We start from the raw sequence: 57,671 nt of genomic DNA on the forward strand, positions 1-57,671 counted from the left end.
CCGATATCGCCTCCCGGTTCGACGTCGACCTCACCACGTCCGACGGCTCCGGTACCACCATCCCGCTGGTCGTCGCGAATATGACCGCTGTCGCCGGCCGCCGGATGGCCGAAACGGTGGCCCGCCGCGGCGGTATCGTGGTGCTGCCGCAGGACCTGCCCAACAGTGCCGTCGCCGAGACCATCGCCTTCGTCAAGAGCCGGTCGCTCATCGCGGACACCCCGGTCACGCTGACCTGGGATCATTCGGTATCCGATGCGATGGCGCTCATCCACAAACGGGCGCACCGCGCGGTCGTGGTGGTGGACGAGGGCCGGCCGGTCGGCGTCGTCACCGAATCGGCCTGCGCCGATGTCGACCGTTTCGCCCGGCTGCACGAGGTCGCGACCACCGATTTCGTCACTGTCCCGGCGACGGCCGAACCCTCGTACATCTTCGACCGGATCGAGGCCGCGCACGCCGGCCTGGCGGTACTGCTCGCCGCCGACGGGACTCTGGCGGGCGTATTGACCCGCACGGGCGCGGTTCGGCACGGGATCTACACCCCAGCCGTCGATCAGGAGGGCCGGCTCCGCGTCGCCGCCGCCGTCGGCATCAACGGTGACGTCCCGGCCAAGGCCAAGGCGCTGGTCGACGCGGGCGCCGATGTCCTGGTGGTCGACACCGCCCACGGGCACCAGCTGAAAATGCTGGAAACTTTGCGCGCCATCCGCGACCTGGGACTCGGCGTGCCGCTGGTGGCCGGGAACACCGTATCGGCCGAGGGCACACGGGACCTGATCGCCGCCGGCGCCGATATCGTCAAGGTCGGGGTCGGGCCCGGAGCCATGTGCACCACCCGGATGATGACCGGTGTCGGCCGGCCCCAGTTCTCCGCGGTTGCCGAATGCGCCGCCGCGGCCGCAGACCTCGGTGCGCATGTCTGGGCCGACGGCGGAGTCCGGCATCCGCGCGATGTCGCGCTGGCGCTCGCCGCGGGCGCGTCCAATGTCATGATCGGATCCTGGTTCGCCGGGACCTACGAATCGCCCGGCGATCTGCGGGTCGACCGGGACGGCAACGCCTACAAGGAGAGCTTCGGGATGGCCTCCAAACGCGCGGTTGCCGCGCGCACCAGCACCGACCACGGGTACGACCGCGCCCGGAAGGCCCTGTTCGAGGAAGGTATCTCCAGTTCCCGCATGCTGCTGGATCCGGAGCGTCCCGGCGTCGAGGATCTGATCGACCACATCTGCTCCGGCGTGCGCAGTGCCTGCACCTATGCGGGCGCCCGCACCCTCGCGGAGTTCCACGATCGCGCTGTCCTGGGGGTCCAGTCGGCAGCCGGTTTCGCGGAGGGCCGACCACTGCCCGGCGGGTGGTGAACGGGCCGGATACTCGGATACCACCGCCCACCGGCCTGTGCACCCCCGTGCACAGGCCGGTACCATGAGGATCGTCGGCGACCGCCGGCAGGAAAATCGTCAGGACGAAAGGAACCAGTTGTCACCCGCGTCCGAGGGCGCCACTCAGGAGGGCTCATCTATCGAGCCGGGTGACAGACCCGGCGTCCCCCTCCGCACGTCCTTCCACCGACCTCCGGCTCGAGTCGCTTCGCTGATATCGAAGCCCACCGGGTGGTGGTGATATGTCCGTCTTCCTCACCATCGCGAGCCTCATCGGGTTCGTGGCCCTCACCGCCGGCACCGCCCTGTTCGTGGCCGCCGAATTCTCTCTCACCGCCCTGGAACGCAGCACCGTGGAAGCGCATGCTCGCGGCGGCGACGTCCGGGCACGCGCGGTACGCCAGGCACACCGGACCTTGTCGTTCCAGTTGTCCGGCGCCCAGCTCGGAATCACCATCACCACGCTGATCACCGGTTATATCGCCGAGCCCGTGCTGGCCCGGCTCTTGGCGCCGCTGTTCCAGCTCGTGGGAATCCCCGATTCGGCGGCCACCGGTATCTCGCTCGTCCTGGCCCTGGTCCTGGCCACCTCGCTGTCGATGATCTACGGCGAACTGGTTCCGAAGAACATTGCGATCGCGGCTCCCCTGGCCACCGCGCGCGCCACCGCGGGACCGATGGTGGGGTTCTCGACGGTGTTCAAACCGATGATCCAGTTCCTCAACGGCTCGGCAAACTGGGTTGTGCGCCGGTTCGGGGTCGAACCCGCCGAGGAACTGCGCTCGGCACGGTCCCCGCAGGAACTCGGCTCGCTGGTGCGGACCTCGGCCCAGCACGGCGCCCTCGACCAGCGCACGGCGCAGATCCTCGACCGTTCACTGCAGTTCGGGGAACGCAGCGCCGAAGAGCTCATGACCCCCCGGGTCAAGATCGAAGCGCTGGAGCGTACCGCCACCATCGGCGATCTCCTGGCCGCGGCCGCCCGCACGGGTTTCTCCCGTTTCCCGGTGATCGACGGCGATCTGGACAACACCCTCGGCGTGGTGCATGTCAAACAGGCCTTCGCACATCCCGCGCGCACTCGCGCCGGGGTGGGGCTGGCACAGATCGCGCAGCCCGTCCCCGTCGTTCCCGCCAGCCTCGACGGTGACGAGGTCCTCGAACGGGTGCGAGCGGACGGGATGCAGGTGGCATTGGTCGTCGACGAATACGGCGGCACGGCGGGCCTGGTGACGATGGAGGACATCATCGAGGAGATCCTCGGCGATGTCCGCGACGAGCACGACGAGGAGGAACGCGAGGTTCGCCGCGTCTCCGACGGCTGGGATTGTTCGGGTCTGCTCCGGATCGACGAGGTGTCGCGGGCTACCGGGTACATCGCGCCCGAGGGCGAATACGAAACCCTGGGCGGTCTGGTGCTGACCAGGCTCGGCCGTATCCCGGTGGCCGGCGATACCGTCGTCCTGCCGCAGCGCCGCGGGACCGATCGACGCCATATCGACGGGCCGGGCGGCTGGCTCGCCCGGGTCGAGCGGATGGATGGACGCCGCGTGGACCGGGTCCGGCTGGTACCGGCCGATGCCGCGTCGATCGGCGCGGCATCGATCCAGCGTGGACAGCAGACAGCAGGACGGGAGTACCACCATGGGTGATCTGCTCGCCGTTGCCTTCACCGTCGTACTGCTGGCCGGCAACGCCTTCTTCGTCGCCGCCGAATTCGCGCTGATCTCCGCCCGGCGCGACCGGCTCGAGGCGCTGGCCGCGCAGGGTAAACGCAACGCCGATACCGTGATCCGGGCCGGGCAGAACCTGTCGATGATGCTGGCCGCCGCCCAGCTCGGCATCACCATCTGCTCGATTCTGCTGGGCCGGGTCGGCGAACCCGCGGTCGCGCATCTGCTGGAGTACCCCTTCGAACTGGCCGGTCTGCCGGAGGCGCTGCTGCATCCGGTCTCGTTCGTCGTGGCGCTGACCATCGTGGTGATCCTGCACATCCTGCTGGGCGAGATGATCCCGAAGAACATCGCCCTGGCCGGGCCGGAACGCAGCGCGCTGCTGTTGGTTCCGCTGCACCTGGCCTGGTTGCGGATCGCCCGGCCGCTTATCGCGATCTACAATTTCGCGGCCAACGCGACCCTGCGGATGCTGCGCATCGAACCCAAGGACGAACTCGAAGCCACCGTCTCGAGCGACGAGCTCGCCGAGATGATCGGGGAGTCCAGGTCCGAGGGGCTGCTCGACGAAGAGGAGCACCGGCGCCTCACCCAGGCACTGGGCACGGGCGAGCGGTTCGTGGCCGAGGTCATGGTCCCCCTCCATCAGACGCGCACCGTCCCCCTGCGCGGGGCCGGTGGCACCACCCTCGGCGATATCGAGAACGCTGTCGCCGAAACCGGATTCTCCCGGTATCCGGTGCGGGCCGGCGACGGTTCGCTGGTCGGTTACCTGCACGTCAAGGACGTGCTGGACAAGGTCTCCGACGAGGCGGCGGGACCGAATACCGAGATACCGCGCGGCGATATCCGGCCCCTGCCGACCGTGCTCCTGGGCACCACCCTGTACGAGGCGCTGGCCAGGCTGCGGCGGACCAGCAGCCATCTGGGCCGGGTGGTCGACGCGCGCGGTAATACGGTCGGCATCGTCGCACTCGAGGATCTGGTCGAGCAGTTCGTCGGTACCGTACGCGATGCCACGCACCGGGTGGCCGAATGACGGCAGCGGTGGTACACCGGACGCTCGCCGAATCCGAGTGGCGGGCCCGCGCCGCCACTCATCGCGCGCGTGCCGACAGCCTGGCCGGCGACTACCTGCACCGCCGGGCGGCCGGGGCGAAGCATCCGGTGCTCGATTTCCTGTGGACCTACTACGGTCACCGGCCCGCGCAACTACGGCGCTGGCACCCCGGTTACGGTGTCGCGTTGCGCGCGGCCCACGAATACACGGACCTGCGCGGCTACCACCGGGTCGACGACGCAGACCCCGCCGGGGCCGTCGTTACCGCTGATCCGCGTTTTCTCCGGGCCCGCGGTGACACAGTCGCCTATATCGCCGATCTGCTGCGGGCGACCGCGACGCGACCGCCGCAGCTGTCCTGTTTCGGCTTGCACGAATGGGCCATGGTGTACCGGGCCGGGGAGGTCCGGCACGATGCGGTACCGCTGCGTCTCGGCGCGGCGGGTACCGATGCCGTGGTGGAGTCGATGCCGGTGCGCTGCACCCATTTCGACGCGTTCCGTTTTTTCACACCGCCCGCGGTCGGCCGCAACGAGCACCACCTCACCCGGGCCGGCCAACGGCAGAGCGAGCAGCCGGGCTGCCTGCACGCGAATATGGACCTGTACAAGTGGAGTTTCAAACTCTCGCCGCTGGTGTGCTCGAATCTGCTGCTGGACTGTTTCTCGCTGGCTCGTGACGCGCGCGAACTCGATATGCGGGCCAGCCCGTACGATCTGCGCGAGTACGGCTACGAACCCGTCCCCATCGAAACCCCCGCCGGCCGGGCCGATTACGTCCGCGCCCAGGCCGCCATCGCCGAGCGCGCCGGGGTGCTGCGCTCGCAGCTGCTGGATTGCTGCGAATCGCTGCTGGCCGCACTGTCCTGACCCCCGCGTTTCCCGCGAAACCTCTCCCGTCTCGGACGGGAATCGCTACCATCACTGAACAATTCCGGGATGTGTCCCAAAACACGGACCGGGCGGGTCGGACGAGGTAGCTCGGGGAAGCGTGAGGATGCAATGGGGCGTCCCTTCGGACAGATCTATCGGGCCAGGTCACTGGCATTGTGCGCGGTCGCGGTGGTGGCCGCGATCATGCTGCCGGGCAGTGCCGCGGCGGATCTGCAATCCGACATCCAAAACGAGGTCCGGGAGTTCCTCGACGTCGGCCGGACCGCCGTGCCCCGCGCCGAATGCGGGCCCGGTTCCCTGCCCGAACCGGGCCTGCAGGGCGATGTTCCGGCGGCCGACCGAGACAGTGGACGCAGTACCCAGGGATATCGCTGCAATATGTCGATGGTCGGCCAGTTCGCCGGGCGCGGTGCGGGTATCACGTCCACCAGCTTCGAGCACTGCTCCTATATGGGGACCTTCTTCCCCGGTAACCTGCTGCACCAGAACGGCGGGGTGCAGGTCCTCGATGTCTCCGACCCCGCGCATCCCCGCCCGACCGCGACCCTGAACGAACCGGCGATGGTCGCCGGTACCTGGGAAAGCCTGAAGGTGAACCCCCGGCGCAAACTGCTGGTGGGCACCGGGGTGCCGCTGCTCGTCGGGGCCGGCTACCTCTCGGTCTACGATATTTCCGATTGCGCCCACCCACGGCTGCTGAATCCGGGCCCGGGGACCAACCTCGGTATGCCGCTGCCGATCACCACGCACGAGGGTGGGTTCTCCCCCGACGGAAACACCTACTGGGCCTCCGGGATCACGCCCGGGTTCCTCAGCGCCGTTGACCTCAGCGATCCCGCCGACCCCCGGGTCATCTGGCAGGGGCTCACAGGTCTCACCGCACACGGTTTCGGCGTGAGCCCCGACGGAAACCGCCTCTACCTGTCGGCGCTCAGCGGAGTCACCGTGCTCGATGTCAGCGCGGTGCAGCGCCGTGACCCCAACCCGCAGGTACAGCACATCGGACGCATGTTCTGGTCCGACGGCTGGGCCACCCAGCACAGTATTCCGGTCACCTACGACGGCAAGCCCTACATCTACACCGTCGACGAGGGTGGTTCGGGCGGCGTGAAATTGATCGATGTCTCCGATGACGCCGACCCGCGGGTTGTCGCGAAGGTGAAGCTCGAGATCAACCTTCCGCAGAATCTGGACAGCAATATCGCGTCCTCCATGGGTGGTTCGATCTTCGCCTACGAATCCCACTACTGCGCCGCCGATCGCCCGGCGAATCCGACCGCGCTCGCCTGCGGCTGGATCTCCTCCGGGATCAGGGTGTTCGATATCCGCGACCCCCAGGCCATCCGGGAGATCGCCTACTTCAATCCGCCGGCCCGGACCGGACGCAACCTCGAACTGACCAACTCACCGCATGCCTTGGCCTCCCTGCTCGGTATTCCGGCGATGACCGCGCCGAGTGCGGCACGCGCGGTCCTGGAGGGTCAATTCGACCCGTCCCAGGCACTCTCCGCGCGCACCGGCAAACTCGCCTTCGGCGATGTCTCCACCGACTGGTGTCTGTCGCCACCGGAATGGCGCGGTAACGATCTCCACGTCACCTGTTCCGACAACGGTTTCATGGTTCTGCATGTCGACGAGTCCGTGTATTCGCCGCCTGCCGACCAACAGTCGGTGGTGGGTTCCTGAACCGGATCCGTGCCGTACCGGCCGCTCACCCACACGGCGCCGGACCGCTCACATCCTGACGGTGAAGCGGTACCAGTGCCCGTCGTGGTGCCGATAGGTGGTCTCGGCGGCAGGCCGTTCGGGTGGGGCGCCCTCGGGCAGGTAGGCAAATCCGACCCGATCGAGAAAGCCGCCGGTGGTGTAGAAGTGACAGCCCACGCCGGCCCGGCGCACACTCTCGATGGTGTAGACGCCGATCCGACTGCTCCCGGAGCGCGGCTCGCACGCGACCGCCGCCCGTTCCAGAGCGCCCCGGGAAACCTGCCAGGCGATCCGTTGCGCCGCGCCGGACCACACCAGCGCGACAGCGATCACCACCGCCGCCGGAGCCACGACACTCGGCAGGAAGGTCCGGTACCGGATCAGCCCGATCGCGGCGAAAGCCAGCCACACCACGCCGAGCCCGAGCAGCACACACACCAGCACCAGCAGATAACCGAAATCGCTCTCCGCGCCGACCACCCAGACCAGGCCCGCGCAGCACAGGGCTACCAGTGCCCCCACCCCGGACGTGATCAGCATCCACCATCGCGACACCGGTACACGACGTGCACCGGGTTCACCCCCGTAGCTCATGCCATGACACTAGTCCGGACGCCGTGCCGCCGCTGCTTCGATACATCGAGGCCCGGACGCACACAGTGCGTCCGGGCCTCGATCGGTTCGGTCGGCTACCGACTCACAACGGCGGGAACCCCGCCGATCCGGTGACCACCCAGTTCCAGAAATCCCCCGCCCGCGTCACGATCAGCGCGGCAATATCGAGCACAGTACTACCCATCGAGCCAGTCCTCACATCAGCTTGCAGATACGGCGGCCAAGAATAGGGCCCCCGGCAGTTCGGGACAACCGGGCACCGGCGATATCACGAACTGCGGTATCCGAGGCTAATCGTGCGTGGGCAGCCGTGGCCACTGACGGCCACTATGTGCCAGGGTGGCCGGATCGGTGGAGAGAAGGGTACTGGTTTCTTTCGATTCGGGAGCCGGACCCGCCGCCACCGCGACACTGCGCACTTCGAGTTCGGCCACCCCGACCAGCACGACCAGACCCACGACCACCAGCGCGACCGTGGTGAGCAGCGGGGTGAGCAGTTCGACGGGTGCGACGCCCTCGGGCAGGCCGTGGTGTTCACCGTGGTGGGCGCTCATCGACGCCATTCCGGTGTAGTGCATACCGCAGACCGCGACACCCATGATCATCGCCGCACCGACGGTGTTGCCCCAGCCCTGCACGTGCAACATGAACCACAGGGCCGCGGTCGCCGCGACCACCGCGATCAGGATGGAGAGCAGGACCAGACCGGTGCCGTATTCCATGGTGACCCCGGTACTCATCGCCGCCATGCCCAGGTAGTGCATGGCCGCCACGCCGAGCCCGGTCACCGCGCCGCCGAGCGGCAGCGCGATCGCCTCCCGATGCCCACGCACGACGATCGCCAGCCCGATGAAGACCACGATGATCGCGATGGCCGCGCTGAGCAGGGTCAACGGCATGTCGTAGCGGATGCTCGTGCCGTCGACCGTGAATCCCAGCATCGCCGTGAAATGCATGACCCAGATACCCGCTCCGCCCAGCGCGATGGCGGCCGCGAGCAGCCATCCGAAGGCCGGCTGCGCCGTGCGCGCGCGGACGGCGCAGCGTAGGCCGAGCACCGAACCGATGAAGGACATCACATAGGCAAGGACAGGAGTCACCCAGCCATTGCTGAAGTGCTCGAGATGTAGCACGTCTCTACTCCGCTTGTATTAGTCGATTTCCGAACCACAGCCCTTCGGGCAGTAGTTCGACGCACCCGAAGCCGGCTGCAAAGTAAAAATTTCACCTCAGGCGGGCCCGCGGCCGCCACCTGATGTCACAACTGGGCTACCGGACGCATCACCGTGATCAGCCCAGCAGGTAGGCCGGAGTGGCCGGCGGCTCCACGTTGTAGACGAAGTTTCGCCGCAGCTCGTGGTACGGCTCGCCCTCCGCAAAGAAATTCCGGCGCATATGCGCCAGTTCCTCGGCCCGGTAGTCGGCCAGCGGTTTGGCCGATTCGTCCGCTTCACGCAGCTGTTTCTTCGCCGTCAGCCGGTTCTCCAGTTCCGGAGAATCGGCGAGCAGCGTCGCCTCACGACGCACCCATTCGCGGAATTGCGTCGTACCACCCGCAACGACCCGATCCACCAAACCGATATCCGCGGCCGCTCCGGCACCGACGGGCAGCGTCTCGCGGGTGAGCCGGGCAGCCTCGGTAGCCCCTACCCGCCGCGGCAGCGAATACGTCCAGTACTCCGAGCCGTACAAACCCATCAGCCGGTAGTGCGGATTGAGCACGACCGATTCCCGGCACCACACCTCGTCGGCGGCGAGCGCGAGCATCACCCCGCCCGCTGCCGCGTTTCCGGCCAGGGCCGAGATCACCAGCTTGTCGGTCGTGGTGAGGATCGCTTCGACCAGGTCGTTCATCGCGGTGATATTGCGCCACGACTCCTCGGCCGGGTCGTCGGCCGCCTCGATGACGTTGAGGTGAATCCCATTGGAGAAGAAATCGCGGGCCGGCCCAAGCACCAGCGTCCGCACCGGACGCGCACAGGCCTGCTGGTACGCCGCCAGGAGTCGCCGGCACTGCTCGGTACTCATCGCGCCGCCGGCGAACGCGAATTCCAGGTAGCCCACCGACCCCTGCTCGTAATACCGCAATTCCGACCACGTGTCACGGACCGCCGCCTCGGCAGGGGTGACCGGCACCTCCGGAATATCCCGGGCCAGATCGGCCCCGAGCGCGTCGACAGCCGGACGTTTGAAGGTCGGCGGCCCGCCCGGAGTGCGGCGGCGCCGCAGCTGCGGCAGCCAGACCGCGCCGTCCACAGTGGCCCGGCAGACGGCGCCGTCGCGGGTGGCGATCACCGTACCCGGAACACCACGCAGCCGATCTTCCCGGTGACCGCCGTGAATGAAGTATTCCCGGCCGTAGAACTCGTCGAGCACGCCCGGCTGGGAGTCCGCGGCGCGCAACTTGCGCAGGATCGACGCGGTATCCTCGGTCCGCCAATCGATCATGCGGTACCGCTGGGAATGGTAGGGCCGCAATTCCCCGCGGACATCGGGGCGGCTGTAGTCCAGCGGTTCGGGCTCGAACTCACCGCCGGCGAACCGGTCCACCGCCAGCAGCACCGCCGCCACCGCCGCATCGGAGACCTCGTTGCGGTACACCTCACTCTTCCCGCATGTCGCCACCGGGAACGGCACCGAAGCCCAGATCGGCCCGGCGTCCATCTCGGCCACGGCCTGCAGAACGGTGACGCCCCACTCCCGCGCGCCGCTGCTGATCGCCCAGTCGAGAGAGGACGGTCCGCGGTCACCCTTCGGGCCCGGATGCACGATCAGGACGGTGTACTCGGTCCAGATGTCCTCGGGGATCGCGGTCGTGAGCATCGGCGCCAGGATCAGGTCGGGCCGGAAATGCGCGACCCGGGCCCGCAACAGATCGTCGCCGAGCGCCAGCTCGACCCCCACCTCGAACCCGCGGCCGCGTAATTCGGTGTGCACACGCTGCGTCAGACTGTTGAAAGCGCTGGCGACGAGCAGGACGCGCAAGGTTTCCTCCATCGGGCGAGATCTCTCCGACCCCCAAAGTAATGTTTCGATTCCCGACAAAGCTAATCGCCCCGCGCGCCGGTCGCAGTCCGAGTGACACTGCCGACACTCCAACGCCCGCACGTAACCCTCCGTGTCCCAGCATCTTCGAGCCGCGCAATCCTCGTGGGGACGCGGCTCATCAGGCGATATGCAACTCGAAGCCGGTCGAACCGGGGCTCTCCCGGCCCGGTTCGAGGCGCAGGCCGCGGTCGTAGTCGCCCCCGGCCTGCCGCCGATACCCGATCGGCGCGGTCCGCTCCAGCGACGAAAGCCGTTCCCGTAGTTCGTCCGCGACCTCGGCGAAGCGTTCGTCGTCCACCCGGATGGCACCGTGCACGACGAACGGCGGCAGAACGTCCATCCCCGGGTAGTACAGGATCCCGTGATGGATCGGGAAGAGCAGATCGTCGATGGGCCCGTTGATTCCACGCTCGGAATAGGCGGGCTGTCTCCCACCGACGGCCACCACCAGCATCGCCCGCCGACCGGCCAGTACACCGTCCCCGTATCGCGGGATCGCGGTACCCCCTGCACCGTAGGCGAATCCGCAGGTGAAAACCCGGTCGACCCACCCCTTCAGGATGGCGGGCATGGAGAACCACCACAGCGGAAAATGCAGCAGCACGGTGTCCGCCCACAGCAGTTTCTCCTGCTCGCTCCGGATATCCGCGGTGAGCGTCCCGTTCGCGAACGCCTCCCCCGACGCGAGCATGAAGTTCGTCTCCGCGACGTCGCCGAAATCCGCCGCATCGGCATGCGCCTTCCAGCCCATGGCATACAGATCGCTCACCCGGACCTCGTGGCCTTCGGAGCGCAGCCTTTCCACGGCCACATTTTTCAACGCCCCGGTCAGCGATTCCGGCTCCGGATGCGCGTACACGATCAGCACCTTCATGCACCGGTCAACCACGTCACCGAGGCCGGGCATTCCGGCTACGTGCGGGCCGGATGACGGGTCGAGCCCGCGAGCGGGCGACGAAAAGCCGTGCCACCGGGCGGTAAAAATCTGCACGGGCCCGGCGCACACCGACCGATCCGGTCCGCCACCGCCTGAATCAGATGGGCTGATCGATCATCCACAGCCACGTGCCATCGGCCTGACGCCGAGCGACTTCGACGATGACTCCGCCGTAGCCCAATCGGACCGAGGTCAGTGCCACATCTCCATTCCGGACCGTCGGCAACTGTCTCCCGGGCGTGAACGCCGGCGCGGCGGCGACGAAATGCTCGTGGGTCGTGCGGTTCTCACTGCTGCCGGCAGCAACACCGCCGTCGGGTAGTGCCAAGACCATATCCGGCTCATACAAGGCCACCAGCCCATCGACGTCACCCGCGTTCAGACGCCCCACCACGAGCCGGCTCGAGTCCTCCGGTTGCCACGCCTGCTCACGCACCTGACAACCGTTCATCGTTCACCCTCCTCATGGTCTGGCCCCACGGCCAGACCGGCAGGGACCATGCCAGAAGGCACCGACATCGCTTCAGCGTCCGTGGCGTCGTTCATAGGCATCGCGTTCCGCGGCGTGTTTCCGGCGCTCTCGCGCATCGGCCAGTGCCGGGTCGAGTCCGTGCACGGCGAGGCGGTGGCGGCGGTAGACATACATCAGCGCGATCGTGAAATAGATCAGTGGCAGGTACAGCAGCGCCATCATCGCCGGCCCCATCCACGGCGGTCCCGGAATGAGCAGGAACATGCACAGCGGCGCAATGATCGGCAGGAGGATCCGCAGACGGTAGCGAGGGGCCGCGCCGGGGCCGGTGAGATCGTCGATCACCCACTGGTGCATCGACGGCGGCAGGGTCGCACCGGCGATGTAGCGCACACGCTGGGGCAAGGTCGCGTGGCCGCTTCGCCGCTCATCGAATCCCTCCGACCGGTTCGGGAAGGTCGCCGCGAGCGTGGGCGATCGCGTCGACCGTGTTCTCGAAGATCGCCTCCTCGCTCGCAGCGGGCAATGCCCCGATCGCGGTGAGGCGGCGGAGGTGGTCGGCGCGGAGCCCGGACATGAGCACGGTGATGTTGTGGTGTTCGAGCTTGCGGATGGCGTCTTTGAGCACGAGGGCGCCGGTGGTGTCGAGGGCGGTGATGCGGGACATGCGCAGGATGATGACTTTCACGTCGGAGACGTCGGCCAGTTCGAGCAGGAACCGGTGCGCCGCAGCGAAGAACAGCGGGCCCTCGATCCGGTACGCGACGATGTGGTCGCGCAACAGGTCGTGTTCTTCTATGAGGTGGTCGCCCTCGTCGAGGGGAACCTGGTCCAAGCGGGCTTCGCGGGCCACCGAGCGCAGCGCCAAGAGGACCGCGATCCCGACACCGATAGCGACGGCAGTAACCAGGTCGAACGCGACAGTGGCGGCGAAGGTGACCGCCATGATCGCGGTATCACCACGGGACGCACGGGCGATCGCGGCCAGGGAGGCGGTTTCGACCATCCGCACCGTAGTGGCCAGCAGCACACCAGCGAGGGCGGCCAGCGGTATCTGGGCGACCAGAGGCGCGGCCAGGTAGAGCAAGGCGGCCAGCACGACCGCGTGGGTGAGGGCCGCGAGGCGAGTGCGGGCGCCGGAGCGGACGCTGACGGCGGTGCGGGCGATCGCGCCGGTGGCGGGGACGCCACCGAACAGCGGTGCGGCGATATTGGCCAGGCCCTGGCCGAACAGTTCGCGGTCGGGGTTGTGGCGGGTGCCCACCGACATCGAATCCGCGGCGGTGGCCGATAGCAGTGATTCCAGCGCGGCGAGCGCGGCCACGGCCAGCGCGGGCGCGATCAGCGAGGCGAGCTGGCCGGGGTCGACGAATCCGAGGGAAGGGGCGGGTAGCCCCGCGGGCAGGGCTCCGATGCGGGTGAGGTCGAGCCCGGCGAGTCCGGCGATGGCGGTGGCGACGGCGACCGCTAGGAGCGCGAAGGGCAGTTTGGGCAAGTAGCGTCCGCCGATCAGCACTGCGGCGGCGACCAGCAGTGCGGTTATCGGCGGGGCGGGGTCGGGATGGTCGAGGTAGCGGGAGACGGCGTCGGAGGCCAGCTGCCACATCTTCTCGCCCTCGGCCTCGCCGACGCCGAGGGCAGACGGGAACTGCTGCAACGCGATCACCACGGCGATACCGGCGGTGAATCCTTCGATCACCGGCGCAGGCATATAGCGCACCGCGCGCCCGACCCCGGCCGCAGCGAGCACGACCAGCACCACACCGGCCATCAATCCGACCGCGAGCACGCCCGGTCCGCCGTGTTCGGCCACGATCGGCAGCAGCACCACCGTCATGGCGCCGGTAGGACCCGACACCTGGAACCGCGAGCCACCGAACACCGCAGCCACCACACCGGCGATAATCGCGGTCGCCAGGCCCGCCGCGGCACCGAGACCGGAACTGATCCCGAAACCGAGTGCCAACGGCAACGCCACCAGCGCGACGATGACACCGGCGAGCAGATCTGGCCCCGGCCGGCGCAGCGCCGGCGTCCAGTCCGCACGGGTAGGCAGCAGCGCGCGCAGAGTCACGACGCCCCAGTGGTGGTGTCGGCGGGCCGTGCCGGGGTGTGGGCCAGGCGGTTCTTCAGCGCAGCGAGCTGATCACACAATGGCCCGGGTAGCGTGTCGGCGCCGATGCCGGCGTACCAGTCCTCGATCGAGGCGACCTCGGCGGCCCATTCGTCGTGGTGAACATCGAGCGCGGCCCATGCCGAGCGTTTGTCGGTCTCGGAGAATCCGGACAGATCCAGCGAGCTCGGCACCGGGACATAGCCGACCGCGGTGGTATCCGCTGCCGCGGTGCCCTCGATCCGTTCCAGCGCCCATTTCAGGACGCGCACGTTGTCGCCGAATCCGGGCCACAGGAACCGTCCGTCGGTGTCGCGGCGGAACCAGTTGACCTGGAATATCTTCGGCAGCTTGGCTGGGTCCGCCGCGTTGCCGAGGCGCAGCCAGTGGGCGAAGTAGTCACCGACGTGATATCCCAGAAACGGCAGCATCGCCATCGGGTCCCGCCGCACCACACCGACCTGCCCCGCGGCGGCGGCGGTGGTTTCCGAGGACAGCACCGAGGCAGTGAACACCCCGTTGGTCCAGTCGAAGGATTCGGCGATCAACGGGATCGTGGTGGCGCGGCGGCCGCCGAAGAAGATCGCCGAAAGCGGCACCCCGGCCGGGGCGTCCCATTCCGGCGCCACCGACGGGCACTGCTCGATCGGGGTGCAATACCGCGAGTTCGGATGCGCCGCCGAGCCGGTCGCGGACTCTGGGGTCCAGTCGTTGCCGCGCCAATCGGTCAGATGTGCGGGGCGGGTATCGGTGAGTCCTTCCCACCACACGTCTCCGTCATCGGTGAGGGCGGTGTTGGTGAAGATCGAGTTGCCGTGGGAGATGGTGGCGATTGCGTTCGGATTGGTCTTCGCGCTGGTGCCCGGGGCGACACCGAAGAACCCGGCTTCCGGATTCACCGCATACAGCCGGCCGTCGGGACCGAACCGCAGCCAGGCGATATCGTCACCGACGGTTTCGGCCTTCCATCCCTCCAGAGCGGGTTCGAGCATGGCGAGGTTGGTTTTCCCGCAGGAGGACGGGAACGCCGCCGCCACATAGTGCGTGCGGCCCTGCGGGGAGGTGAGTCTGAGGATCAGCATGTGTTCGGCCAGCCACCCCTCGTCACGGGCCAGAACCGATGCGATCCGCAGGGCGAAGCACTTCTTACCCAGCAGGGCGTTGCCGCCGTAGCCGGAGCCGTAGCTCCAGATGGTGCGGGATTCGGGGAAGTGCGCAATGTATTTCGTGTGGTCACACGGCCATGCCACATCCTGTTGTCCCGGGCTCAGTGGTGCGCCGACCGAGTGCAGGCATTCGACGAACTCTGCGTCGTCGCCGAGCTGGTTCCACACCGGGGCTCCGGAGCGGGTCATGATCTGCATCGAGACCGCCACGTACTCCGAATCGGTAATCTGCACACCGTATTTCGGGTCTTCGGCGTCGAGCGGGCCCATGCAGAACGCGATCACATACATGGTGCGCCCGGCCATCGCGCCGCGATAGTGCTCGGTCATCACCGTGCGCATATCCACCGGATCCACCCAGTTGTTCGTGGGCCCCGCGTCCCGCTTGCCTCGTGAGCAGATGAAGGTGCGGTCCTCCACCCGCGCCACATCCTCGGGATCGGAGACGCACCAGAACGAGTTCGGCTTCCCCGACAACTCGACAAAGGTGCCCTTGTCCACCAAGCGGGCGGTCAACCGGTCCCACTCCTGGCGCGACCCGTCGCACCACACCACATCCTCGGGCGCGGTCAGATCGGCGACCTCGGCCACCCACGCCAGGATCCGCGCATGACCGGTGGGCGCGGCCATCGACTTCACCGCGGGCATGTGCTCGGTCTCCACCAACATCTCCTCCATCAACAACTAGATAACTATGTAGGAAAACATGCAAACAATGGGCATCGCGGCCGGCCACACGAGAAGGGAAGCCGCCAGCGATCCGGGCCGTCAGACGGGCTGTTCTTCCAAAGCCTCCGCCTGCCCCGCCACAACCCCGGTCAAGATGGCGCGGGCCGCAGTCAGCAGCTGCGCGACCTGCGGTGAGGTGAGCTCATAGATCACCGACAAACCTTCACGCCGACTGGTGATCAACCCGGCTCGCCGCAGTACTGCCAGCTGCTGAGACAAATTCGCCGGCTCGATATCGATATCGTTGAGCATCTCCGATACCGCGTGCTCGCGCCGGCTGAGCAACTCCAACACGCGGATCCGCACCGGATGCCCCAGCGTCTTGAAGAACTCCGCCTTCATTTGATACAAGGGCCTGCTCGAACCCGGCATCGTTTCCGCCTTCCGTCGATGACCCCACCGCGCATAACCACGTTACTTGCACACATTAACAAACAGGAAACCCAGCGGTGGCCGGTGCGCCCTGATCGAGGCGCATCTCACGTCCTGGACAACATCGCGTGCCCTGGCCCCGGGGCACACCTGAGCCGCTGCCTCACGCAGCATGTCGGCGCCGAACGTGATGCCGATCTCACCGGGGGCACGCACGACCCCTTGAACCTGGCGCTCGCTCGCCCATAAGAGCTGCAACCTGGCCAAACGCGACAAGACTGGTTGGCGAAGGGACGGATACCCACATGTCGATGAAACGTGCCGACCGGATCCGGCACACATTCCACATCCCGGTTGGCCGGATCAACCAGTCGCTGACCAGGATTCGCTTTCAGAGCAGGCCACGAGTTGTCGACGCAGGCCGGCCACCGCCAGTCCGCCCTGGACGACCGGTGTGCCGTACAGGGCGATACCGGTCGTGGTCATCGCGGTCCACGGGGCGAAATGCACCGTGGAACTCCGGCTTCACCTCGGTCATCGAACCGATCGAGCAGGCGGCCGGTGTAGTGGTTGAAAGCTCAGGCTGTTGAACGGGTTACTGTCCGGTGCCGGGAGAGGTGTAGGTTCGACCGTCGAGAACCGTGATCAACTCGCCGGTTATGGTGGCGCGCTCACCGGATTTGCTGGGCGGTGTCACCACGAATCCGTGCCGCCCGGTGGACCTGGATCCGCTGTGCGTTCCGCTGAGTGTCACATCGGAATGCCAGGTGTAGGGCGCCGAGGTAGCCGACTCCGTACCGTTGATGACGGTGTCTCCGTCGATGGAGTAGTCGTCGTAGTCGACATCGATTCGTGAAATCGCGGTGCCTTCGGCATTCTCGGTGACCACCACCGTGGCTTTGCCGGATTCGTCGCCGTCGAGCGTGTAGGTGCCCGCAGGTAGGTGCGGGCGGGTGGGGAGCGGCTGCCCGGGTTCCACCCGGGTTGCCCAGGGGATGTCCATGTCGAACGGTTCGACCGGCGGGGGTTCGTGTGGTTGCCGATCGGTCAGTTCGGCGATCATGAGCCGGGTTGCGCGGCCCCCAGGTTCCACGGATACCGGACAGCTGGGTGCTGTCGGTTGATCGGGGCCGCAGGCCGGCGGCACTGCCATGGCCTGCCAATAGACGATGGCAGTTCCGTCCGGAGACCAGGCCGGATCAGCGCGACCGTTCCACAGCGGGTCGCACGCGCTTCCGCTCCCCGGTGTCGGGTCGTCGCACGCGTTGAGTTGTCGAGTGTTGCCCGGGTCATCGATTCGTGCGATGTACGGCTGAAAGAAGCGGCGGTGGCCGTTGTTGTAGAAGAACTGGACTGCTCCGGTGTTCACCAGATCGACGATCGGCGGTACACCCGGTAGTGCGCCGGCAAAGCTCATGCGATCACTGACCCGGCCATCCATGTACACGATCCAGTCGTCGTCGGGAGAGGTCTTCGACGGGTCGGTGTACGCGGGATCCAAGGAAACTCTATGGGAATCAGCGGTTTTCAAGTCGGTGACGAACAGGTCGAAGTTCCACGAGTCATAGGTTCCGATACCCAACGCCGACTTCCCGTCGTGGGTGAAACCGCGGAACTCTCCGATCATCGCGGTGGGCTCGTTCCTGCGTAGCCGGGTGGGTTCCCCGGGGACCGGCTCGATCATTCCCTGGGACTCGGACGCGTTCGGGAGGAGATAGGTGACCTCGGTCAGTTCGTAGCGTGCGGCCGCTCGGTTGAAGGTAAGCCCGCTCATTACCGCGAACTGGTCGACGAACACCCCGTTGACCAGGCTCGGTTCGCTGAAACCCAGATGCCTGTCGTCCGGATGCAGCCGGAGTTCCCGCATGACCGACCCCGGCCGGTGCGCCGCGATGGGGTAGACCGTGGCCTTGTCCGGCGTACACGTGTCCACCAAGCGATGCGCCCCGCAGTCGAACACGTTGGTACCGATGAGCATTCGCGTACCGTCACGGAACGCCTGTGGGTGGTCGACGAGGATCTCACCGGCGCTCGAGGATCCCGGCTGCTGCCGGTTGGCGCGGACGGTATCGGTGACGCCGCACGTGAGGCATCGCCACGCTTCACCGTTGGCGAACGTGGTCCCATCGGTTTTGATCACGATGACCTGGTCCCCGCTGAAGATATGGCGAGGGTCCGGCGCGGCGGGTGCTCCGGAATAGCGAATCGGCAGCAAGACATGCTCGGCATCCCAGGTATAGCTGGGCCCTTCCGCGATACCGCGGTCTCCGCCATCGATGCAGCCGGTGGGATGCGCACACGAACCGGGTCGGTCCGACGGGGCAGTGGGTGGCAGCGGTAATTCGCGGACCGAGACCGGTTCACCAACCGAAGCCTGTCCATTCGATGTGGGATCGGTTGTACCGCTGGAGCAGCCGACCAACATGGCTACCGTCAGCAGCAACGCACCGATACCGGCGCCGGCTGTACGCGTCGATCGCATACCGGTGTCCTCCGAAGTCAATAATACATCTCTATAGATACATCGCTGGTGATAGATTAGCAGCCGTGGACCGGCAACGATTGCACCGCCTGGGGCGACGATTGGTCGAGCTTTCGCGGCAGGTGCAGCTCGAACCAGGAGACGTGCGGCCGAGCCCCGCAGAGGGATTGATCATTACTGACGTGATGTTCCACTCGAACAGCACGGTCGGCGATGTTGTTGCCCGCACCGGTTATGCACAGAGCTATGTGTCCAAATGCGTCGCGAGCCTGGTCGAGCGGGGTCTGCTCGTGACAAGTACCGATGAATCGGACCGCAGGCGTACGGTCATCGGCCCATCCCCGATGTTGCAGAGCGCCACTCCGCGCCGCATGCCTTCCTTGGCCGGCATTCTCGCCGACGATCTGGGCAGTGACGAAGCGGCACGTCGGACACTGATGCTCCTGGACGATCTTTTCGACGCACTTCTGGACCGGACGCCAGGCGAGAGTTCGACCGACGCGGGTAGCGGCGCCTCGTGAACGTCAGCCCCGTCACCCGCCGAACGGGCCGAACCACAGCGCGCACATCGACTCGGCGCCGACCGAGTCGCTGAGCTGATCACCGGCTGTCGGGCGGGAGCAACCGCCTACGATCCGCGGGAAACGACGCAAAGGTACTGGCGCGGATCAAGGTCGGCCGTTGGCCGCGGAGGTGCTCGACCGGCACTGCGGGCGGGCACCATATCGGGTGGCATCGGACGATGACCGGTCGGATCAGAGGAATCCTGATCCGTCGGCAGGCGCGGACTCAGGTGGTCGCGATCAACGCGCCGGCCAGGGCTAGCAGGGTCACCCACAGGGTTGATCCGGTGGCCAGCAGGATCGGGCGAGCGCCGATCCGGGCCAGCGTCCGCAGCCGTACCCCGGTGCCGAGGGCGAACATGGCTGCGGTGAGCAGGATGGTCTGTATCTCGCGCGCCGCGTCCAGGACGGCGGCGGGGATCACGCCGGTCGACCTGATCGCCGCGCAGGCAAGGAAGGCCAGCACGAACATCGGCACCAGCGGCGGTGAGTGCTCCTCGGCGCGGGAAGCGTCCGTCTGCCCGCGCCGGATGTGCCAGCTGATCGCCGCCAGAACCGGTGCCAGCAGGACGACCCTGGCGAGTTTGACGACCACCGCGATCGTGAGCGCGGTGCCGCCGAGTGCCCCGCCCACGGCTACCACCTGGGCAACCTCATGGACCGCGGCGCCCGCCCACACCCCGCTGGTCGCCGCGTCCAGCCCCAGCGCGTGCGCCGCGGGCGGGATGATCGCGATCAGCAGCGTTCCGAACACCACCACCAGTGCGATCGAGGTCAGGACTTCTTCTTCGTCAGCGTCGACGACGCCGTCCGCCGCGGCGACCGCGGCCGCGCCACAGATCGAGAACCCGCAGGCGATCAGCAGTCGCTGGGTCCACCCGATGCCGAGCATCCGGCCCAGCATCATGGTGCCGACGATTCCCGCGACGACCACGACGAGCACGGCGAGCAGGGTCGCGGGGCCGAGTCCGAGGATGTCGGTGAAGGTCACCTGAACACCCAGCAGGGCGACGCCGACCCGGAGCAGCCGCTTGGCGCAGAACTGTAGTCCGGGCCGGATGCGTTGTGGGATATCAACGACATTCGCGGCGATCGCGCCGACCAGGATCGCCGCCAGCAGTGGGCTGATGGTGGCGAACTGCCGGGTGAGCAGCACGATGGCGGCGACGACCAGGGCGGCGAGCAACAGGCCTGGCATGTACTCGCTCGCCCATCGTCGCGCGCGGTACACGCGCGATGGATGCACCGGTTCCACCGGCGCGAGCGATTCGCTCGCCAGGTCGGAGGCAGGAGGCTGGGGCATGATCGGTGTGCTCCGCGCTTTCGGAATCGGGTAACCGCGGCGACAGCGGCTGGTGGTGGTGGTGACGGTCGGGGTGACACACGTATGCCTGTGCCCTCGGTGGAGAAGTACTTAATCGCGGAGAACAACATGATCGGTCCACCTGCCAGCAGCAGGCCTGCCAGCGCTCATCGCAGTACCTCCGCCTCGGCCGCGGTCGAGGCGATCAGCTCGTTCAGCAACTTCTGGCCACGCGGCCAGTCGCCGTAGCCGGACGCCGGATTGAGATGGCCGACGTCGCCGAGGTCCACCAGACGACTGCCCCATGCCTCGGCCATGCCGGTCACCCGCCGAAATGCCGCGAGCGGGTCGGTGGTAGATGCGGCGAGGACGCTGGGGAACGGCAGCCGTCCCCGGGGAATCGGGGTCCACCCGCCCGCCCCCAGGTCGTCGGAGGTCGGATACCCGCTCGGCAGCGGCGTTTCCAGGTCGGCAGGGGTGGCCAGCAGCGCACCCCGAACCGGTCGCCGGTTGCGCTGCGCCCAGTGCACGGTGATCATGACGCCCGCGCTGTGCGCGACCAGCACCACCGGGCCGTCGATCTCGGCGACAACGTCGTCGAGTGCGGCGATGCGCGCGGCAAGGCCGAGTTTGTCGTGCTCGAGTGGCGGGACGGTGCGCACCTTGTCCAAGCGTTCGGCGAGCAGCGTCTGCCAGTGGCCGGGGACGTGGTCGCGCAGTCCCGGCACGATCACGATGGTGGGGTCAGCGGTGTCTTGCATGGCGGGCGATGTTCCTTTCGATTCAGTGGCCGGGCGCGGGCTCGACCGCGGAGAGTTTGCGCAGCCCGGCGGGGTAGAGACGTTTGCCGAGCAGCAGTGCCACGATCGCGAGCAGGTAGGCCAGCGGGGTGAGCCGCAGCGCCGCGGACAGTCCGAGGTGATCGGCGAGCACACCGACGACGAACGGACCGAGCGCGAGCCCGAGCAGGCTGTTGACCAGCGTCAAGGTGCCGAACGCGGAGGCCCGCACCGAGGGATGAGTCAGGTTGGCGACCATGGCTGCGGCGGGGCCGGACGACCCGCCCGAGAAGAAGGCACCGATACCGATCAGCAGCAACTGCGCGGCGCCGGCGGCGAGGCTGAATCCGATGCCGAGGCACACCAGCGAGATCGCGCAGAACACGATCGCCGCGGACCATTTCCGGGACATGCCGACCCGGCTGACCCGGTCGGTGATCATGCCGCAGCACACCATCCCCGAACCGACGAGCAGGACGAACACCGAGGCGACGGTGCCCGCCCGGTCCGGCGCCAGCTCGTAATTGCGGTTGAAGAAGCTCGGCATCCACGACAACAGCACCGCGGCCGTGAAGATCTGGAAGCCGCTGCCGACGTAGGCGCACACCACCGAGGGGTTGGTGAACAGCGTCGACACCGGCGCGCGGAACCCTCCGCCGGGCGGCACGGCGCCTGCGTGCTGATCGGCCGCGTTCCTGGCGAGTTTCACTTCGCTCACGAAGACACTGAACAGTGCGGCCAACAGCAGGCCGAACATCGCCATGACCGCGAACGACCAGCGCCACCCGAACTGGACGGCGAGAACCCCGCCCAGGCCGACACCGAGGACGGATCCGAACGAACCGCCCGCCATGAACGCGCCGCTGAGCGCGGCGTGCCTCCGTGCGGCGAAGACGCTGAGCACCAGGGCGATCCCGACGCTGCCGTAGGCGGCCTCGCCGACGCCGACCAGGAATCGGGCGGCCAGCATCTGCTCGTAGTTCGCCGCCACCGCGCACAGCAGCGTCGCGGCGCTCCACAGCACCGCCATCAGCACGAGACTGCGTACCCGACCCCATCGGTCGGCCAGCACCGACAACGGCAGGGTGAGGATGCCGACCATCAGTGCCACCACGCTGGTGAGCGAGGCCAGTTTCGAATCGGACAGCGCCCATTCGCTTTTCAGAAAGGGATAGACCGCGCTCAGGACTTGCCTGGACATGTAGTCGGCCAGTAGCAGGCCGAAGGCCAGGGCGAAGACGACCCATGGGTAGCGTCGACGGAGTCGGGGATCTCGGTTCGCCTCGGCCGGGGCGGCGATGTTGTCGTCAGCCGCCCCGGCGACGGTAGTGTGCAACTTCATCGGTGCTCCTACGAACCCGGTGCGTCGAGACGGTGTGCGACGCACCGGAGCTGATAAGTGATGAGACAGCCGGCGCCTCGCCGCCGGCGTCTGGAGAGGGGACGACGGGGCGGGCGCGGACCCACCGGCGGGTCAGGCGTGCTGGGTGAATCCGACCTGGCCGGGCTTGCGGTTGGGGGCGTAGCCGAGCTCGGCGAGGGTCTCCTCGACGCTCGCGTACTGTTCACCGACCCGGTAGATGTCGCGCGCTTCCTTGCCGTCTGCGACCCCGCGGCCCAGCTCCTCGGCGATGCGCACCAGCTGGCGCACCTGATCCACCGACTTCATCTTCTCGCCCTTGCGACCCCACAGGGTGTCCTCGTTGCCGCAGCGCGGGTGCAGACCGAAAGCGATCGCCATCGCGTTGACCGGCAGCACGCTGCGCATCAGCGTCTCCAGGGTCAGGCACGCACCGTCGGGAACCCGCTGGATGAAGTTCATGATGTTGTAGGGATTGGGGCCGTCGAACCCGCCACCGATCCCGACCCAGGTGAGATTGAGCGGACCCATGTACTTACCGCGCCGGATCAGCCGTTCGACCGTCTCGAGCTGCGGAATACCGGACAGCTGGAAGTGCGGCTGGATGCCATTGGCGGTCAGCCGCCGCAGATGCTCCTCCACCCACGCCGGGCCCGCGGGCACGGTCATCTCACGGTAGGTCTCGTAGAGCTCCGGGCGCTGGATCGAGGTGCCGGCGATGTCGTCCTCGGTCATCAGCTCGACGATGTTCATCTGGCTGGTATTGATCGCGATGGTCACCTGGTCCGGCTTCGGGTCCAGCTCGGCGAGCATGTGCCGGGTGTCGTCGGAGAGCCACTTCGCATCGGCCCCGTCACCTTCCGGCGCGAACGAGATCGAACCGCCGACCTGGAGGATCATGTCCGGCACCGCTGCGCGCAACCCGGCGAGCAGCTCGTTGAACTTCGAGAGCCGCTTGGAACCCTTGCCGTCCAGCTCGCGGACGTGGATGTGCAGGACCGAGGCACCCGCCTCGTAACAGTCCACCGCCTGCTGCACATGCTGCTCCATGGTCAGCGGCAGGTCTTCGCGGAAGTCGTCGGGCTCCCATTCCGGGCCGTACGGCGCGCAGGTGATGACCAGCTTGTCCTGGTTTTCCGGGAACAGCGCATCGTCGTGGAAATGCATTATTTTCTCCGATCGGTATCGAACAGTCGTGGAAAAGGGAGTCTCAGATCGGCTTGTCGCCGGCGATGCCGGCGCGCTCCATCTTGCGGACCGCAGGCCAGTAGTCCTGCACGGCGTAATGCTGGGTGCACCGGTTGTCCCAGATCGCGAAGCTGTTCTCCGTCCAGCGCCAGCGCACCTGGAATTCCGGAACGGACGCCTGCCGGATCAGGTAGTGCAGCAATTCGGCGGCCCCCGGCGAGTAGTCCGCGCCGAAACGCACGTTCTCCGGCGTGTGGTAATTGACCAGATGGGTGGTGAAGGAATTGACGAACAGCACGCGCTCACCGGTTTCCGGATGCGTACGGACCACCGGGTGCTCGGCGTCGGGATAACGGCGGGCGAGCTCGTGGCGCTGCTGCTCCGGCATCACCGCGCCGAAACTCGCCTCGATGCTGTGGCGTGCCCGCAGACCCTCGATCCGGGCCTTCACCCGCTCGGGCAGCCGCCGGTAGGCCTCGGCCATGTTCACCCAGATGGTGTCACCGCCGACCGGTGGAGCCTGCACGCAGCGCAGGATCGAACCCATGGGCGGGTTCTCCCGCCAGGTAGCGTCACAGTGGAAGGAATTCTCGTAGTGCTCGGGCGGGCTGTCGAGATCCTTGTAGATCCGCACGAGCCCGGGGTGGTCCGGGTCGCTGCCGAGCACCGGGTGATCTTCCAGGGGACCGAATCGCTGCGCCAGCGCTACATGGTCGGCGCGGCTGATGTTCTGGTCGCGAACGAACAGCACCTTGTATTCGAGCAGCAGGGCACGCAATTCGGCGAAGAGGGAATCGTCGGCGGCGACCCGCGCGAGGTCCACATCCACCAGCTCTGCACCGATCGAACAGGTGAGCGGCGTCGCGGTGATGGATCGGGCAATGGTTGTCATCGGTTGTCCTCCTGTGGTGTCGCCGGGATCAGAGCGTGAAGACCGAGGAGCCGACGCTGCGGCCGGACTCGATGTCGCGGTGGGCCTGCGCCGCCTCGGAAAGCTGGTAGCGCTGGTTGATCTCGATCCGGATGCGACCGGCGGCGACATGCGAGAACAGCTCCCCGGCCAGCTCAGCGCGCTCGGCCGGATCGGCGATGTAATCGGCGAGCGCGGGGCGGGTGACGAACAGCGAGCCCTTGACCGCCAGCTGCATGGCGTTGATGGGCGGAGTCGGGCCCGAGGCGGTGCCGAAGCACACCAGCAGCCCGCGCCGGGCCAGCGAATCCAGCGACGTGTCGAACGTGGTCTTGCCGATGCTGTCGTAGACCACCGGCACGCCCGCTCCGCCGGTGATCTCACGCACCCGCGTGGCAACGTCTTCGCGGGTGTAGACGATGACGTGATCACACCCGGCGGCGCGGGCGATCTCGGCCTTCTCCTCGCTGGAAACCGTGCCGATCACGGTGAGCCCCAGCAACTTCGCCCACTGCACGAAGATCAGGCCGACGCCACCGGCCGCCGCGTGGAGCAGGACGGTATCCCCCGCGCGCAGCGGATGGATGCGACGCAACAGGTACGCGGTGGTCAGGCCACGCATCGTCATCGATGCGGCGGTGTCGAAGTCGATCCCGTCCGGCAGGGCGATCAGGTGCTCGGCGGGCATTACCCGTTCGGTGCTGTAGGCGCCGAGCGGGCTACCGGTGTAGGTGACCCGGTCCCCCACGGCGAAGCCGGTGACATCGGTGCCGGTCGCCTCGATCACGCCGGCCGCCTCGACACCCATACCCGCCGGCAGCGGGGCCGGGTAGAGACCGGTGCGGAAGTAGGTGTCGGCGAAGTTCATCCCGACGGCTTCGTGCCGGACCCGCACCTCGCCGGGACCGGGGGCGCCTACCTCGACGTCCTCCCAGCGAAGCACCTCGGGGCCACCGACTTCGTAGAAGCGAATTGCTTGTGCCACAACAGATCTCCTCATCGGTCGAGCGCACCTTCGGCGGGTGCGAGCGATATTCCTGCGCCGAGTCCGGGTCCGGGTGTGCCGTCGCACTCGCTGTGCCGAACCCATCGATCGCGTGCTGCCGGGAGGAGGTCACGCCGGGCGCGTTCACCACTCGCGATTTCCTCATTCCCCGATGTCCAGCACTGTGATGGGAACCACCCTATTTCGGATCACCGCGCCATGCTTATCCTGTGGGGACTATTTGTTGTTCATTCCGGGACATGGAGGATGCGGTGAAGCCACTCGCCCGCTACGCGGCGATTCACGGATATGTCGAGCTCGGCCGCTCCCTGGGGCTGGACCCGGTCGCCCTGATCCGCGCCGCCGGGCTCGACCCCGCCGGCCTCAGCGCACAGGACCGCTGGGTTCCCGCTGCCGCGGTCGCCGATCTGCTCGAACGCTCCGCCGCCGCATCAGGGCACGACGACATCGGCCTACGCCTGGCCGAACGGCGCCGCCTCGGCAATCTCGGCCCGCTCAGCATGGTCATCCGGGAGGAACCCGATGTGCGCAGCGCGCTGCGGATCATGACCCGCTACGAGCACATGTTCAACGAAGCACTGCACACCCGGCTCACCGAGCGCAACGACATCGCCACCATCCGCCTGAGTCTGGATCTCGGCGGACCCGGCGAAACCCGGCAGGCCATGGAACTGGCGGTCGGCGTACTCCACGGGTTGATGCGCGGATTCCTCGGACCCACCTGGCAACCGCTGGAAGTCCGCTTCACCCATCCCGCGCCGCCCGACCGCCGCAGCCACCACCGCATCCTCGGGCCGCAGGTCGGCTTCGATCAGGACTTCAACGGCATCATCGTCTACGCCACCGACCTCGACGCGCCCAACGCCATGGCCGACCCCCAGCTGCGCGCCTACGCGCAGCAAATCGTCAACGCGCCACGGGCCGCGCCGAACACGACGACCACCGAACGGGTCAGGGACCTGATCGAACTACTCTTGCCCACCGGACGATGCTCGGTCGACCAGATCGCCCGCAGTCTCGGCGTCGACCGGCGCACCATCCACCGCCGCCTCGCCACCGAAGACCAGACCTTCACGTCACTGGTCGATGCCACCCGAGTCGACCTCGCCGAGCATATGGTCGCCGGCCGCCGCCACACCCTCACCGAGATCGCCGACCTCCTCGCCTTCTCCTCGCCGGGCAACTTCTCCCGCTGGTTCCGCACCCGGTTCGGGCACAGTCCCAGTCAGTGGCGGGCCGCGCACGCGGCGGACCGATCTCGGGTCACCCCCGAGACGGGGCCATCCGGTGGACCGACCATCGACGAGCAGGACTAACCGGGGACGCCGCTACCCGCTCAGGCGCAACAAGGTGCCGGTGCCGCGGCGGTGACGAACAGCTCGGCGCCGGGGCCGAGGCAGACATCGTCGGCATCCAGGATCACGACACTGCCGCGGCTCATCGAGACCTGCGCGGGCTTGCCGTCCGGGAGCACGGCCGGGCCTTCGACGAAGCCGAGTCCCTCGGCCACAACCTTCACACGCAGCGGACCGGCACCGAAACGCTTTCTCATCGAGGCAGATTCAGGACGCGTTGGGCGATGATGTCGAGCTGGATCTCGATGGTGCCGCCACCGAACAGGATGGCGGGCAACCCGAGGAAATCGAAGGTGTAGGGCTGTTCGGGGTGGCCGACAGCGGAGCGGGGGCCGAGGATCGACACCAGCGCGCGGGAGGCGTCACGCTGGGCGATGGCGTGCCAGACCTTGCGAACGCTGTGACCGGAGGAGTTGGCATCGGTGGTGTCGTTCATGCTGGTCACGGCATGGCGCAGAGTCAGTGCGGCGACCGAGAGCTCGCGCGCGGCATTACGGCCGAGGACCCGCACCGCGTCGGGCACGATACCGAGTCGCACCTGGGGAATGGGGTAGTGGGCGTGCTCGGCGACCAGGCGGATGTCGGCCTGCATCGCCAGGGTCAGGCCGATGCCGATCGCGTCCCGTTCACCGCGGCGATCACCGGTTTCCGCAGCGCGAAGGCAGGCGGGTCGACCGGGGCGGCGGAGAACGTCGCGCTGCCGGGCTTGTCGAACGTCGTCACCCCCTCGCTGAGATCCGCTCCGGCGCAGAAGGCCGGGGCGGCACCGGTCAGCACGATGACCCGGATCTCGTCGTCGGCGTCCAGATCGCGATACGCCCGGCCGAGCGCGCGACCCATCGCCGCGGTGAAGGCATTGCGGCGCTCGGGTCGATCCAAGGTCACCACCGCGACACCGTCGGCGCGGTCGATCCGTACGCCGGTCATGCGTCCTGCAAGGCGGTGGTCAGGTCCCTGATGTGGGTGTCGGCGACGGTGTATCCCCGGGAAGTAGCAACACGTCCGGCCGGCGACGGCGCCGAAGCGGGCGACGATCTCGGCGGCGCACTCCTCGGGTGTGCCGTAGACGGCGAGGGTCCGCAACATCCCGTGATCGATCAACTCGGTCATGGCGCCGACCTCGCCCCGCTTGGACAGCGCGTCGAGCACGGGCTGGAGATCCACCCAACCCTCCACATCGAGGACGGGGCGGTACGACGGCGTCGATCCGTAGAAGGCAAGCAGACGCCGAACACCGACGGCGGCGGCCTCGAGCTCTCTCGGCGTCCGGCCCGTCGCGACGATCACCTGCGGATAGATCGCCAGGCCCGAAGCATCGCGGCCGGGGCGCGCGAGACCTTCCGCGATCGCGGGCATCGTGCGTTCGGCGAAATGCCGAGCGCTGTTGAACGGCATGACGAGCAGCCCGTCGGCCACCTCGGCGGCGGTTCGGGTCATGATCGGGCCGAGTGCGCCCAGGCAGAGTTCCGTATGCACCGGACTGCGCGGGAGCGCGATGGCGACATCGGTCATCAGGTCGACAGGTTCAGCGCCGGTCGCCGCCGGCGCCAGCGGGAGAAGACGTCGTGCTGCCCTTCGAACGAGAACAGTCCGTCGGCGGCGCACGCGATCAATTCCGCTGCCCGCGAGGCAGCTGCGCCGGGACGGCCGGCCAGCTGGAGATCGACCTTCATCGTTTCTCCTGGGCCAGTAGTTGTTCCACCCGCTGGGCGCAGAACGCGGTCACATCGACCTCCGGCGGCAGCTGTAGCCGGTGCGCCATCCGCAACAGCGGAATGCTGAGCAGCACGGCCGCAAGTACCTCGTTGTAGCGCAGGTTGCGCACCCTCATCCCGCTGCGCGCCTCGTAGCGCGCGATCGTCTCTTCCCGGGTGGGCGTTCCGGGAAGCCGTTCGACGCCCTGGAATTCCGAGCACGCCCAGTCCAGGAACAGCATCCAGGCGAGGTCCGCCTCGTGGTCGCCGAGGTAGGCAATCTCCCAGTCGAGCACGCCGGTGACCTGGAACTCGGTGTCGTAGAGGATGTTCGACATTCGCGCGTCGCCCCAGCACAGGGTGACATGCTCGGGTTCGTACAGGTTGGCGCGCAGCCAGTCCACGGCCCGGCGCAGAGCGGGGGGCTGGGTATCGGACGCCCAGGCGAGCGCGGCGTCGACGTAGCCGATCATCTGCTCGAGCGGAGCAGTTCCGAATTGCGGAAACGCCAGGAAGTCCAGCTTCAATGCGCGCCGATCGAGCTGATGGATTTCGGCGATGGTGTCGACGCACGCCCACCACATCGTCGCCCGGTCCGCGGGCTCGGCGTCGAAGTACAGCCCGGCCGAATGATATGACGGCACGTCACCGGGTGCACTGCCCTCGATCCGGTCCATCACGAAATACGGGCTGCCGAGGGCGTCGGTGCCGCGGTCGAGCCAGCGCACGGTGGGCACGGCCAGGCCGGTGCCCGCGAGCCTGCGCATGACCAGCACCTGCCGCAGCAGGTCGTAGTCGGGAAACAGTGCGACCTCGGGCGGGCGCCGCAGGACAAGCGGCAGCGGCTCGGCGCCGTCGCGTTCGAGGTCGAACAGGTAGGTCTCGGTCGCCATCCCCCGCGGGCTGGCCGACCAGTTCGCCACCCGCGCGGAATCCGCGTCGGGAATTCCGGCGCGCAGCACGGGGACGACGGCGGTGGGCAGATCTTCTGCCGCAGGTCGAGCAGTCATCAGTAGCCCTCGTATCCGTAGCGGGCGTTGCGGCCCATGAACACCATCTCCACCAGGCCGAATCCGACCTTGCCGTCGCTGCTCTCGATCTTGCAGAAGGTTTCGGTGAGCATGCTGACCTGACGCAGGTCGTCGGTGTCGCTCAGATCTACGGTGAACCCGTCGCTGTAGGACTCGCCTTTCCAGATACCCGAGGCGTAGCCGCGATACATGTCGTAGCCCGCCAGGCCGGGCCAGAAGTCGTGCAGCGCGGTGACCGAGAAGGTGCGGACGTCGCCATCGGCCGCGGTGGTGGTGAACGCGCCCTCGGTGACGATCCGGAAGTCGTCGCGGAACTTCAGGTCGTGGGTCACGCCGACGATCGGCACGGTCGGTGCCGCTGCCTCGATGGGTTGCTGAATGGAGCCCTCGAAGTGCCAGCGCTGCCCATCGGCGGTCTCGCGCTGAGCGAAATGCACCAGCTCGTCGTCGAACTGGAAGATACCCATGAAGTACAGGACGCCGTCGGGGATCTCCGCGGGCTGCAGGCCGCTGCCCTCGCCGAGGCTGCCTCCGCCGCCGCCGTGCCGGGTTCCCCACGAATGGTCGCGACCGAACCACCAGGTGTTCGGATCGATGTCGATACGTTCGCCGTCGACCTCGAGCCAGCCGGAGATCTCGCCGTTCTGGTAGTACCGTCGCGCGTCCTCCCGGACCCGGCCGCGGGTGCGGAAGAACGCGGGCTCCTGCTCGTAGGCGGGGAACCGACCGGAGAAGTTCAGTTCGAGGCGGACCCCGTGGTCGTTGTCGCCCAGGCCGACCCGAACCCCGCGCAGCGGCTCGGTGATCTCGTAGCGGTAGGGACCGACCTGCCAGGCGCCCAGCTCGTCGTACTTGCCGCCGATCTCGCGGGACAGGCGAGCCACGTGCGCCGTGCCGTCGATGGTGACCATGGCGTAGGCGTCCATGACATTGCGATTGGGGTAGCGGGCCATGCCGGTCATGACGCTGACCCGGCCGGTGGTGTCGAAGCCGTAGAGCACGACGCGCTCGGTCCAGCGCAGATCGCTCTGGACGACGTGGTCGAAGGTGGTCGGCAATTGGTGGCAGAGCAGTTCGTCCTGAGGAGTCAGCATGGGAGCTTCCTTCGAGAGTGGGAGTGGAACACGTTTCAAGGTAGCCAATTCGAATACACCATGACGCGTTTTTAAAAAGATCGGGATCTGGGCTACGCTCTGCCCACATCGAAGGAGGACGATCGGTGACCGAACAGAGCGAGGTCCGGCCGGGCCCCGGCCGCCCACGTGACCCACAACTGGACGCGCAGGTGCTGCACGCCACACAGGAACTGCTGGTGGAGCAGGGTTTTCAGGCCACCACGATTCAGGGCGTCGCGCGGCGGGCCGGTGTGGTCGCCACGTCGATCTACCGTCGGTGGCCGAACAAGATCCACCTCGTCGAAGACGCGATCTTCGCGCTCGACACCGGCGTCGTCCCGCAGCCCACCGGGGATATCGACGCGGATCTGCTCGCCTGGACGCGGCTGTTCTTCGCCGCCGCCACCCACCCCGCGGCCCGCTCCGGCATCCCCGGCCTGCTCTCGGCGTACCACGACGACGAGCAGAGCTACCGTCGGCTGCGCGAACGCGGCGAGGGTCTGGCGCGGGTCGCGCTGCGCGCCACGATCGACGCGGCGATCGAGTCCGGCCAGGTCTCGCCCGGCTGCGATCCCGACCTGCTCTTCGAATTCCTGCGCGGCGCGACACTGCTGCGCGCGCTCACCCGAGGCGACGAGGACGGCGACCAGTTCTGCCGTCAGACCGCCGCGGCCCTGGTCACTCTGGCCACTCACCACGAAAGTACGACATGAGAACCCGCTATTGCCATCTGCTCGTCGCCGCGGCGGCCGTGCTGCTGGTCCCCGCGGGCAGCGGCATCGCACAGCCCGGCTCCGCCGGGGTCGTCCTGGAGAACCGCGATATCGCCGATACTGCGGTCGCCCGCGCCACCTGCGCGGGCGACGCGCTCCCCGAATCCGGCCTGCAGGGCGACGTGCCCGCCGCCGACCGCGACAGCGGCCGCAGCACCCAGGGCTACCGGTGCAATATCAGCCGCATCGGCGGCTATGGGGGTCGTGGCGCCGGGATCACCTCCACACAGTTCGACCACTGCGTCTACCTGGGTAGCTTCTTCCCCGGCAACCTACTCGGCCCTGCGCAAGGTGTGCAGGTCATCGATGTGGCCGATCCGGCGAACCCGGTACTCACCACCACCCTCACCGAACCCGCCATGCTGGCCGGAACGTGGGAGAGCCTCAAGGTCAATGCCGAGCGAAAACTGCTGGTGGGCACCGGGGTTCCCGCGTTCACCGGCGCGGGCCTGATCTCGGTCTACGACATCTCCGACTGCGCGCACCCGCGTCTGCTCAACCCGGGACCCGGCACCGATCTGAGCCTGCCGGTGCGGATCACGGCACACGAAGGCGGGTTCTCCCCGGACGGCCGCACCTATTGGGCCTCGGGCGTCGTCCCCGGCATCGTCAGCGCCGTCGACCTGACCGATCCGGCCGATCCCCGCGTGATCTGGCAGGGCATGCCGGGCCGGTCCATGCACGGCATGGGCCTGCGCGCCGACGGCAACCGCCTGTACCTGGCCGACAACATGGGCGGGCTGACCATTCTGGACACCTCGGCGGTGCAGCGACGCGACCCCGACCCGCAGGTGCCGATCATCGCCCAGCTGACCTGGACCGACGGCTGGGCGACGCAGCAGAACGTGCCCGTCACCTACGACGGCGTGCCGTACCTGTTCAGCGCCGACGAGGCGGGGTCGGGCGGTGTCAAAGTCATCGATATCTCCGACGACACCCGTCCGCGCGTGGTGAACACGATCAAGCTGGAGATCAACCTGCCACAGCACCGCGACAGCGCGATGGCCTCCAGTATGGGCGGCTCGCTGTTCGCCTACGACGCCCACTACTGCTCGGCCGACCGCCCGGTGAATCCCACCGCGCTCGCGTGTGGCTGGATCTCCTCCGGCATCCGGGTCTTCGATGTACGCGACCCGCTCCGGGTCCGCGAGATCGCCTACTACAACCCGCCCGCGCGCACCGGCCAGAACAGCGAGCTGTGGAACTCCCCGCACGCACTGGCCTCGATCATCGGTATCCCGTTGCTCAGCGCGCCTTCGGTGATGCAGGCCGTGGAGTCCGGCGCGTTCGATGTCGAGGAGGCCACCGGCTCGCGCACCGGCGACGTGGCGTTCGGCGATCTCTCCACCGACTGGTGCTTCTCGGCTCCCGAGTGGCGCGGTAACCAGCTGTGGGCCGCCTGTGCCGACAACGGCCTGCTCACCCTGGAGTTGTCGCCCGAGGTGTACACCCCACCCGCCGACCAGCATTCGACCGTCGGCTCATGAGCAAGGGTGACACGCAGGCCGCCGCACCCGTGCCAGGGGTGCGCAGGCAAGTGCTGCTGGGCACCGCCGCGCTCGCACTCCTGCTGGTGCTCGGTGTCACGCTGCGACCGCTGCTGTCCGAGCGGGCTGCCCCCGCACCGATTCTGACGCCGGCAGAGATCGGCTTCGTGCAGGACATGGCCGGCCACCACCAGCAGGCACTGACGATGGTCGATCGCCTCGCGGCCGATATCGACCCCGCCGTGCGGCAAATAGCCGACCAGATCGCCGACGCCCAGCGCCTCGAGATCGGCATGATGCTCGGCTGGCTCCGGCTGGCCGGGACGACCCCGACCAACCCGCACCCGATGTCGTGGATGCCCGCCGGCCACGACCACGCCGGGTCGACGACCATGCCCGGTATGGCCACCCGGGCCGATCTCGATGCCCTCGGCCACGCACGCGGCGCCGACGCGGAAACGATGTTCTTGCGCTTGATGTATCGCCACCATCAGGGCGGTGTCGCCATGGCCCAGGCGTTCGACGAACTGTCCTCCGGCGGACCCGTCGAACAGGCGGCCCGCGACATGATCAGCACGCAGAGTCAGGAATCCGGGCTCATCGGCCTGCTGCTCACCCGGCGCGGCGCGACCGCGACGGGCTGACTCGCCACCGCACTCGCAGGCGCGTTGCTGTCTCCCCGGTTCCGTCGAATCGGTCCTGCCCCGAAAGGCTTACACCCACCCGCACGCCGGCGCCACCAGATCGTGGATCGCGTCCCGAACCTCGTCCACCGCCGGGATCGCTGCGAACTCGGCCGACTCATGCCAGAAGTCCGACAGCCGGGCGGCGGTCCGGCCGGTCGGGCGGTCATCCAGCGACAACGCGAGGCCGACGTGTTCGACCGCGAGTTCGGGCTCGCCGCGCATCAGCTGCAGGCGAGCCGACGAGATCGCGGCCATCGCCGGGGTCAGATACTCCGGAGGCAGCGGCGGGTAGGTCTCGCCGAAGGCGATTCGGGCGAGGTCGGGCCGGGTGGCGATGAGCTGCCGGTAGCTGCGGCCGAGTGGCCGCGACTGCTGTCCCGGCCCCGGCCAGTCGCGGCGCGGGCCGAGCAGCATGCCGATGGCGGCCGCCGTGAGACTGCGATCGGCGGGGCGATCATCGGTCGCGGTCTCGGCGGCTTCGCCACGGCATTCGGCGGCTACGACGATCGCGCGCTGGAACGCCGCCTGCTCACCGAGAATGCCGTGCGCGTAGGCCTGCAGCTCGGCCAGGGCGACGCGCAGCAGGGGCGTCGCCGTGCGGCGGGTCAGATACTGCGCGAGCTGGGCCACCTCCAGGCCCTCCGCGGGACTGCCGCTGTCGAGCAGCTGCCAGGTCGACTCGGTAAGGATCGCCGCGGTCAACACCGGTTCACCCGCGGCATGGGCCAGGCGCGCGGCGGCCACCGAATACCGGCGCGCGGCGACGATATCTTCCACGTCCCAGCTCATGGCGGCGGCGATATCAGCCAGCTCCGCGCCGACCCGCAGGGCTCGTCCGTGGCGGCGCGCACCCGAAAGCTGCTGCAACCTCGTAAGATTCGCGGACAGCCAGGCGGTCACCGCGCGGCGCGGTGCGCTGCCGTCGCCCCATTGCCTGCCCCGCGCCCACGTCACGAGCTGCTCGGCGGCCACCAACTCCGTCATGGCGAAGCCAGGATGCTTGCCGCGCAGGTGCGTCGCGGGCGGCAACAGCAACGACGACAGCTGAGCGGGCAGATCATCGAGCTCGTCGACCGCTTCGACGGCCAACCGGTCGCGCAGGTGATCCAGCGACGTGTGCAGCGCCGACTCGTAGGCGGCCACATGCTCTACCCGCACCGCGCGGGCACCGGTCTCGAGCTGGCCCAGGTAGGGCTTGGAGTAGTTCGTGCGCGCGGCCATACCCTGCAGGCTGATCCCCGCGGCCGTGCGCGCCACACGCAGCGCCGAACCGACCTCGCTCATGCGAAGCCCGGACGATGCGGCTCGACGTGGTTCATCTCCTCGAGAATACGTGGCCGGAATCCGCCGTGGCGGGGTGTCTGCAAACAGTCTGCAAGACAGCGCGGCGCGCCTTGTTCAACCGTTCGGACTCTCTATCGTCCGAGATCATGAGCAACAAAACTGTCCTGTCGGGTCGGCGACCGCGCATCGGCGCGCGGGTCGCGCTGACCTCAGCCGCACTGCTCGTCGCCACGGCGAGCGGGGTGTCACAGTCCGCGGCGGTGCCGGCCTATCACCCCGCCGCCCCGGTCGAAGCCACCTATTACGCACCGGGGCCATGGGCGGTGGCCGAGCGGACCGGTGTCGACTGCTGCACATCCACCGGCGACAGCTTCGATATCTGGTATCCGGCCGACCTCGGCGCCAACGGCGTCGTACACCCGGTCATCACGTGGGGCAACGGCACCATGGCCCACCCGCGCGAATATGAGTATCTGCTCTCGCACCTCGCGTCGTGGGGATTCGTGGTGATCGCTGCCGACCGCACCGACACCGGTACCGGCGTGCAGATGCTCGACGCGGTGCGGTACCTGACCGAGCAGAACAACGAGCCGGGCAGTGTCTTCCACGGCAGGCTCGATACCGCCGCGGTCGGCGCGACGGGGCACTCCCAGGGCGGTCTCGGCGCGATCAACGCGCTCGCGCGCGGCGGCGGCGCCGTCGACACCGCGGTGACCCTCGAGATGCCGCTGTCGGCGGTGTGCGCGTCGCTGCCGACCGTGGACGGCCACAGCGCCTGTATCGATCCGGCCGCGGTGACGTCGGGCTCGGTGTTTCTGGTCAACGGGTCGGCCGACGGTATCGCCCCCGCGACCCAGGCCCTTCCACCCGAGGTCATCGGTCTGCAGTCGATGCAGGGGTACTACGACGCGTTGCCCGCCGGGATCCCCAAGGCTCGTGCCGCCGTGGTGGGTGCCCAGCACAACGACATCCAGGGCCAACCGGATTGCACCAACTACAGCTGCACCGAGGGCGTTTACCGCTATCTCGGCTACCTGACCGCCTGGTTCATGGACCAGCTGCGCGGCGATGCCACCGCTCGCACCGCGTTCCTCACCAGAACCGGCGAGATCCTGCACAACCCGCACTGGTCCGATCAAGCCAGCACCATCACCCGCTGACCGAGGAAAGGCTGTCCCTTCCATGGAAGACCACATCGAGGAACTACTCGCCGAGCTGGATCTGGAGGGCAAGCTGCGACTGATATCCGGGGCGAGCCTGTTCCGGCTGGCCGGCGACCCCGCGCTCGGCCTCGCCGAGATGCCGATCTCCGACGGTCCCTCCGGCGTGCGCGGCGAGAACTGGGACGAGCGTGATCCGTCGGTGAGCCTGCCGTCGGGTACCGCGGTCGCCGCGACCTGGGATCCGGCACTACTCACCGAGATCGGCGCCCTCATCGCCGCCGAGGCCCGGCGCAAGGACGTCTACGCGGTACTCGGCCCGACGATGAACCTGCACCGCTCCCCGCTGGGCGGCAGGCATTTCGAATGTTTCTCCGAGGACCCGCTGCTCACCGCCGAGATGGCCGCCGCCTATGTGCGGGCGGTGCAGGCGCACGGCGTCAGCGCGTGCCCGAAACACTACGTCGCCAACGATTCCGAGACCGATCGCTTCACCGTCGACGTCCGCGTCGACGACCGGGCGTTGCGTGAGCTCTACCTGTACCCGTTCGAACGCACCGTCGAGGCGGGCGCGTGGATGATCATGGACGCCTACAACGCCGTCAACGGCGCCACCATGACCGAGAATTCGCTGCTCGACGAACCGCTCAAGGGAGCCTGGGGATTCGACGGCGTGGTGGTCTCGGACTGGACCGCCGTCCGCACCACCGGGAGCGCGGCCCACGGCACCGATCTGTGCATGCCCGGCCCGCCGTACCTGTGGGGTGAACCGCTGGCCGCCGCCGTGCGCGCGGGCGAGATCGCGGAATCGGCCATCGACGACAAAGTGCGCCGGATCCTGCGCCTCGCCGAGCGCGTCGGCGCCCTCAACGGCACCCCGCAGCCCGCGCCGGCTTTCAGCGACGAACAAGCCCAGGATCTGGTCCGTCGGGTCGCCGCCCAGGCGATGGTGCTGGTCCGCAACGATGATGTCTTGCCACTCACGCCGGAAAGCACGGTCGCCCTCGTCGGCCCGTCGGCGGGTCAGCCCCGCTTTCTCGGCGGTGGCAGCGCGACAGTGATCCCTGGCCACACCAGCACCCCGGTGGAGGGCCTGAGGGGACGCCTGCCGCTGACCCATGCGGCGGGGGTCCACCTGTCCGAGGATCTGATTCCTATCCCGCCGGAGATCATGACCGATCCCGGAACGGGCGAGCCCGGCGTGTCCGTTCGGTACGTGAAAGACGACACTGAGCTCGGCATCCAGCACCGCACCACCAGTCGTCTGGTGCTGCTCGGCGAACCGCTGGCCGCGCAGTCGAACCGGGTCGAAATGCGTACCCGGCTGCGGGCCGATATGGCCGGTGACTGGCAGATCGGATTCGGCGGCGCCGGCCACATCCGGCTCGACATCGACGGCGAGACCGTGCTGGACGAGAACGTGGCCCTCGATTCCGGCGATCCGGCGGCGGCTCTGCTCAACCCGCCGCAACGTCACGTGACTCGAACGCTCGCGGCCGGCGACGAGGTCGAGGTACGACTCGTGACGAGCATCGAGGACGCGGTGCCCGGCCTCGGCATCATTCTCGGTGCCACCCTCGGCATCCGGCGGCCCCAACGCGACGAGGACGCGGAATTCGCGGCCGCGGTGGAGCTGGCGCGCGCGGCGGAGGTGGCCGTGGTCGTGGTCGGTACCACCGAGCAGATCGAGAGCGAGGGCGTCGACCGCACCTCGCTGCGCCTGCCTGGCCGCCAGGACGACCTCGTCACCGCCGTCGCCGCGGTGAACCCGCGCACCGTCGTCGTGGTGAATTCCGGTGCGCCGGTGGAGATGCCGTGGCGCAACGACGTCGCGGCAGTGCTACTGGCCTGGTTTCCCGGTCAGGAGTTCGGCGCCGCGCTGGCCGACGTGCTCACCGGCGCCACCGAACCCGGCGGACGGCTGCCGACCACCTGGCCCAAGGCCATGGCCGACGTCCCCGTCCTGAACACCACACCCGTCGACGGTGTCCTCGACTACACCGAGGGCATCCACATCGGATACCGGGCATGGTTGCGGGCAGACACCGAACCGGCCTACCCCTTCGGCCACGGCCTCGGCTATACGACCTGGTCGACCGAGGATGTCACCGTCGACGAGCGCACTGTTTCGATCACGGTGACCAACACCGGTAATCGCGCCGGCAAACAGGTCCTGCAGGCCTATCTCTCGCGCCCGGACAGCGCCGTGGATCGACCGATCCGCTGGCTGGCGGGCTTCGCCGCCGTCACGCTGGCTCCCGGCGAATCCCGCACCGTGTCGATCCCCCTGCCCGACCGCGCCTTCCAGCACTGGGGTCCCGGCGGCTGGGAGACCGAACCGGGCGAATTCACCGTGCAGGTAGGCACTTCCGTCACCGATCTCCCCCACACCGCCCAACTCCACTGAACCATCCGCTGGACCATCTCGACCGAACAACGGAGCGAACCAGTGCCCGCACGCCCCGGCCTTGCACCACGAATCCCGACCACTGCCCAGCACGACAGAGCCGAAGGACGCGCCGCAGCCCACGGACCCGGTAGCCCTGACCGGTGCCCAGGCTGTCGTCCGCTCACTCGAGCAGCTGGAAGTCGTCATCGTATTCGGCATTCCGGGTGGCGCAATTCTTCCCGTGTACGACCCATTGCTCGAATCACGACAGATCCGCCAATCCTGGTGCGGCACGAACAAGGCGCCGGGGACGCCGCCATCTACACCTCCGGCGTCGGTCAACATCAAATGTGGCCCGCGCACTACATCCGCTACGAACGACCCCGATCCTGGCTCAACTCCGGCGGCCTGGGCACCATGGGCTACGCCGTCCCGGCCGCCGTCGGCGCCAAACTCGGCGCCCCGGAGCGCGAGGTGTGGGCCATCGGCGGTGACGGCTGCTTCCAGATGACCAACCAGGAACTCGCGACAGCCGCGATCGAAGGCATACCGATCAAAGTTGCGCTGATCAACAACGGCAACCTCGGCATGGTCCGCCAGCTCCAGGAAATCCACTACGCCGGCCGCTACTCCACGTCGACCTCTCCACCCACTCCCGCCGCATCCCCGACTTCGCCTCTTTGTGTTCCAACACTTCGAGAGATCATGAACGCGGTGGTCTCGGACCATATCTTCATGTATCTGAGACCACCCTAACGGGGCAGACCAGGTGAGCAGCCGAGTCACTTCTTCAGAATCTTCGGGTATCAGGCCGGTGCTCGTCGCCGACGACTCGATCGTCAGAAATTGCCGACCGCGGCCACGCAGCGCCGGCCCGGGTTCGGTTTCCAGGTCGATTCCGTGCCCCCGACGCGGAGAAGTGCCACCATGGAGAGAGCACACTCGATTCGGAGGCGGTCATGACACTGACAGGCAGCGCGGCGTCCGCGCGGCCCCATCATGAGGTCGATATCTCCAGTTACGAGTTCTGGGAAAAGGACTTCGACGGCCGGGAGGCTGCGTTCGCCCGGTTGCGCGCGGCCGAGGGCCTCACCTGGCATGCCCCGCCGGATTCCCTGATCTTCGCCGATCCCGATCCGGGTTTCTGGGCTGTCACCCGGTACCGGGATGTCGTGCAGGTCAGCCGGAACCCGGAGATCTTCTCCTCGGAAGACGGCACGACCCTGGGGTATATGCCGCCCGATGTCGAATACAGCACCAAATTCTTCATCGCCCTGGACGCGCCCCGGCACACCCGTTACCGGAAATTGATCAGCTCGGCGTTCACTCCGCGCCAGATCCAGCGTGTGGAAGAGCAGGTCCGCACCAATGCGACCCGGATCGTCGACGATTTCGTCGCCGATCTGCGGTCCGGCGAAACCCTCGATTTCGTCGACGCGGTATCCCGGAAACTGCCCATGCAAACGATATCGCAGATGATCGGTATCCCCGAGGCCGACCGCGAGGCGGTCGCGTTCGCCACCGAAGCCCTGTTCGGCACCACCGACCTCGAATACACCAGCCTCGAGGAGCGCGCCGAGTTCTTCTACAAGCAGATCGGGATCCTCCATTCCGCCGGCACCGACCTGGCCCGGCGGCGCCGTGCGGAACCGCACAACGACATCATGACCGCGATGATCGCCGCCGAAGTCGACGGGCATCACCTCAGCAATGAGGATATCGGCGCGTTCATGGTGCTGATCTCCGCCGCCGGCAACGACACCACCAAACAAACCACCTCCCATGCCTTCAAAGCGCTCGTGGAGCATCCGAGCCAAATGGACTGGCTGCGCGAAGATCTCGACGGGCGTATGAACACCGCGATCGAAGAATTCATCCGCTGGGGCAGCGTCGTGGTGCACTTCGCCCGCCGGGCGACCCGCGACACCGAGATCGCCGGAACCCCGATCGCGGCCGGTGAGAAGGTCGTGATGTTCTACAGTTCCGCCAACCGCGACGAGTCGGCGTTCGACAATCCGCACGCGTTCGACATCACCCGCGACCCGAATCACCACGCTGGATTCGGTGGCGGCGGCCCCCACCACTGCCTCGGCGCCTGGCTGGCCCGCATGGAATTGAAGCATCTGTTCCGGGAGCTGATCACCAAGGTTCCGCCGGTCGAACTCGGTGGACCTGAATACGGGCATAGCGCACTCATCCACGGCATCAAACGCATGCCGGTCCGCCTGGCCACCCCCTGACCCCGGGCAGGTCCAGACCTTCCGTGCAATGACGGCGTCAGGCCAGATGAAGCACCAGGGACCGCCTGTTCGCCTGGGGAACAGGACCCCCCTACCTATCTGATTCACGTTTCATCCTTCCGTCGGCCCATGGATCCGAAGCAGTGCCCGAAACCAGTCCCACCGATCCGCAACGTTCGGTGAATCACGGACGATTGAACTGGCATGCAACCAGATTCGGTAGTGTCCGCAACGTCATCGGGCGCCGGGCTCGGGCTCGGCTCGTTCACTGTCGTCGATGTCGAGACCTCGGGGCTCAGCCCCGCCGATCACCGGGTGTTGTCGGTCGCTGCGCTTGCCTTGGACAGTGACGGCGCCGTTGTCGAAGAGTTCCATACGCTTGTCGATCCAGGGTGTGATCCCGGCCCGTTCCACATCCACGGTCTGACGCGTGAACTCCTGAGTGGGGCCGCACAGTTTCGAGAAATCGAGGCCGAGCTGACTCAGTTGTTGGCGGGTCGGGTCATGGTCGCGCACAATGCAGGCTTCGACTATGGCTTCCTCGCGGGCGAGTTCGGCAGGATCGGCGCGAGTCTGCCTGTCGGTCACCGGTTGTGCACCTTGGCGCTCGCTCGTCGTGTTGCACCTCCGGTACCGGATTGTCGATTGGCCACGCTCGCGACCTACTACGGCATCCGGCAGCAGCGCGCGCATGACGCACACGTCACGCCAGCGGGTCCTCACCCGCACACTATGGTCTTTGCGCGCCGCCCCGCCAAGGCCCCAGAGTGCCCCGAAATCAGGCGGCACCCAACCCCCAAGGGTTGCCATAGATTAGCTACCACGAAAATTCGTCGGCGTATCGTCTCGACGACACGCCGGAAGAACATAATCACCGAGTCGCGCGGCCGTGCCGGTTGCGGAAGCGGTTGACGCTCGAACCTCATTCCGATGGACCGCTGACGCAGTGGCTGATCCACTGTTTCTGAGCGACGCACCATCAGCGGCCCACCAAATCCCACACTCTCGTTACGGCACGACCGTACTCATCAAGGATGGCGGCAGCCATCGGCGCTGGTAGGGCATCACTTTCTGACACCGACCGGCTGCCCCGCGTGTGACCGTTTTTGTGACCGTTTTGAGCGCGACAGGCCGGTATCGAAGCTGATCTCCAGTGATTACGGAGGCCCCTCACCTGGAGCATCAGGTGAGGGGCCTCGTCTCGAAAAGAGCTGTCAGAAGCTACTTTTCAATCACCGAACATCACTCACTTGCACATGGCCTTCGCCTCGCGGCGGCGCCGGTGCAGAATCGGCTCGGTGTAGCCGTTGGGCTGGGTGGTGCCTTCGAGGATCAGGTCCTTCGCGGCCTGGAAGGCGACGCTGCCCGCGAAATCGGGAGCCATCGGCCGGTATTCCGGATCGCCGGCGTTCTGCCGGTCCACCACCGGCGCCATCCGCTCGAGGCTGGCGAGCACCTGGTCGGCGGTCACGACGCCGTGCCGCAACCAGTTGGCCATCAGCTGGCTCGAGATCCGCAGGGTGGCGCGGTCCTCCATGAGCGCGATATCGGAGATATCGGGAACCTTCGAACAACCCACGCCCTGGTCGATCCAGCGGACCACATAGCCGAGGATCGATTGCGAATTGTTGTCCAGCTCCTGCTGCTTGTCCGCCTCGCTCCAGTTCGGATCGGCCGCCAGCGGGATCTGCAGGATATCGTCGACGCTCGCCCGCGCCCCGCCCTTGGCGATCTCGGCCTGCCGCTTGAACACATCCACCAGGTGGTAGTGGGTGGCGTGCAGGGTGGCGGCCGTCGGCGACGGCACCCAGGCGGTGGTGGCGCCCGCCTTCGGATGGCCGACCTTCTGTTCGAGCATCCCGGCCATCAGGTCCGGCATCGCCCACATACCCTTGCCGATCTGTGCCTTGCCGGGCAGGCCGGCGGCGAGGCCGGTATCGACGTTCCAGTCCTCGTAGGCCAGGATCCAGCGCTGGGTCTTCATCTCGGCCTTGCGGATCATCGGACCCGCCACCATCGAGGTGTGGATTTCGTCGCCGGTGCGGTCCAGGAAGCCGGTGTTGATGAACACCACCCGGTCGGCGGCCGCGTGGATACAGGCCTTCAGATTGACGGTGGTGCGGCGCTCTTCGTCCATGATGCCGACCTTGAGGGTGTTGCGCGGCAGCCCCAGCACGTCCTCCACGGCGGCGAACAGGTCGTTGGTGAACGCGACCTCGTCCGGGCCGTGCATCTTCGGCTTCACGATGTAGACCGAGCCCGTGCGGCTGTTCTTCAGCGCCACCTCGTCACGCAGCGAATGCGCGGCGACGAGCGAGGTGATGATCCCGTCCATGATGCCCTCGGGCACCTCGTTGCCGTCCGCGTCGAGGATGGCATCACTGGTCATCAGATGGCCGACATTGCGCACGAACAGCAGCGAGCGCCCGTGCAGGGCCAGCTCGGAGCCGTCGAGCGCGGTGTAGACGCGGTCGGGGTTCATGGTGCGGGTGAAGGTCTTGCCGCCCTTGGTGACCTCTTCGGCCAGATCGCCCTTCATCAGGCCCAGCCAGTTGCGGTAGCAGAGGGTTTTGTCCTCGGCGTCCACCGCGGCGACCGAGTCCTCGAAATCCATGATGGTGGTGACCGCGGATTCGATCACCACATCCTTCACACCGGCGGTATCGGTGCTGCCGATCGGCGATTCGGGATCGATCTGGATCTCGATGTGCAGGCCGTTGTGCTTCAGCAGGACCGCGCTCGGGGACGCCGGGTCGCCGAGGTAGCCGACGAGCTGGCCCGCGTCGGCCAGGCCGATGGAGGTGCCGTCCTCCAGGCCGACCTCGAGCTCACCGTCGACGATCGTGTACGAGGTGGAACCGATATGCGAGCCGGTGATCAGGGTGACCGCGTCGTCGAGGAAGTTGCGTGCCCATTCGATGACCTTGTCGCCGCGCACCCGGTTGTAGCCGGTGCCCTTCTCCGCGCCGCCGGTCTCCGGGATGGCGTCGGTGCCGTAGAGCGCGTCGTAGAGCGATCCCCAGCGCGCATTGGCGGCATTGATGGCGAAGCGGGCGTTGCTCACCGGCACGACCAGCTGCGGACCGGCGGTGCTGCTGATCTCGTCGTCGACCCCGGTGGTGCCGATGCCGAAATCGGCGGGCTCGGGCTGCAGGTAGCCGATCTCGGTGAGGAACTGCTTATAGGCGGACTTGTCGTAGTCCGCGCCCGGGTGCTCGCTGTGCCAGGCGTCGAGTTTGCCCTGGATTTCGTCGCGTTCGGCCAGCAGGGCGCGGTTGCGCGGAGCGAACTCGGTGATGATCCGCTCGGCCCCGGCCCAGAACGCGGCGGAATCGACGCCGGTGCCCGGGAGCGCTTCGTTCTCTACGAAGTCGTGGAGAACGGTGGCAACCTCGAGCCCGCCGACCTTTATCCGCTCTGTCATCTACGTGCCTCACTTCCGCGAATTACCGGGTGAAAAGTCGATATTTATGTTACCGACCGGTAGCGCGGCTCCGATCGCCGGGTGAGCTCGCCTGCGGGGTGCCGCTGTCCCGTCCCGGACTCTACCCCGGGCGGGGCGGCCACCTCACCGCCTGCAACAGCACCGATACGCCGTGGTCGGGGTAGGTACGCCGGCCCAGCCCCAGAGCGATCGGCCGCGGATCACCGCCGGGCGATCGGAAGCACATCCGGTCCCCCGGACCGTGCCGCACCGAGAACGATCCGGCCGGTTCCCGGACCGCCGCGACGGGATGCACGGGCGGCCCGGGGGTGGTTCGCCGGCAAAAATGAGCCGACAACCACAGGTGCGTTGTGCCACCATGTATTCCACCGGCACGCCACAGGGGCAGGCCGCTGATACTCAGAGGGGAGGAGTGGTCTTGTATCCAGTCGCACCGGCCGATATCACCCGGTCGAGCGCCGTATCCGAGCGGTGTGTCCGCGCGGCGGCCCGGCCGATGAACGCCGAACCGGCACAGCAGCCGAAACCCGCCGGCGATCTCGCGATCGACCTGCTCCTCCCGCAGCGGCGCTGACCGCCCTCGTTCACTCTCCCCTGTTGAAACCCGGGTAGTCCCGGCTGTCGAAACCTGGTGATTCCCATGTCGATACCCGCTGTCGCCGAACCGGCGACGCTCACTCCGGACAATTGGATACACAGCCGCGTCCTGGTGCTCAACGCCAGCTACGAGGCGCTGGACCAGGTCGCCGCGGACCGGGCCGTCGTCTTGGTGACCAGCGGTATCGCCGAATCGGTCGTGATTCGCCGGCCGCATTTCCCGATCCGCTCCCAGCACACCGAGATCATGCTGCCCGAAACGATCCGGTTGGTCCGCTACCGGTACCTGGCCCACATCACGGTGCGGTCACCGGGCAGCCGGGCAACGCACGCCGCCATCCTGCGGCGCGACGGGAACCGGTGCGGATACTGCGGCGGCTGGGCGCCCACCGTCGACCACATCCGCCCGCGCAGCCGGGGTGGCCCCAACACCTGGGAGAACCTCATCGCCTGCTGCGTGCCCTGCAATACCGCCAAGGCCGACCGCACCCCCGAAGAGGCGGGTATGCGGTTGCTCTGGGAACCCCGGGCTCCCGAACCGCTGGCCCGTGAACAGCGGCGGGTGTGGAAGCACCTGGCCGCGACACCCTGAGGCGATCCGCGAAAGGAGGGGATCGATATGACCGTAGAAGTGCTGGCAGATCTGCTGCCCATATCCGACAGCCACGGCTGGCATCGCGCCGCCTGCCGCGGTGACCCGAACCATGAGGCGTGGTTTCCGTACCCATCGCAGGACTTCGAGTACGCGCGTCAGGTGTGCGGCCGGTGCCCGATCCGGCCGGACTGCGGCGCCTTCGCCGAACGCACCGGCCAGTCCGGGGTGTGGGGCGGGCACGAATTCGACCGGGGAAAGATGATCCGCGAATAACCGGCGCCACCCGGTACGACACTGCGGGGGCCGTGTGCAGGCACGGCCCCCGCAGTAGTGACTGTGACGCGCCACAACCCGGTTCCGCTCCTTACACTGACTGCCCGTGGGTACCCATCGCAGCACCGGCTCTTCCCGGGAGATCAGCAAGGGACCGGTGACCGCCGCGGTGGTGGTTGTGGTTCTGCTCGCAGTCGCGTTCGGCTGGTGGCAATTACGGCCGGATTCGGCCGGCGGGGCGGCCGACGGCGGCACGTGCACAGCGGGCACTGCCATCCTCGATATCACCGTCGACCCGGAGATCGCCGACCCGGTACGCACCATCGCGACCCGCTACAACGAGACCCGGCCCGTCGTCCGCGACCATTGCGCGGAGGTGGTGGTCACCGAGCGCCCCGCCGCGGATATGGTCGCGGCCTTCACCTCAGACGCCACTTGGAATCCGGTCCTCGGACCCCGGCCCGCGCTGTGGATCCCGGTATCCAGCCGGCAGATCGAATCGATGCGCGTCCCCGGTCTGATCGAGGGCACCCCGCGCTCGATCGCGTCCAGTCCGATCGTGCTCGCCGTCCCCGAAATCCTGCGTCACGCACTCGCCGCGACCCAGGTCTCCTGGGCGGATCTGCCCCGGTTACAACAGGGTTCGCTCGAGGCCATCGGACTGCCGGGCTGGAACGGCTTGCAACTGGCACTCCCCCCGGGCGACACCACGCTGGCGGTGGCCGCCGCGGTCGCGGGCACGATCACCGGTACCGATCCGCTGACCGAGGAGGCCGCGACCGGCGGCCAAGCCGTCTCCGCGGTATCAGGTCTGGCCGCCGCCGCGCCGGAGGTCGTGGACACCTCCGCGGCGATCACGGCGCTGTCGGCCGCCGCCCCGGCCGAAGCCGAGGTCCACGCGGTGCCGGTCACCCAGCGGTTGCTCGCGGCGAACGGGAGCACCACCTTCTACGTGCCCGCCGGCGCGGCCCCGGTGGCCGACTATCCGGCCGCGCTGATGTCCGGACCGTGGGTGGATCAGACCGAGAACCTCATCGCCGGCCTGTTCGTGGAATACCTGCGCAAACCGGAACAGCAACGTGATCTGATCGCGGCCGGCCTCGCCGCGCCACCGGCCCAACCGGTCGCGGCACCGCCGCGGGCGGCGCTGGACCGGCTCCGCCGCGTCCTCGAGAAGCCGGTGCTCGGCGTGCATGCCACGGCACTACTGGATGTTTCCGCGTCGATGGGCGCGACCGAGGGAGAGCTGAGCCGGCTGACCAACGCTGTCGGTGCCCTCGCGTCCACCGTCAATGTCATGCCCCCGGAATTCGGCCTGGGCATCTGGACTTTCGGTAAGAACCTGGACGACGGCGATCCGTTCGAGGTCATCGTCGATACCGCCCCACTCACCGACGAGCATCGTGGCACCCTCATGAGTTCACTGGGTGCGATCGAGGCAACAGCCGCGACAGCCGATGAATGCTATCCGGCACTGCTCGCCGCCTACCGGAGCGCGGTCGAAGGCTACGCCGCCGATCGCACCAACTCGATCCTGCTGGTCACCGACGGACCCGAGGACGATTCCGCACTCAGCGGCGAGGAGCTGCTGTCCGCGATCGAAGAAGCCGGCGATCCGGAGACCCCGATACGTGTCGATGTCATCGTTGTGGGCGGTGCGGGCACCGATTCCCTGCGCACTGTGACCGAACGCACCGGAGGTACCTACAAGGTCCTGCCCACCAGCAACGACCTGGAATTCGGCACCGCGATGGTCGGTGCCCTCACCACGCCCTGACCGGAGGTCACCCGGGCCGCCCGCCCAGGGATTCCCGCCAGCGATAGCGGGTCCGCGGCCGGCCGGTCCGGCCGTAATCGGAGCGGCGGTCCACCACACCGTCCTCGGCGAGCCGCTCCAGATAGCGCCACGCGGTGATCCGCGAGACGCCGACCGAAGTCGCGGCATCGGCGGCGGTGAGCCCCTCCGGCGGGGCGGCACGGACGGCGCGGGTGATCTCCCCGAGCGTATTCGGCGCGACACCCTTGGGCGTACCGGCCTGGCGCGCGGGGGTGCGCAATACCGCCAGGGCCTGGTCGATATCGTCCTGAGTGGCGGCGGATTCGCCCGTGGGCAGCGCGGCGTGATACTCGCGATAGCGTTCGAGTTTGTCGCGGAAGGCCGCGAAGGTGAACGGTTTCAACAGATAGAGCACCACCCCGTTGGCTACGGCGGCCCGCACCACGGCGAGGTCGCGGGCCGACGTGATCGCGATGATATCCGGACGCGGACGCTGCCCCGCCAGCGTCGCCGCCACCTCGAGTCCACTCATATCGGGCAAGCCGATATCCAGCAGAACCAGATCGATCGGTGTGCCAGCGGCTGCCGCAGCGGCGACGGACCGCAGCGCGTCACGCCCGGTACGGGCGACCCCTACCGCCTGGAATCCGGTGACCCGGCCGAGATAGGCCTCGTGCGCTTCGGCGATGAGCGGTTCGTCCTCGACGATCAATATCCGGATCATCTGTCTCGCTCCCGTGGAATATGCACCGTGACCGCGCTCTCTGGCGCGGTCACGCTGCCGATCGTGCCACCGTGCCGGTTGACCAGCCCGCGGACCAGCGCCAAGCCCAGGCCGTGATGCCGCGCCTTGGTGGAGTACCCGCGTTCGGCGGCCCGAGCGAAACTCTCCGGCGCTATTCCGGGACCGCTGTCCGCTACTCGTACCGTCAGAGCCGTCGCATCCGCACGGGCCGTCACCTCGACCCAGGCATCAGCACTGCCGGTCGCGGCGTCGATCGCATTGTCGATCAGATTCCCCACCAGCGACACGGCTTCCCGGCTGGTCAGCGGCGTCACCGAGTCCAGGGCGGTGTCGGCGGTCACGGTGAGTTCGACATCGCGCTCGGCCGCCTGATTCACCTTCCCGAGCAGAAGTGCCACCAGCACCGGATCACCCACCTCGGCCATCAGTCGATCGATGAGAGCTTGGGACAGCTCGATTTCGGCGGTCGCGAACTCCACTGCCTCCCGGTAGCGCCCCAGCTCCACCATGGTGATCACGGTATGCAGCCGGTTGGCCGATTCGTGCGCCTGCGCCCGCAGGGATTCGGCGAAACTGCGGACTGTATCGAGTTCGCCCAGGACCGTACGCAATTCGGTGTGGTCACGAATGGTCGTCACCGTACCGCTCGCACGGCTGCCCAGATCGACGACATCCTGATTGACCAGTAGCACCCGGTCGGCGGTCACATGCGTTTCGTCGCGGACGGTCTCGCGATCGCGGTGGCGGAACGAGGCCGGCAGATCGGCGCGGGTGACGGGTCCGTCGGGGAGATCGAGCAGCCTGCGGGCCTCGTCGTTGACCACCTCCGCCCGGTCATCGGCGGGCCCGAAAACCATCAATCCCTCGTGGACGGCGTGCAGTACCGCGTCGTGATGTTCGTACATGGCCCATAGCTGCGCGGGTGCCAGGCCTCTGGTCTGCCTGCGCAATCTGCGGTTCAGCAGCATCGAACCGACGGCGGCGACGAACAAGCCCGCCGCCGCGACGCCGAGAACGGCGGGCAGCTGCGCGGCGAAGCGGTCACCGATCGCAGTACGGGTGACCCCCACGGAGACCAGCGCGATCACGTGACCGTCGTCGTGTACCGGCGTTACCGCGCGGATGGAGGGGCCCAGGCTACCGGTATAGGTCTCGGTGAAGGTGGCGCCGGCGAGGGCGCGATCGATATTGCCGGAGAACGGCCGGCCGATCCGCGCCGGGTCGGTGTGGGTGAACCGGGTCCGATCGGGAGCCATCACCACGATGAAACCCATCCCGGTCGCCAGCCGGATCTGTTCGGTCACCGGCTGCAGCAGCGCCGACGGGTCCGCGGATCGAACCGCCGCCACCGTGGACGGCGCCGCCGCGACGCTCAGCGCGATATCGGTGACCTCCCGGGCGGCGGCCCCGTCGCTGTCGCGGCGGGCGTCCATCACCGCGAAGCCGGCCCAGAGCGCCGTGATCAGCGCCAACAGCACCAGCTGTAGAACGAAGACCTGCCCCGCCAGGGACCATCGACCGGTTCGCACGAGCTTCTCCGTTGAACGAAATGTACAAAAGCGTGACGGACGTCACGTACCAGTCCATCATTCTGCACAGGCGTGGTGGCCAAGTTCACCGCGCCCGCGCACTACGACTCGGAGGAGATCAGGTCATGGAAGACCGGACTCGAAAGCGGCGGGACCGCACCCATTGGCTCTATCTGGCGGTTATCGTCGCCGTCCTGGCGGGAATTCTGGTCGGCTGGCTGGCGCCGGGCACCGGCCGCGCGCTCGCGCCGCTGGGCACGATGTTCGTCGACCTGATCAAGATGATGATCGCCCCGGTGATCTTCTGCACGATCGTCCTCGGCATCGGGTCGGTGCGGGCGGCAGCCACGGTGGGCAAGGTCGGCGGCCTGGCCATCGGATATTTCCTGGTCATGTCGACCGTGGCCCTCGGTATCGGCCTGCTGGTCGGCAATCTGCTCGATCCGGGCACCGGGCTGGATATCGCGGGTTCGGCGGGCCAAGGCGCACGGTATGCCGACGAAGCACACGGCGCCGGCGGCACCATGGATTTCATCCACGGCATCATTCCCACGACGCTGGTCTCCTCGCTCACCGCGGGCAGCGTGCTACAGGCGTTGTTCGTCGCGCTGCTGGTGGGTTTCGCGGTGCAGGCCATGGGTTCCTCGGGTGAGCCGATCCTGCGCGGTGTGGCGCTGATCCAGAAGCTGGTCTTCCGGATCCTGGTGATGATCCTCTGGCTGGCTCCGCTCGGGGCCTTCGGTGCGATCGCGAATGTGGTCGGCCGGACCGGACTCGATGCGGTGGTCCAGCTGGCCACCCTGATGATCACCTTCTACCTGACCTGCCTACTGTTCGTCTTCGGCGTCCTCGGCGTGCTGGTGCGGCTCGTCGCCCGGGTGTCGATCTTCAAGCTGTGCCGCTACCTCGCACGCGAGTACCTGCTCATCGTGGCTACCTCGTCGTCGGAATCGGCGCTGCCGCGACTGATCGCGAAGATGGAACATATCGGCGTACAACGCACCACCGTGGGTGTGGTCGTACCGACCGGCTATTCGTTCAATCTCGACGGGACCGCCATCTATCTGACCATGGCCTCGATATTCATCGCCGATGCGATGGGACAGCCGTTGAGCCTGGGCGAACAGTTCGGCCTGCTGGTGTTCATGATCGTGGCCTCCAAGGGCGCGGCCGGCGTGACCGGTGCCGGCCTGGCCACCCTGGCGGGCGGGCTGCAGAGTCACCGGCCCGAACTGCTCGACGGTGTCGGGCTGATCGTCGGGATCGACCGTTTCATGTCCGAGGCCCGGGCACTCACCAACTTCTCCGGCAATGCTGTGGCCACCCTGTTGATCGGTACCTGGACCAAGACCGTCGATCCCGTCCAGGTCCGTGACGTCCTGGACCGGAAACTGCCGTTCGACGAGCAGACGATGGTCGACGAGCACGAACCGCGCGGCAGCGAGGAGGACGGCACCAAGGTTCTCGTCCCGGCGTGATATCGCCCGACTGCTCCGCTGGGCCCACGAAACCGCTCCGGCCGCGATCCGATTCCGTGGAATCGGCTCGCGGCCGGACTCCGCACGGTTCAGTCGGCGTAGGTCTCCAGCGGCGGACACGTACAGACCAGATTGCGATCGCCGAAGGCGCCGTCGATCCGGCGGACCGCCGGCCACACCTTCGCCCGGGTATGCGCGAGCCCGCGCGGGTACACCGCGACCTCCCGGCTGTACGGGTGGTCCCATTCGCGGACCAGACTCGCCGCCGTGTGCGGCGCGTTGCGCAGCGGGTTGTCGTCGGCCGGCCATACGCCCCGGCCGACCTGATCGATCTCCCGGCGGATGGCGATCATCGCGTCCGCGAATTCGTCCAGCTCGGCCAGATCCTCGCTCTCGGTCGGTTCCACCATGAGCGTGCCCGCCACCGGGAAGCTCATGGTGGGTGCGTGGAATCCGTAGTCGGCCAGGCGTTTGGCGACATCGTCGACGGTGACACCGGTCTGCTTGGTGATCTCGCGCAGGTCCAGGATGCATTCGTGGGCGACCATATCGTTATCGCCGGTGTAGAGCACCGGATAGTGCTCGTCGAGCCGCCGGGCCAGGTAGTTGGCCGAAGCGATCGCGGTGAGCGTCGCCCGGCGCAGGCCGTCCGCACCCATCATCCTGATATAGGCCCAGGTGATCGGCAGAATCGAGGCCGAACCGTAGTGCGCCGCGGAGACCGCGTGCGAATCGGTGACCAGCGGGTCGCCCGGCAGGTACGGGGCCAGATGTGACCGGACCGCCACCGGGCCGACGCCGGGCCCGCCGCCGCCGTGCGGAATGCAGAACGTCTTGTGCAGATTGAGGTGGCTGACATCGCCGCCGAACCGGCCCGGCCGCGCCAGCCCGACCAGTGCGTTGAGATTCGCACCGTCCACATAGACCTGGCCGCCCGCATCGTGGACCAGCGCGCACAGCTCGGCGATCTCCTGTTCGAACACACCGTGCGTGGACGGATAGGTGATCATGATGCAGGCCAGCCGCTCGGCGTGGTCGGCGATCTTGGCCCGCAGATCGTCGAGGTCCACGTCGCCGTTCGCCCGGCATTTCACCACTTCCACGCGCAGGCCCGCCATGGCCGCCGAGGCCGCGTTGGTGCCGTGCGCGCTGGAGGGGATCAGACAGGTATCGCGCCGGGTGTCGCCGCGCTCCAGATGGTAGCGCCGGATGGCCAGCAGGCCGGCGTACTCGCCCTGACTACCGGCGTTGGGCTGCAGGCTCACCGAGTCGTATCCGGTGATCTCGGCCAGCCAGCGCTCCAGGTCGGCGATCACCCGGCGCAGGCCGGGCGTATCGGTATCCGGCGCGTACGGGTGCAGTCGCGCGAAACCCGGCCAGGTGATCGGCTCCATTTCCGCGGTGGCGTTCAGTTTCATGGTGCACGAGCCGAGCGGGATCATGCTGCGGTCCAGTGCGATGTCCTTGTCCGACAGCGCCCGCAGGTAGCGCAGCATCGCTGTTTCGGTGTGATACCGCGTGAACGCCGGATGGGTGAGGAACTCCGAGGTCCGATCCACGATGCCCGCGCACACCGGCTCGGCCGGCGCGACCCCGAACGCGTCCAGGACGGCGGCCACATGGTCGCCGGTGGTGGCCTCGTCACAGGCCACGGCGACATGGTCGTCGTCCACCAGCCGCAGGTTGATACCGCGTGCCGCGGCCTTGGCCACCACGCTGTCGGCGTGGCCGGGAACCCGGGCCAGCACGGTATCGAAATACTTGTGGTGCACGAGGGCATCGCCGAGGGCGGCCGCCACGTTCTCGGCGTGCCCGTGCACGCGCCGGGCGATGGCCCGCAGCCCGTCGGCGCCGTGATAGCAGGCATACATTCCGGCGACAATGGCGAGCAGGACCTGGGCGGTGCAGATATTCGAGGTCGCCTTCTCCCGGCGAATATGCTGCTCCCGGGTCTGCAGCGCCAGGCGATAGGCCGGCGCGCCGTCGGCGTCCTTCGACACCCCGACCAACCGGCCCGGCAACTGCCGCGCGTAGGCGGTCCGCACGGCCAGATATCCGGCGTGCGGGCCGCCGAAGCCCATCGGCACCCCGAACCGCTGGGTGGTCCCGAAACAGACATCGGCGCCCTGCTCCCCGGGCGGAGTGATCAGGGCCAGGGCGAGCAGGTCCGCCCCGGCGGCGACCAGTGCGCCACGCTCGTGCGCGGCCGCGATGATCTCGGTCCAGTCCACGATGCGCCCGGAGGCACCCGGCACCTGGAGCAACACCCCGAAGAATTCTCCCGCGGGCAGACCGTCGGCGGCCAGATCCGCCTCGACGATCTCGATACCGAGCGGTTCGGCGCGGGTGGACAGCACGGTGCGGGTCTGCGGGAACAGGTCCCGGTCCACCACCAGGCGCGCACTGCCACCCCGGCTGACCCGGCGCAGCAGCGTCATCGCCTCCGCGGCGGCGGTGGCCTCGTCCAGCATCGATGCGTTCGCCACATCCATCCCGGTCAGGTCGGTCACCATGGTCTGGAAGTTGAGCAGCGCTTCGAGCCGGCCCTGGCTGATCTCCGGCTGGTAGGGCGTGTACGCGGTGTACCAGGCCGGGTTCTCCAGCAGATTGCGCACCAGAACGGGCGGGGTCAAGGTGTCGTAGTAGCCGAGCCCGATCATCGACGTGGCCACGGTATTGGTGGCCGCGAGCGCGCCCAGTTCGGCCAGCACCTCGTGCTCGCTCGCGGCCGGGGGCAGCCCCGCGAGCGGGGCGGTGTCACGGATACCGGCGGGCAGCGCGGCGGCGGCGAGGTCATCGACGGAAGCGACACCGATCGCGGCGAGAATATGCGCGAATCCGTCGCCGTCGGGTCCGATATGCCGGTCTGCGAAACTCTGGGTCACCACGGCTCCCTGGTCGGGCGGCCGACCGCACGGTCGGCACAAGGCCCTCCCCCTCTGTCGCGGCGCCTGAGAGCTTCGGCTGCGGACCGCAGGGGTCCGGTCGCCTTTCACCTTGGGCGGGTGGCCCGCAGCCACCACTTTCCAGAGGCGCCGGTTCCCGCACGGTCCTGGGGCCTGAGAGATTGACGGGGAGGTGCTGCTCCTTCGGCGCCCGGATCCAGCGGACCCGGGACTCTCCCGCACGGCTACGGCGCCCGGTTATCTTAGCCCGGTCACCGGTCCGGACGGGAACTCACCCGTCTGTGTCGCTGCCCGCACCGGCGCCGTGCGGTGCGAACACCGCTCCTACCCGGTTTTCCGGGTCAGCCGCGCTTTGCGCCGAAAGGACAATTCGTCCTCGGGTCGCTCATCGGCCTCTACCGCCCGTTCGGCGGGAAAGGCCGCGATGGCACCGGTGAGTTCCCGCATCGCACTGTTGACGGCAATACCGAATACACCCTGACCGCCCTGCAGTAAATCGACGACCTCTTCCGGTGACGTGCACTCGTACACCGTGGTGCCGTCGGAGAACAGGGTGATATTCGCCAGGTCCTGCACTCCCCGGCTGCGCAGATGATCGACGGCAATGCGTATGTTCTGCAACGAAATACCGGCGTCGAGCAACCGTTTGACGATTTTCAGAACCAGGATGTCCTTGAAGGAATACAACCGCTGGCTGCCGGAGCCGGCCGCCCCGCGAATGGAGGGAACGACCAGGCCGGTGCGGGCCCAGTAGTCCAGTTGCCGATAGGTGATCCCCGCTACCTGACAGGCCGTCGGCACCCGGTATCCGACCAGGTCATCGGGGACCGAATCGTCGGGGAACAAACCGGGTTGTATTTCGTAGCGCCGAGGCGGGCCCACTTCCGATCGCATATCCCGCATATGCTCTGCCACTGAACTACTCCCTTGCTCCGCCGATCTGTGCCCATACCCGACGGCCCGGCGTCGAGTACGAGGCTACTCTTTCCATTCTCTCGGCCGCAGAGGTGCCGATCCAAACGCGACGCGCGGTAACAGTCTCGACCTGTAGTTGAGGTCTAGAAAAAATTCGGGAAACTCAACTGTCGGTCGCTTTGAAATCGTCCGGGGATACCGACTCGAGGAACTCCTTGAACTTTTCGACCTCGTCCTCGCGTTCGTCCGGCATCACCAGACCGGCTTCCTCGAGCACGGATTCCGCCGCATAGATCGGGCAGCCGACACGCAGAGCGATGGCCACCGAATCGGAGGGGCGCGCCGAGATCCGCACCTCGTTCTCGAACACCAGATCCGCATAGAAGGTGCCCTCCTTGAGATCCACGATATGGACCTCCTCGAGGGTGTGACCGAGATCAGCGATCAAGATCTTGATCAGATCGTGGGTGAGCGGCCGGACCGGAGTGACACCCTCCTGTTCCAGCACGATCGCCGTGGCCTCGGCCTGGCCGATCCAGATGGGCAGATAACGCTCCCCACTCGCCTCCCGCAGCAGCAGGACGGGCTGGTTCTGTGGCTGCTCGACCCGGATGCCGATCACGCGCATTTCGCTCATCGCACTGCCTCCCATACTCCCCGGCCGCCCGCCCTCGCCGATGCAGGGCTCGCCGTACCACGAGTCTAGGCGAACTCCGGGCGGCGCCGCGATGGCTGGCGTGCACCGGAATCGGTGTGTTGCCACCGGCGTAGCCGATCTTGATCCAGCCGCAGGTCAGGACGATCCCGCCACGGCCGCCGGCGCGTGGCACCCGCACGTCATCCGCCCAGCGAGTTGCGCACCGAGGCCTTCACGAGGCTCGCGTGCAACGTGAGCGACAGCGCAGCGAGTTCCCGCACCGTCTCCTCGGCGCGGGCGCGGGCGCCCGCATCGCGGCTCTTGGCGATCGGCGCGGCGATCTGTGCCACCAGCGCGGCCTCCCGGTCCGCGGCGAGTTTGAACGCGCGCAGATGCCGCGCCTCCAAACCGAATTCGGCCATGGCCTTCGCCGTGGTGGCCAAGGTGACCGCATCCGCGTCGAAGAACCCGGCCGGGCCCGGGGTGATCAGATTCGCCCGGACCAGATCGGTGAGGAATTTCTCGTCGATACCGGCCTGTTCCAGCAGATCGGCGCGGGTCACCCGGATCTCGTGATCGAATTCGAACTCGTCGGCGGCGATCCGGCCGGGCTGAACCGCGAGCCGGCGTGGCGGCCGCGGCCGCGCGGCGCCCTCGTCCGCCATATCCTGCCCCGCATCCGGACGGGCGGTGCGCGCCCGGGCACGGGCTTCCCGCACCCCGAGCGTCGCGGCTCCGCTGTCGATCGCCTCGAGTTGTTCCTTGATCACCTTCAACGGCAGGTACTGATCACGCTGAGCCGTCAGCACGAAACGGAGCCGCTCACAATCGGCGGCCGAGAACCGGCGGTAGCCCGACGGTGTCCGCTCCGGCCGGATCAGCCCCTCCGCCTCGAGAAAACGGATCTTCGAGATGGTGATATCCGGGAAATCGGGTCGCAGCAGATCGAGCACAGAGCCGATCGACATCCCTCCGTGCGCCCACTGCTGCGCCGCGCCTGTCATGACCTCGAGTCTTTCATGCCGAAGCGCCGATCACCCGGATCGGCGCACCGATCATCACCTGTTCACAAACTACCGGCACCGGCCGCCGAACCGGCCTCCTGCGTCCGCGGGCCGGTGAGGAACACCAGCCGGAACTTGCCGATCTGTACCTCGTCACCGTTCTGCAGTTCCGAGGAATCCACCGGCTCCCGGTTGACGTAGGTGCCGTTCAGGCTGCCCACATCGACGACCTGGAAGGAATCCTCGTCCTGCCGGAACTCGGCGTGGCGGCGGCTGACGGTGACATCGTCGAGAAAAATATCGCTGTCGGGATGACGCCCGGCGGACGTGGTGGGCTGGTCCAGCAGGAAACGCGAGCCCGCGTTCGGGCCACGTTTGACGACCAGCAGTGCCGCACCGACCGGAAGACCTTCGACACCCTGCACCGGCTGTTCACCGGTCGGCTCGCCGGAGCGCGATGCGTCGACCTCGTTCAGGAAATCCGCGCGGAAGACCGACGTCGTCTCGGCCGCGGTCTCCCCGTAACCCGGGTCTTTGTTCTCGCTCACCGTTTCTCTCCTCCTCGAACCTCATAAACCATGCAGGCAGATGCCGCGGCGCGACGTGGCTCGGCGGCCCCGACTCCGGGCGGCACATCCGTTGGCATTGACCGTACCCTGCCGGGCCGGGCCCGTGCAGGTAGAACCAGGAAGGCTGAATCAGCCCTCGATAACTCCTTGATAACCTGCGGCATCGAGCAGTTCGCCGAGACTCGAGTCCAGCGCGGACGCGCTGTCCAGCTCGAGTTCGAACAAC

General features: G+C 67.6%; 50 protein-coding genes, 2 pseudogenes and 1 riboswitch (2 of these 53 only partly in view). Of the genes and pseudogenes, 20 read left to right on the forward strand and 32 right to left on the reverse strand.

Translation table 11 applies throughout. The annotated features are described in order from the left end of the window. The 5 genes from ACIA75_RS26135 to ACIA75_RS26155 form a co-directional block, all read left to right on the forward strand. Positions 1–1,364, forward strand: the 3' portion of a protein-coding gene (locus ACIA75_RS26135) for a GuaB1 family IMP dehydrogenase-related protein (protein ID WP_397108427.1). Its footprint begins 73 nt before the window's first position; 1,364 of the gene's 1,437 nt are visible here — the last part of the coding sequence; the start codon falls outside the window, past its left edge; its stop codon occupies positions 1,362–1,364. 263 nt (positions 1,365–1,627) lie between these two features. Then, entirely contained in the window at positions 1,628–3,037 is a 1,410-nt protein-coding gene (locus ACIA75_RS26140) for a hemolysin family protein (protein WP_397108429.1), read from the forward strand. Next, positions 3,030–4,097: a hemolysin family protein gene (locus tag ACIA75_RS26145; RefSeq protein WP_397109102.1), complete on the forward strand. Its 1,068-nt coding sequence runs from the start codon at positions 3,030–3,032 to the stop codon at positions 4,095–4,097. The genes ACIA75_RS26140 and ACIA75_RS26145 overlap by 8 nt, the downstream gene beginning before the upstream one ends. After that, on the forward strand, positions 4,094–4,987 hold the full coding sequence (locus tag ACIA75_RS26150; protein ID WP_397108431.1) for a 3-methyladenine DNA glycosylase: 894 nt from the start codon (positions 4,094–4,096) through the stop codon (positions 4,985–4,987). The genes ACIA75_RS26145 and ACIA75_RS26150 overlap by 4 nt, the downstream gene beginning before the upstream one ends. Positions 4,988–5,119: 132 nt before the next feature. After that, on the forward strand, positions 5,120–6,697 hold the full coding sequence (locus ACIA75_RS26155) for an LVIVD repeat-containing protein (RefSeq protein WP_397108432.1): 1,578 nt from the start codon (positions 5,120–5,122) through the stop codon (positions 6,695–6,697). A 48-nt stretch (positions 6,698–6,745) separates the two neighbouring features. On the opposite strand, the gene ACIA75_RS26160 is transcribed toward ACIA75_RS26155, so the two are convergent. The 10 genes from ACIA75_RS26160 to ACIA75_RS26205 form a co-directional block, all read right to left on the reverse strand. Further along, the gene (locus ACIA75_RS26160; RefSeq protein ID WP_397108434.1) at positions 6,746–7,312 is read right to left on the reverse strand and encodes a hypothetical protein; all 567 of its coding nucleotides are present in this window, start codon (positions 7,310–7,312) and stop codon (positions 6,746–6,748) included. Between the two features lie 311 nt (positions 7,313–7,623). Beyond that, entirely contained in the window at positions 7,624–8,433 is an 810-nt protein-coding gene (locus ACIA75_RS26165) for an MHYT domain-containing protein (RefSeq protein ID WP_397108436.1), read from the reverse strand. A 190-nt stretch (positions 8,434–8,623) separates the two neighbouring features. Further along, positions 8,624–10,330 carry a hydrogenase maturation protein gene (locus ACIA75_RS26170; protein ID WP_397108438.1) on the reverse strand — a complete coding sequence of 569 codons (1,707 nt, stop codon included), beginning with the start codon at positions 10,328–10,330 and terminating at the stop codon, positions 8,624–8,626. 169 nt (positions 10,331–10,499) lie between these two features. Continuing rightward, positions 10,500–11,255: an NAD(P)H-dependent oxidoreductase gene (locus ACIA75_RS26175; RefSeq protein WP_397108440.1), complete on the reverse strand. Its 756-nt coding sequence runs from the start codon at positions 11,253–11,255 to the stop codon at positions 10,500–10,502. 160 nt (positions 11,256–11,415) lie between these two features. Continuing rightward, entirely contained in the window at positions 11,416–11,769 is a 354-nt protein-coding gene (locus tag ACIA75_RS26180) for a YybH family protein (protein WP_397108442.1), read from the reverse strand. Positions 11,770–11,841: 72 nt separating this feature from the next. After that, entirely contained in the window at positions 11,842–12,195 is a 354-nt protein-coding gene (locus tag ACIA75_RS26185; RefSeq protein ID WP_397108444.1) for a DUF5313 family protein, read from the reverse strand. A gap of 22 nt (positions 12,196–12,217) precedes the next feature. Continuing rightward, on the reverse strand, positions 12,218–13,864 hold the full coding sequence (locus ACIA75_RS26190; RefSeq protein WP_397108446.1) for a SulP family inorganic anion transporter: 1,647 nt from the start codon (positions 13,862–13,864) through the stop codon (positions 12,218–12,220). Next, positions 13,861–15,738 (reverse strand): phosphoenolpyruvate carboxykinase (GTP), encoded by a 1,878-nt coding sequence (locus tag ACIA75_RS26195; RefSeq protein WP_397109104.1) that lies wholly within the window; start codon positions 15,736–15,738, stop codon positions 13,861–13,863. Before ACIA75_RS26195 ends, ACIA75_RS26190 begins: the two co-directional genes overlap by 4 nt. Positions 15,739–15,837: 99 nt before the next feature. Then, complete coding sequence (locus tag ACIA75_RS26200) at positions 15,838–16,170, reverse strand: ArsR/SmtB family transcription factor (RefSeq protein ID WP_397108448.1); 333 nt, start codon at positions 16,168–16,170, stop codon at positions 15,838–15,840. 595 nt (positions 16,171–16,765) lie between these two features. Then, entirely contained in the window at positions 16,766–18,652 is a 1,887-nt protein-coding gene (locus ACIA75_RS26205; protein WP_397108450.1) for a hypothetical protein, read from the reverse strand. 65 nt (positions 18,653–18,717) lie between these two features. Here ACIA75_RS26205 and ACIA75_RS26210 point away from each other — a divergent pair, with 65 nt between their 5' ends. Next, complete coding sequence (locus ACIA75_RS26210) at positions 18,718–19,173, forward strand: MarR family transcriptional regulator (protein WP_397108452.1); 456 nt, start codon at positions 18,718–18,720, stop codon at positions 19,171–19,173. Positions 19,174–19,441: 268 nt separating this feature from the next. Here ACIA75_RS26210 and ACIA75_RS26215 read toward each other — a convergent pair whose 3' ends face one another. The 6 genes from ACIA75_RS26215 to ACIA75_RS26240 form a co-directional block, all read right to left on the reverse strand. Next, on the reverse strand, positions 19,442–20,518 hold the full coding sequence (locus tag ACIA75_RS26215; protein WP_397108454.1) for a YeiH family protein: 1,077 nt from the start codon (positions 20,516–20,518) through the stop codon (positions 19,442–19,444). Between the two features lie 167 nt (positions 20,519–20,685). Beyond that, positions 20,686–21,279 carry an RBBP9/YdeN family alpha/beta hydrolase gene (locus tag ACIA75_RS26220; protein ID WP_397108456.1) on the reverse strand — a complete coding sequence of 198 codons (594 nt, stop codon included), beginning with the start codon at positions 21,277–21,279 and terminating at the stop codon, positions 20,686–20,688. A gap of 22 nt (positions 21,280–21,301) precedes the next feature. Then, positions 21,302–22,639, reverse strand: coding sequence for an MFS transporter (locus tag ACIA75_RS26225; protein WP_397108457.1), 1,338 nt, complete (start codon positions 22,637–22,639; stop codon positions 21,302–21,304). A gap of 132 nt (positions 22,640–22,771) precedes the next feature. Beyond that, entirely contained in the window at positions 22,772–23,824 is a 1,053-nt protein-coding gene (locus ACIA75_RS26230; RefSeq protein WP_397108459.1) for a 3-keto-5-aminohexanoate cleavage protein, read from the reverse strand. 43 nt (positions 23,825–23,867) lie between these two features. Then, complete coding sequence (locus tag ACIA75_RS26235; RefSeq protein WP_397108461.1) at positions 23,868–24,737, reverse strand: TauD/TfdA dioxygenase family protein; 870 nt, start codon at positions 24,735–24,737, stop codon at positions 23,868–23,870. A gap of 28 nt (positions 24,738–24,765) precedes the next feature. Then, complete coding sequence (locus ACIA75_RS26240) at positions 24,766–25,740, reverse strand: quinone oxidoreductase family protein (RefSeq protein WP_397108463.1); 975 nt, start codon at positions 25,738–25,740, stop codon at positions 24,766–24,768. Positions 25,741–26,012: 272 nt separating this feature from the next. On the opposite strand from ACIA75_RS26240, the gene ACIA75_RS26245 reads away from it, so the two are divergent. Next, positions 26,013–27,077 (forward strand): AraC family transcriptional regulator, encoded by a 1,065-nt coding sequence (locus ACIA75_RS26245; protein ID WP_397108465.1) that lies wholly within the window; start codon positions 26,013–26,015, stop codon positions 27,075–27,077. A 20-nt stretch (positions 27,078–27,097) separates the two neighbouring features. Here the strand turns inward: ACIA75_RS26245 and ACIA75_RS26250 are convergent, their stop codons facing one another. From ACIA75_RS26250 to ACIA75_RS26275, 6 genes and pseudogenes are all read right to left on the reverse strand, one after another. Beyond that, on the reverse strand, positions 27,098–27,313 hold the full coding sequence (locus ACIA75_RS26250) for a hypothetical protein (protein ID WP_397108467.1): 216 nt from the start codon (positions 27,311–27,313) through the stop codon (positions 27,098–27,100). Next, on the reverse strand, positions 27,310–27,708 hold the full coding sequence (locus tag ACIA75_RS26255; RefSeq protein ID WP_397108469.1) for an acyl-CoA dehydrogenase family protein: 399 nt from the start codon (positions 27,706–27,708) through the stop codon (positions 27,310–27,312). Before ACIA75_RS26255 ends, ACIA75_RS26250 begins: the two co-directional genes overlap by 4 nt. A gap of 8 nt (positions 27,709–27,716) precedes the next feature. After that, a complete protein-coding gene (locus ACIA75_RS26260) occupies positions 27,717–28,043 on the reverse strand; it encodes an enoyl-CoA hydratase/isomerase family protein (protein ID WP_397108471.1) in 327 nt (108 codons plus the stop codon). Then, positions 28,040–28,789 (reverse strand): annotated as a pseudogene (locus tag ACIA75_RS26265) (LLM class flavin-dependent oxidoreductase). The gene ACIA75_RS26260 and the pseudogene ACIA75_RS26265 overlap by 4 nt, the downstream one beginning before the upstream one ends. After that, entirely contained in the window at positions 28,786–29,820 is a 1,035-nt protein-coding gene (locus ACIA75_RS26270; RefSeq protein ID WP_397108473.1) for a phosphotransferase family protein, read from the reverse strand. Before ACIA75_RS26270 ends, ACIA75_RS26265 begins: the two are co-directional and overlap by 4 nt. Then, entirely contained in the window at positions 29,820–30,935 is a 1,116-nt protein-coding gene (locus ACIA75_RS26275) for a hypothetical protein (protein WP_397108475.1), read from the reverse strand. Before ACIA75_RS26275 ends, ACIA75_RS26270 begins: the two co-directional genes overlap by 1 nt. Positions 30,936–31,060: 125 nt before the next feature. On the opposite strand from ACIA75_RS26275, the gene ACIA75_RS26280 reads away from it, so the two are divergent. Genes ACIA75_RS26280 through ACIA75_RS26290 form a run of 3 tightly spaced genes read left to right on the forward strand, consistent with a single transcriptional unit; the run spans position 31,061 to position 33,860 of the window. Then, positions 31,061–31,669 (forward strand): TetR/AcrR family transcriptional regulator, encoded by a 609-nt coding sequence (locus ACIA75_RS26280; RefSeq protein ID WP_397108477.1) that lies wholly within the window; start codon positions 31,061–31,063, stop codon positions 31,667–31,669. Then, positions 31,666–33,216: an LVIVD repeat-containing protein gene (locus tag ACIA75_RS26285; protein ID WP_397108479.1), complete on the forward strand. Its 1,551-nt coding sequence runs from the start codon at positions 31,666–31,668 to the stop codon at positions 33,214–33,216. The genes ACIA75_RS26280 and ACIA75_RS26285 overlap by 4 nt, the downstream gene beginning before the upstream one ends. Beyond that, positions 33,213–33,860 carry a DUF305 domain-containing protein gene (locus ACIA75_RS26290; protein WP_397108481.1) on the forward strand — a complete coding sequence of 216 codons (648 nt, stop codon included), beginning with the start codon at positions 33,213–33,215 and terminating at the stop codon, positions 33,858–33,860. Before ACIA75_RS26285 ends, ACIA75_RS26290 begins: the two co-directional genes overlap by 4 nt. 69 nt (positions 33,861–33,929) lie before the next feature. Here ACIA75_RS26290 and ACIA75_RS26295 read toward each other — a convergent pair whose 3' ends face one another. Next, positions 33,930–35,186 (reverse strand): helix-turn-helix domain-containing protein, encoded by a 1,257-nt coding sequence (locus ACIA75_RS26295; protein WP_397108483.1) that lies wholly within the window; start codon positions 35,184–35,186, stop codon positions 33,930–33,932. A gap of 146 nt (positions 35,187–35,332) precedes the next feature. Between ACIA75_RS26295 and ACIA75_RS26300 the strand changes: the two genes are divergently transcribed. The 5 genes and pseudogenes from ACIA75_RS26300 (at position 35,333) to ACIA75_RS26320 (ending at position 41,887) form a co-directional block, all read left to right on the forward strand. After that, entirely contained in the window at positions 35,333–36,346 is a 1,014-nt protein-coding gene (locus ACIA75_RS26300) for a hypothetical protein (RefSeq protein ID WP_397108485.1), read from the forward strand. 22 nt (positions 36,347–36,368) lie between these two features. Then, complete coding sequence (locus ACIA75_RS26305; RefSeq protein WP_397108487.1) at positions 36,369–38,753, forward strand: beta-glucosidase; 2,385 nt, start codon at positions 36,369–36,371, stop codon at positions 38,751–38,753. A gap of 306 nt (positions 38,754–39,059) precedes the next feature. After that, a pseudogene (locus tag ACIA75_RS26310) lies at positions 39,060–39,418 on the forward strand (thiamine pyrophosphate-dependent enzyme); the annotation flags it as partial. Positions 39,419–39,694: 276 nt separating this feature from the next. Next, complete coding sequence (locus tag ACIA75_RS26315) at positions 39,695–40,975, forward strand: cytochrome P450 (protein WP_397108489.1); 1,281 nt, start codon at positions 39,695–39,697, stop codon at positions 40,973–40,975. A gap of 204 nt (positions 40,976–41,179) precedes the next feature. Then, the gene (locus tag ACIA75_RS26320) at positions 41,180–41,887 is read left to right on the forward strand and encodes an exonuclease domain-containing protein (protein ID WP_397108491.1); all 708 of its coding nucleotides are present in this window, start codon (positions 41,180–41,182) and stop codon (positions 41,885–41,887) included. 334 nt (positions 41,888–42,221) lie between these two features. Here the strand turns inward: ACIA75_RS26320 and ACIA75_RS26325 are convergent, their stop codons facing one another. Then, a complete protein-coding gene (locus ACIA75_RS26325; RefSeq protein WP_397108493.1) occupies positions 42,222–44,399 on the reverse strand; it encodes a malate synthase G in 2,178 nt (725 codons plus the stop codon). Between the two features lie 439 nt (positions 44,400–44,838). Between ACIA75_RS26325 and ACIA75_RS26330 the strand changes: the two genes are divergently transcribed. The 4 genes from ACIA75_RS26330 to ACIA75_RS26345 all read left to right on the forward strand — a co-directional run bounded on the left by ACIA75_RS26330 (position 44,839) and on the right by ACIA75_RS26345 (position 47,662). Continuing rightward, complete coding sequence (locus tag ACIA75_RS26330; RefSeq protein WP_397108495.1) at positions 44,839–44,994, forward strand: hypothetical protein; 156 nt, start codon at positions 44,839–44,841, stop codon at positions 44,992–44,994. A 66-nt stretch (positions 44,995–45,060) separates the two neighbouring features. Further along, positions 45,061–45,609 (forward strand): HNH endonuclease, encoded by a 549-nt coding sequence (locus ACIA75_RS26335; protein ID WP_397108496.1) that lies wholly within the window; start codon positions 45,061–45,063, stop codon positions 45,607–45,609. Positions 45,610–45,636: 27 nt separating this feature from the next. Beyond that, positions 45,637–45,885, forward strand: a complete 249-nt coding sequence (locus tag ACIA75_RS26340; RefSeq protein WP_397108498.1) for a WhiB family transcriptional regulator — start codon at positions 45,637–45,639, stop codon at positions 45,883–45,885. A 106-nt stretch (positions 45,886–45,991) separates the two neighbouring features. Continuing rightward, positions 45,992–47,662, forward strand: a complete 1,671-nt coding sequence (locus tag ACIA75_RS26345) for a hypothetical protein (RefSeq protein WP_397108500.1) — start codon at positions 45,992–45,994, stop codon at positions 47,660–47,662. Between the two features lie 7 nt (positions 47,663–47,669). On the opposite strand, the gene ACIA75_RS26350 is transcribed toward ACIA75_RS26345, so the two are convergent. Together ACIA75_RS26350 and ACIA75_RS26355 are read right to left on the reverse strand one after the other, a co-directional pair. After that, positions 47,670–48,386, reverse strand: a complete 717-nt coding sequence (locus ACIA75_RS26350; protein ID WP_397108502.1) for a response regulator — start codon at positions 48,384–48,386, stop codon at positions 47,670–47,672. Further along, positions 48,383–49,936 carry an ATP-binding protein gene (locus ACIA75_RS26355; protein ID WP_397108504.1) on the reverse strand — a complete coding sequence of 518 codons (1,554 nt, stop codon included), beginning with the start codon at positions 49,934–49,936 and terminating at the stop codon, positions 48,383–48,385. The genes ACIA75_RS26350 and ACIA75_RS26355 overlap by 4 nt, the downstream gene beginning before the upstream one ends. Before the next feature lie 125 nt (positions 49,937–50,061). On the opposite strand from ACIA75_RS26355, the gene ACIA75_RS26360 reads away from it, so the two are divergent. Continuing rightward, positions 50,062–51,414: a cation:dicarboxylate symporter family transporter gene (locus ACIA75_RS26360; protein ID WP_397108506.1), complete on the forward strand. Its 1,353-nt coding sequence runs from the start codon at positions 50,062–50,064 to the stop codon at positions 51,412–51,414. Positions 51,415–51,503: 89 nt separating this feature from the next. Here the strand turns inward: ACIA75_RS26360 and gcvP are convergent, their stop codons facing one another. From gcvP to gcvH, 6 genes are all read right to left on the reverse strand, one after another. Beyond that, positions 51,504–54,299, reverse strand: coding sequence for an aminomethyl-transferring glycine dehydrogenase (gene gcvP / locus ACIA75_RS26365; RefSeq protein WP_397108508.1), 2,796 nt, complete (start codon positions 54,297–54,299; stop codon positions 51,504–51,506). 152 nt (positions 54,300–54,451) lie between these two features. Then, a riboswitch (glycine riboswitch) is annotated at positions 54,452–54,549 on the reverse strand. Between the two features lie 95 nt (positions 54,550–54,644). Beyond that, positions 54,645–55,223 carry a MerR family transcriptional regulator gene (locus ACIA75_RS26370; RefSeq protein ID WP_397109106.1) on the reverse strand — a complete coding sequence of 193 codons (579 nt, stop codon included), beginning with the start codon at positions 55,221–55,223 and terminating at the stop codon, positions 54,645–54,647. 175 nt (positions 55,224–55,398) lie between these two features. Then, positions 55,399–55,872, reverse strand: coding sequence for a bifunctional nuclease family protein (locus ACIA75_RS26375; protein ID WP_068037750.1), 474 nt, complete (start codon positions 55,870–55,872; stop codon positions 55,399–55,401). Positions 55,873–56,072: 200 nt separating this feature from the next. Beyond that, positions 56,073–56,876, reverse strand: coding sequence for a MerR family transcriptional regulator (locus ACIA75_RS26380; protein ID WP_397108510.1), 804 nt, complete (start codon positions 56,874–56,876; stop codon positions 56,073–56,075). Positions 56,877–56,938: 62 nt separating this feature from the next. Further along, positions 56,939–57,424, reverse strand: coding sequence for an FHA domain-containing protein (locus ACIA75_RS26385; RefSeq protein WP_030520553.1), 486 nt, complete (start codon positions 57,422–57,424; stop codon positions 56,939–56,941). 150 nt (positions 57,425–57,574) lie between these two features. Further along, on the reverse strand, positions 57,575–57,671 hold the end of the coding sequence (gcvH, locus tag ACIA75_RS26390) for a glycine cleavage system protein GcvH (protein ID WP_397109108.1). It continues 302 nt past the right edge of the window; only the last 97 of its 399 coding nucleotides appear in the window; the start codon falls outside the window, past its right edge; its stop codon occupies positions 57,575–57,577.

This window comes from Nocardia sp. NPDC051750 (genome assembly GCF_044453135.1).
Taxonomy (GTDB): domain Bacteria; phylum Actinomycetota; class Actinomycetes; order Mycobacteriales; family Mycobacteriaceae; genus Nocardia.

Excerpts from the sequence above, each read along its gene's own strand:
- ACIA75_RS26360 (WP_397108506.1), top strand. The coding sequence starts at position 50,062 with ATGGAAGACCGGACTCGAAAGCGGCGGGACCGCACCCATTGGCTCTAT.
- ACIA75_RS26215 (WP_397108454.1), bottom strand. The coding sequence starts at position 20,518 with ATGCCCCAGCCTCCTGCCTCCGACCTGGCGAGCGAATCGCTCGCGCCG.
- ACIA75_RS26340 (WP_397108498.1), top strand. The coding sequence starts at position 45,637 with ATGACCGTAGAAGTGCTGGCAGATCTGCTGCCCATATCCGACAGCCAC.
- ACIA75_RS26335 (WP_397108496.1), top strand. The coding sequence starts at position 45,061 with ATGTCGATACCCGCTGTCGCCGAACCGGCGACGCTCACTCCGGACAAT.
- ACIA75_RS26260 (WP_397108471.1), bottom strand. The coding sequence starts at position 28,043 with ATGACCGGCGTACGGATCGACCGCGCCGACGGTGTCGCGGTGGTGACC.
- ACIA75_RS26160 (WP_397108434.1), bottom strand. The coding sequence starts at position 7,312 with ATGAGCTACGGGGGTGAACCCGGTGCACGTCGTGTACCGGTGTCGCGA.
- ACIA75_RS26375 (WP_068037750.1), bottom strand. The coding sequence starts at position 55,872 with ATGAGCGAAATGCGCGTGATCGGCATCCGGGTCGAGCAGCCACAGAAC.
- ACIA75_RS26145 (WP_397109102.1), top strand. The coding sequence starts at position 3,030 with ATGGGTGATCTGCTCGCCGTTGCCTTCACCGTCGTACTGCTGGCCGGC.
- ACIA75_RS26315 (WP_397108489.1), top strand. The coding sequence starts at position 39,695 with ATGACACTGACAGGCAGCGCGGCGTCCGCGCGGCCCCATCATGAGGTC.
- ACIA75_RS26350 (WP_397108502.1), bottom strand. The coding sequence starts at position 48,386 with ATGATCCGGATATTGATCGTCGAGGACGAACCGCTCATCGCCGAAGCG.
- ACIA75_RS26320 (WP_397108491.1), top strand. The coding sequence starts at position 41,180 with ATGCAACCAGATTCGGTAGTGTCCGCAACGTCATCGGGCGCCGGGCTC.
- ACIA75_RS26290 (WP_397108481.1), top strand. The coding sequence starts at position 33,213 with ATGAGCAAGGGTGACACGCAGGCCGCCGCACCCGTGCCAGGGGTGCGC.
- ACIA75_RS26380 (WP_397108510.1), bottom strand. The coding sequence starts at position 56,876 with ATGACAGGCGCGGCGCAGCAGTGGGCGCACGGAGGGATGTCGATCGGC.
- ACIA75_RS26150 (WP_397108431.1), top strand. The coding sequence starts at position 4,094 with ATGACGGCAGCGGTGGTACACCGGACGCTCGCCGAATCCGAGTGGCGG.
- ACIA75_RS26295 (WP_397108483.1), bottom strand. The coding sequence starts at position 35,186 with ATGAGCGAGGTCGGTTCGGCGCTGCGTGTGGCGCGCACGGCCGCGGGG.
- ACIA75_RS26200 (WP_397108448.1), bottom strand. The coding sequence starts at position 16,170 with ATGCCGGGTTCGAGCAGGCCCTTGTATCAAATGAAGGCGGAGTTCTTC.
- ACIA75_RS26270 (WP_397108473.1), bottom strand. The coding sequence starts at position 29,820 with ATGACTGCTCGACCTGCGGCAGAAGATCTGCCCACCGCCGTCGTCCCC.
- ACIA75_RS26140 (WP_397108429.1), top strand. The coding sequence starts at position 1,628 with ATGTCCGTCTTCCTCACCATCGCGAGCCTCATCGGGTTCGTGGCCCTC.
- ACIA75_RS26155 (WP_397108432.1), top strand. The coding sequence starts at position 5,120 with ATGGGGCGTCCCTTCGGACAGATCTATCGGGCCAGGTCACTGGCATTG.
- ACIA75_RS26180 (WP_397108442.1), bottom strand. The coding sequence starts at position 11,769 with ATGAACGGTTGTCAGGTGCGTGAGCAGGCGTGGCAACCGGAGGACTCG.
- ACIA75_RS26275 (WP_397108475.1), bottom strand. The coding sequence starts at position 30,935 with ATGCTGACTCCTCAGGACGAACTGCTCTGCCACCAATTGCCGACCACC.
- ACIA75_RS26235 (WP_397108461.1), bottom strand. The coding sequence starts at position 24,737 with ATGACAACCATTGCCCGATCCATCACCGCGACGCCGCTCACCTGTTCG.
- ACIA75_RS26370 (WP_397109106.1), bottom strand. The coding sequence starts at position 55,223 with ATGCGGGATATGCGATCGGAAGTGGGCCCGCCTCGGCGCTACGAAATA.
- ACIA75_RS26225 (WP_397108457.1), bottom strand. The coding sequence starts at position 22,639 with ATGAAGTTGCACACTACCGTCGCCGGGGCGGCTGACGACAACATCGCC.
- ACIA75_RS26170 (WP_397108438.1), bottom strand. The coding sequence starts at position 10,330 with ATGGAGGAAACCTTGCGCGTCCTGCTCGTCGCCAGCGCTTTCAACAGT.
- ACIA75_RS26255 (WP_397108469.1), bottom strand. The coding sequence starts at position 27,708 with ATGCAGGCCGACATCCGCCTGGTCGCCGAGCACGCCCACTACCCCATT.
- ACIA75_RS26285 (WP_397108479.1), top strand. The coding sequence starts at position 31,666 with ATGAGAACCCGCTATTGCCATCTGCTCGTCGCCGCGGCGGCCGTGCTG.
- ACIA75_RS26195 (WP_397109104.1), bottom strand. The coding sequence starts at position 15,738 with ATGTTGGTGGAGACCGAGCACATGCCCGCGGTGAAGTCGATGGCCGCG.
- ACIA75_RS26300 (WP_397108485.1), top strand. The coding sequence starts at position 35,333 with ATGAGCAACAAAACTGTCCTGTCGGGTCGGCGACCGCGCATCGGCGCG.
- ACIA75_RS26305 (WP_397108487.1), top strand. The coding sequence starts at position 36,369 with ATGGAAGACCACATCGAGGAACTACTCGCCGAGCTGGATCTGGAGGGC.
- ACIA75_RS26250 (WP_397108467.1), bottom strand. The coding sequence starts at position 27,313 with ATGAGAAAGCGTTTCGGTGCCGGTCCGCTGCGTGTGAAGGTTGTGGCC.
- ACIA75_RS26175 (WP_397108440.1), bottom strand. The coding sequence starts at position 11,255 with ATGAAGGTGCTGATCGTGTACGCGCATCCGGAGCCGGAATCGCTGACC.
- ACIA75_RS26205 (WP_397108450.1), bottom strand. The coding sequence starts at position 18,652 with ATGCGATCGACGCGTACAGCCGGCGCCGGTATCGGTGCGTTGCTGCTG.
- ACIA75_RS26230 (WP_397108459.1), bottom strand. The coding sequence starts at position 23,824 with ATGCATTTCCACGACGATGCGCTGTTCCCGGAAAACCAGGACAAGCTG.
- ACIA75_RS26220 (WP_397108456.1), bottom strand. The coding sequence starts at position 21,279 with ATGCAAGACACCGCTGACCCCACCATCGTGATCGTGCCGGGACTGCGC.
- ACIA75_RS26325 (WP_397108493.1), bottom strand. The coding sequence starts at position 44,399 with ATGACAGAGCGGATAAAGGTCGGCGGGCTCGAGGTTGCCACCGTTCTC.